Here is a 56,751-nt window from a genome sequence, read left to right as displayed (position 1 = left end):
CGGTCGCGGCGCCATTCGGCGCTGAGGTCCGTCCACAGTTGGCGGTAACCGCTCAACAGGCCGAGTTGTGAGCGCGCTGAGGCGGCTGGTGGCCGCTGGCGGCTTAGGTTCCGCACCAGTGGCAGCGCGAAGAAAGCGAACCAGGCGGCGGTGAACAGCATTGCCATCCGCACGTTGTGACCATCGTGGGTCGCCAGGCCCAGCAGACCCCGCGTTTGGCCAGTCCCGGACATGAAAGCCACATACAGCACCAGCAATAACGTGACGGTGCCGGCATCGCCAGCTGCGAAGCCGAATCCGGAGATCCGCCCCGAGGTCTGTGGGGTCGAGACTTGGCGCAGCATTGCGTTATACGGGACGCCGGCAAGGTCAGTGCTTGCGGCGGTGGCTGCCAGTAGCGCTAACCCGGGGATCAGATAGCCGGGATGTTCGCCGATCACGCTCATCATGGCGGTCAGCGCCACGGCCAGGCCCGTCAGTACGATCAAGGCCTGGCGTCGGCGCCACGGGTGGGCCACCCACACGCCGATCAGCGGCGCAGCCACCGCGACGGTCAAGCCGGCGATCGCTTGGGCGCGGCCCAGCCAGCTGGCCGGTGCGCCACCGTCGGGCATGGCCTGGCCGACTCTGCTCGTTAGATAGACCGAGAACACGAACGACACCGCGATTGCGCTCAGACCCGTGCAGCCGCACGACCACAGCAGCCAAGCCGCCACCCCCGACCGGTTCGGTGTGCGCGGGCCCGAACGCAGATTTGCCCGGTCAGCGGCATCAACGCCGGTCCCCTCAGCCATGATGATGCCCGCTTGCGGTGGTGCGATGCTGGCTCAGGCAAACGACTGGATGGCCCACGTTGCGGGCTTCTGAGCCGATGGCGCTACCGGCGAAACCGGCTGCGCTGGTGACGAACACACGCATCGCGCGCTCCTTAACGGAAAAAAGTAGAAGTTGGCCAGGTGCCGCACCGGATGATGCGAGAGGTAACTCCACGATGGGGCCAGCTGACTGGTCAGGTCCAATGAAGTTTTTGCACAGCGCGTCCCGCGCCATGCAACAGCGCAGTTCAACGCGTGGAACAAACGAGCGGTCCAGGGCTGCACGGACCCCGGGCACCGAAGCTAGGAGATGAGTCGCAGGCTCTACTTCACTGTGTGCGCGTCACGGCCGAGCTAATGCGTTGGAACGCTTTGGGGCCACTTGGCTTCGCGATGGCCGACGATTTGCGCGTCCGCGAACGTCTCCCGGTCAAGCCCAGGGACGTGGTGTACGAGATCCAATGTCCCCGTGCGGGTGTCGAATTGGCGGTTTCTGTACCCGTTGCGCTGGTTTGTTCGGTAGACGTCCTCCCGGTCTGCCACTATTACGAAGGGTTCGGCAAGCCGATCGCCGACATGCTGGCAACCGGTGCGATCGGCTGGCATTACGATGCTGGAATCACTGCCTTACGCATGATCGTTTCGGGCGTGTTCGACCGCTTCCCCGACCTACAGATGATCCTGGGGCACTGGGGCGAAGTCGTCCTGTTTTATCTCGACCGCATTTCCGTCCTCGACGGGCTAGCCCACCTCCAACGACCAATCGCCGACTATTTCCGCTCCAACATCCACGTCACACCCGGCGGAATAGCTAGCCACAAGTACCTGCGGTGGACCCTCGAGACCCTAGGAGCCGATCGCATCATGTACGCCTCGGACTACCCATTCAACCGCGAACGAGACGGCGCCGTAACACAATTTCTGAACAACGCCCCCGCGAGCCAGGATCAGCGTGCGCTCATCGCGCACACCAACTGGGACAAGCTCGTCGCTAACATACGACGTTGATCCAACGCTGCGCAGAATTCGCCGGCAGGACAAATCAATCATTGAGGGCGGCCAATTGGCAGATTCCCGCCCTGAGCCCTTGTCTGCTAATCAATCAAGGGTTGCGCCAGGCCCGCGATGAACAGATCGATCATGCCGTGAACGTCATACTCAGGATCGGCTTCCACGCCGATGCACAGGTTGCCAACGCCGTGAAGGAAATCCAGCGGCCGGATGTCGCCGCGCGGAAGACCGCTCGCCGCAGCGACTTTCAGCAGTCGATCACATACGGGCAACAGCCGTTGAAGGAATTCGGCATGCAAAGCGTCGAAACCAGCCTGGTCTGAGCGCAGCGCCCGGGCCAAGCCGTGCTTGGTGACCAGGAAGTCCGCGAACCGATGAACCCACGACCGCAACGCTGCATACGGGTTCTCCTCGGGTGTCGGGACGATCGTCTCGATCGAAGACAACGCATCGAGTTGATGCCGAAAGACCGCCACCACGAGGTCGGCGCGGGTGGGAAAATGCCGGTAAATAGTGCCCATCCCCACGCCGGCCTCGGCCGCAATCGCACGCACGGGAGCATCAACCCCGGCGCGTACAAAGACGGCCGCAGCGGCGTCCAAGAGCACTTGCTCGTTGCGACGCGCGTCGGCGCGCTTGGCCGACTGCGTTCGGGCTACGGGGGTTTGGGGCGGCACACGTCTCCTGTTCAGTTCAGTTGAAAAGCGGAGCGCTGTTCCGCTAAGCTAACGGAGCGGCGTTCCGGTTCATTATCTTAGACCGCCGCTTCCCATCACCGAGTGACCCAGAAGAGGTTTGAGACATCATGAGCGGCACCCTTGCGACGCCTGAGAATCACGTCGATCGAACGACGCCAGTCATTTCGGTCGCGCCCGTGACCCTAACCGCGGCGGGCCGCGGCCACGACCTGCAGGCCCGCGTCACCGCGCCGACGCGTGGTCGGGGCCTGCCGGTCATCGTCTTTTCCCACGGCATGACCCTGACCATGGACGACTACGCACCCTTGAGCGAGTTCTGGGCTTCCCATGGGTTCATCGTGATCCAGCCCACCCATCTCGACTCCCTTGGGCTCTCCCCCGAAGACCCGCGCACCCCTGACATCTGGCGGATCCGGGTCCAGGACCTGACCGGCATCCTCGACCAACTCGACCGTGTGGAGGCCGCCGTGCCAGGGCTGTCCGGACGCATCGACCGCGGCCGCGTGGTAGCGGCCGGGCATTCCTGGGGAGCACAGACCGCAAGCATGCTCGCCGGCGCGCGCGTCATCGACGCCGGCCATCAGCCCGGGCAAAGCTTGGCCGACCCGCGGGTGAAGGCGGCGCTGCTGCTCTGCTTGCCCGGCACCGGGGGTGCTGATCTGACCCCGTTGGCCGCAGAGTACTTCCCCTTCATGAATCCAGATTTCGCAGGACTGACGACCCCGAGCTTGGTGGTGGCAGGTGACCACGACCAGTCCCCACTCAGCGTGCGCGGGCCGGACTGGTTCATCGACGGCTACCGACTCAGCCCAGGCGCCACCGACCTGCTTTTGCTGGCCGGCGGGGAACACGGCCTCGGCGGCATCCAGGGGTACAACGACACCCGCACCACCGATGAAAGTCCAGAGCGTGTCGCACTGGTCCAGCACGCCACAGTGGCGTGGCTGCGCACCGCACTCGGTTTTGACGACAGCGCATGGCCTTCCGAACGACAACGACTCGCCGCCTACCAGCCCCTAGCACGAGTCGACTCGAAGTAAACGATTTCCGACTTCACATGCATTGCAAGCGAAGCGAGACACTGTCCTGGCACCTCTAACTAACAAAAACAACAACGCGAAAACAACCTGGCCTGACCCCGTTCGGTTGATCCACGAGATCTGTACCCGTGTTGTTGGTCCACCGTTGTGAGAGTCGAGGGCAGAGTGATCATCGGGAGGTCACATGCCCCGGCAGTATTCGTCGTCGGTGCGCCGGCAAATCGTTGCGCGGCTGCGATCGGGTGAACCGGTGGCCGCCGCGGCGGTCGATACTGGGATCTGTGAGGCCACACTGTTCCGGTGGAAACGTCAGGCACTTATCGATGCCGGAGTCATCGAGGGCATCCCCAGTGTGGAGGCCGACGAGCTGGCGGCCGCTCACAAGCGCGTCGCTGCGCTGGAAGCCGAACTGGCGTTGACCCGCGATGCCTGCGAGCTGTTCGATGAACGGGTGGTGGTGCCCCCAAAACGCCGACGCGCGATCGCTGAAGGGCTGATCGCGCGAGGACATTCGGCCCGATCCGCCTGTCGGATAACAGGATTAGCGCGTTCCTTGCTGCAATACCACCGGCGTCGCCCTGTCTCAGACCGCGAGGTGCGCCGGCTCATCGTGGCCGACACGATCACCGAGATCCACCAGCGATCTCGCGGCACCTACGGACGCCGGCGAGTCCGCGCCGCGCTGCTTGCCGACTACGAGATGAACGTCAACCTCAAGCTGGTCAATAGATCATGTCCGAGCACGGCCTGTGTGGGCTACCGCGGCCGGGACGGCGTAAGCCCAATCTGATCGGTGTCGATACCCCTGTTGACCTGGTGAATCGGCGGTTCACCGCCACTGGGCCAAATGAGTTGTGGTGTACCGACATCACCGAGCATCCGGCCCGTGATGGCAAGGTGTACTGCTGCGCGATCTTGGACTGCTTCTCGCGCATGATCGTAGCCCGCACCTTCTCTACGACCGCAGACACCGCATTGGTCAACAACGCGGTCAACATGGCCGTGGACAGCCGAACATCAAGTGGTTCAACGATTCTACATGCCGACCATGGCACCCAATTTACGTCTTGGAGCTTTGGTGAGAACATGCGTCGATGGGGCCTTCTCGGCTCGTTTGGCACCGTGGGCGACTGCTTCGATAATGCGGCCATGGAGTCCTTCTGGGCCAGACTGCAGGTCGAGCTCCTCAACACCCGCAAATGGGCCACCACCATCGAGTTGGCCGCCGCCATAGCCGATTACATCGACAACTTCTACAACGTCGAACGGCGCCACAGCTATCTCGGTAACATCAGCCCGACAGAGTTCGAAACGCTCTGGAGGTCCACCTATTCGATCCCTCAGCTCGCATAACCACGGCTCGAAACCGCGGGGCCAGATCAGTGGACTCAGTATCGGGGACTCGCCACGCGGTCCGGACCGGTTCATCGAGGGCTACCGGCTAAGCCCGGGCGCAACCGACCTGCTGGTGCTCGCCGGCGGCGAACACGGCCTTGGCGGTATCCAGGGTTTCAACGACACCCGCACCACCGACGAGAGCCCAGAGCGCGTCGCGATCGTCCAGCACGCCACGGTGGCCTGGCTGCGGACCACGCTCGGCCTTGACGACAGCGCATGGCCTCGCGAGCGACAACGACTCACCGCCGCCCCCGAGCATCCGGCAACCGTCGACTCGAAGTCGAGGCAATGATCGTCATTACCGGCGCCACCGGCTCCGCAGTCGTCCGCGCATTGCTTCGCAAGATCCCTGCGGGCGAACGGCCCGACATTGGGCGAACTCATCGGTAGGCCCCCGCAACCAATCCACACATTCCTCAAAGCGCTCTTGGACACCCTGACCAGCTGCCGCCGCGACGACCGCGACCACGGGCGACCTAGTGACCCTCGATGCGGCTGGCTTGGCCGCCTAGTGCTCGACGAAGTCGTTGCTGTCCCAGTCTGCTCGGATTGGCCACGTCCGCGCTGGTCATGCGGATCTACCAGGTAGGGCTGTTCATCTGATTGGCCAGTTCAACACGTTTCGCGCGGTGCGGCCCAGTATCCATGTCTTTTCTTCCTCAGACAGCGACGGGCAGTGGCGAATAGCGAAGAGGGCTTCGCCCCAGTTGGCTCGTTGACGGCTCGCGGTGTAGTCGCTGGCCCACATGACGCGCTCGGGCCCGAAAGCATCGACCGCGCGACGCAGCTTGCGGTCGAGATCGTGGAAAGGGTAGGGCGTAGTCGAGAGGAAGGACGGAGCGTGCGCCCACTTGTAGGCGACATTGGGATAGCGTGCCATCGCCACGGCGTCGTCGATGGTGGCTTCCCCGGGTGGTGCGTCGAACGCCGCGCCGCAATGGTCGATGACGAACTGGACGTCGGGAAAGCGTTCGGCGTATTGCGCTAGATGCGGTACCCGCTTTGGGCAGCTGACGAAGACCGGAAGGTTATGGGGGCGTGCAGCCTCGAGGAGCCGGTCGTGGCCGCCGGATTCGAACAGCGCGCCTTGGGCCGGGTTGATGACGAGAGTGCGCAGTGCCTTGAAGCCGGGTGCTGCGCTCAACGTGTCGATCCAGCACTCAATGCCGGGGTCTAACGGGTCGACTCGCATCAAAAACGCGAAACGCTCGGGATAGCGCAGCGCGGCCGCCTCGGCATTGGGTCCGACGCTGCGAAAGGCGCGGTTGGTCAGCCGATAGCCAGGGTGCAGTGCCCCGTCCTCGGCCGCCTCCGCGCATTCGTCGTAGAGCAGCCCCTTGATGCCCAGCGCATCCATGATCGCCAGCGTGACCTCGGTGCCCAGCACATTGGCATGTACCTGCGTGTCGACGATGTCCATGATTTCTCTCGGTTCCCCGCGGGTGCGGGGGCTGGGCAGTTGACTCACTTCTGTGTGTGCGCAACGGTTTTCAGCGGTGGGCTTATTCGAGCAGTCCTGACTCTCGGATCGACTCGGCGAGGGGCTCTAAGACGGCTGGATCATGCGGCGGCAACAGGTACACGACCGCAAGTTCGAGTCCTTCGGCCGCCATGGCCGCCACCTGGTCGATGACCTGCGCGTAGTTGCGGTCGCTATCGAGGAGAAAGTGTCCGCATAGCGTGATTTCTTTCGGGTCGCGTCCCACGTCTGCGCAGTGGGCGGCCAGCACATCGCGCTTGTGGGCAAATTCCGCCGGCGTGCCGTCGCCGAAGTCCCAGCGCTGCGCGTAGCGGGCGGTGAGACGCAGCGTGCGTTTCTCGCCCTTACCGCCGATCAAGATCGGCGGATGCGGCAGCTGCGGCCCCTTGGGCTCGTTGCGGGCGGCCTTGAGCTGGTAGTAGCGGCCGTCAAAATCCGTGGTGTCGCGGCTTAACAGACTCATCAGTACCTGGCAGGCTTCGTCGAACCGGTCGAAGCGTTCCTTGATGCTGCCCAACTCGATGCCATAGGCATTGGACTCTTCCTCATTCCAACCCGCGCCGATCCCCAGCTCCAGCCGACCGCCCGAAATGATGTCTAGAGCGGCGGCCATGTTGGCCAGTACCGCGGGGTGGCGGTAGTGCATACCGGTCACCATCGTGCCCAGCCGCAGCCGGGTGGTGGCCTGGGCCAGCGCGGTCAGGGTAGTCCATCCCTCCAGGCATGGGCCGCTGGAGTCACCGCCGAAGATGGGATAGAAGTGGTCGAAGGTGAATCCGGATTCGAACACGTTGATGTCGTCGGCCGCTTTCCACACAGCCAGCATCTGCGGCCAGGTGGTGTTTTGCGGTGAAGTTTTGAACGCAAATCGCATGGAATGCCTTACCTCAGCTCTCTGCTTGTCGAGACGGTTGTTGGTGTACGTCTTGACGGTTGGTGGCGTGCGCCATGGTGCGGATGCGCAGGCTCACCCATCCGAGCAGGCCGACCCACAGCAGTGGCAGCGCCGCGCCGAACAAGAAGTGTCGGTCTGGCAGGCTTCCGTTGGCCACGTAGATGAGGGTGGCGACCAGGTCCACACTTTGGATGCCGAGCATGGTGGTGATCCAAAGCTGATGGCGCGGTGGCGCTTTCGCGGCGGCAAGCATGCCGATTCCGTAGCCGATGAACCGGGCGCCGGCCGTCGCCAGAACGAAGTTTACCCAGGGTGGGGCGGCGGACGCTGCACCGAGCATCGCGCCGACGGCAGTCGGGCGTGCTAAATACATAGTCCCGCAAATGATTTGGATGATGCCGACGGTGGCAAGTATGGCGCGTTCGATCCGCATGTGGTCTGCCTTTCGACGGGGGCGTGGGGTGACCTAGGCGGCGCTGTTGGGGGTGAGGTCCCGTACGCGCTGCAGTTCGGGCGCATCGACCGGCAGGCCTTGGTTGTCGTGACGGGGGGTATACGGCTGCTGCAGCCGATCGAGTTCATCGCCGGTCAGTGTGATGTCAAGAGAGGCGATGGCGTCGTCAATGTGGGTGGTGGTGTTTGCGCCGACGATGGGGGCGGCGACCACCGGGTTGTGCTGCAGCCAGGCCAAGGCGATGCTCGCGCGGGACACACCATGGGAGGTAGCGATGTCACCGACGGCGTCGATGATGGCCCGGTCGGCTTCGGCGGTCTGATCGCTGTAAAAGAGGCTGAGCCCCGGATCGGACTGTGAACGCGTGGTCGCCGTCTTCTCCGACGGGCGGGCAAGCCGGCCGCGCGCTAGCGGGCTCCACACCATGGTGCTCACGCCTTCGTCGGCGCACAACGGCAGCATCTCGCGTTCCTCCTCACGGGCGAGCAAGTTGTACTGGTCTTGCATGGTGATGAAGGTGGCCCAACCATATTGGCGTTGTAAGTGCAGGGCTTTGGCGAATTCGAAGGCACGCATCGAAGACGCCCCGAGGTAGCGTGCTTTACCAGCCTTCACCACGTCATGCAGTGCTTCCAAGGTCTCTTCGATCGGGGTGTGGACGTCGAGGCGGTGGATCATGTAGATGTCGACGTAGTCGGTGCCCAGCCGGCGCAGGCTGTGGTCGATCTCGGCCATGATTGCCTTGCGGGACAGTCCGTGTCCGTTGGGCCCGGGGCGCATCGGGGAACACACCTTGGTGCAGAGGACGACGTCGTCGCGGTCGGCGAAGTCCTTGAGGGCCCGACCGAGGATCTCCTCGCTGCTGCCCAGCGAGTATCCGTTGGCGGTGTCAAAAAAATTGATGCCTGTCTCGACGGCGTGCTTGATGAGCGGCCTGCTGGTTTCCTCGTTCAGCGACCAGACGGGATACCCGCGGTCGGGCTGGCCGTAGGTCATCGCGCCGATGGCGATCGGGGAGACATCCAAACCAGTGGTTCCGAGTTTTATGTAGCGCATAGGGCTTCCTGTTCGTGGGGTTCGGGTTGCGGGACGCGCGAAGCAGCGCCTGGTCAGCCCAGCAAAGCCAGTTTGGGGATGACCTCGTCGCCCAGGCGGCCGACGAACCCGATCGGATCGGGATTTCCCGGCAGGGCAGCAATATTGATCAATTCAATGCCCGCCTCGGCGAAGCCCTGCATCACACCCATAAACGAGGTGGGATCGCCGAACGGATCGAACTGTGGACCGATCATGAGGGTCTTGCGGATCTCGCCGGGGTCTCGTCCGATCCCCTCGCAATGCCGTTTCAGGATTTCGACCTTGTGTTTCACCTCATCAGGTGTCGCGGCGTTGCTATTCCACACGTCGGCGTACTGGGCGACCATGCGCAGCGTCTTTTTCTCGCCGTCGCCGCCGATCAAGATCGGCGGCCGCCGAATCGGCTGCGGCTGGCAAATCGTTTCGGCCAACTGGTAGTGCTGACCCGCATAGGGGCCGTCATTGTCACTCCACATTTGGGTGCAGATCTGCAGTGTCTCTTCAAGCATTTCGAATCGTCGGTGTAACGGCGGGTAGGGGAAACCGAGTGCCAGGTGCTCGCGTTCGTACCATGCCGCGCCGAGGCCGAGCATGGATCGGCCTTGCGACAACACATCAAGGGTGCTGACGATTTTGGCGAGAAGACCCGGATAGCGGTAGGTCACGCCGGTCACCAGCAAGCTCAATGTGATCTTTTCGGTCTGTCCGGCAAGGAATCCCAGCGACGTGTAACCCTCCAAGAAGGGATCTTGCGCCTGCCCGACGGCTTCCATCTGAAAGAAGTGGTCGGCGAGCGTGAACATCGTGGCGCCGGCTTGCTCGGCTAACTTGGCCGATGCTGCCATCGTGGGCCCAAGCTTGTCGGGAGCACCCGGCAGGAAGTCGATGAAATGTACGCCCAGTTCCATGAATTCGTTGTCCTTTCCTAAGAGGTTGTCGGTTGCCGCGGAAACGACCCGACGTGCGTTTCACCTCGCCAGGCCCTGCGGCAGAAGCGTCCGCAAGCGACGCCGCCCGCGATGTAGTCTCGACATCACCGTTCCCGCTGGGCTTTTGGTCAAGGCGGCGATCTGCTTGACCGGCAGGCCCTCCACGTCGGCGTAGTAGACGACGGTGCGAAACGTCTGCGGCAACGCGCGCATCGCGCTTGCGAGATCGGCATCAGGCATCGCGTCGAGGGCTTCATCCTCGGCTGCCCGCACGTGGCTTGACCATGGCCGCGCATCGACGCTTTGGCGACTGAGCAGCATCTCTTCGGTGAGTGGCACCGCGGGCTTACGCTGCCGGCGTCGGTAACTGGAGATGTAGCTGTTGGTCTGGATCCGGTACAGCCAGGCCCTGATGTTCGTTCCCTGCCGAAACGTGTGAAGGCTGTTGAGCGCCTTGAGCATCGTGTCCTGTAACAGGTCATCGGCGTCGGCAGGGTTGCGCGTCAACCGCATGGCGTGTGAATGCAAGGCGGGCATCAGCGCGACCACCTCACCCTCGAATCGACCCGCCATTACCGCGCAGTCGATGCTGCCCGCGGGACAAGGATCTGCAGAGGTCATCGCTCACCCACCTCGCCGGTAGTTTGCCTAGGCGTCAAGGGTGTTCGCGCCTGCCTACCCGACCGGAACACTCGTCGGAGACTAAGTCCGGTGATCATGGGGTCGGTAGCCAAAACGATCAGACCGAGCATGCTGGCAGCGACGAGGACCCAGGCAATCACATGGAGACCCTGATCGCCGACGCGGGCGTGGAACGCCACCGAGATGAGTGCTGCAGACGCGATCGAGCCGACGTAACCAAAAGATCGCAACAGGCCCGACGCCGTCGCGATCTGATCAGCGCTTACCTGCGTGTACAGGGCCGTTTGGTTCGCGCTCGCCATCGCGCCCATGGCGACCCCAAAAACAAGGGTGATCAACACGATCCACGAGGTGCTAGTGCCGGTGTCCGACAACAACACCCCGATCGATCCGGCCAAACAACAGACGCCGACGGCGATCAGCGGGGCGCGGATGAGGTTGCGGGCCGCGACCGGTTGCGCAACGACCGCGGCCAGGCCGGTCATCGGCAACAGCAGCAAACCCGAGGTGCTGGCAGAAAAACCGCGGCCGGCCTCCAGCCATTGAGTCACCCCGTAGAACACGGCGTAGATGCACATCGTGGTGAGCGCAAAACGCAGGTAGGTGCGGGCCAATCCGGTGTGGGCGGCCAACATATGGAGGTCGATGAACGGAGTGCGCACCTGCAGCTCCCAGCACACCAAGGCGGCGCCGATCACCAGGGACACAGCCAACGCGGCCCACCGCGGATGCGGTAGCGAGACTAAAAAGACGAGAAGCGCTCCCAGCGCGCCGCCGAAGCCGACGATCCCGACTGGGTCGAGGTCGGCAAGGGTCCGCCGAAACGTTCTGCGCTCTGGGCTATTCGGGTCCGCGGGAAGCCACGCCAGTGCCATCACCAGGGCCGCGACGCCCACGGGGAGATTGATCAAGAAGGTGGCCCGCCACCCTAAAGCGTCGACCAGCACGCCGCCGATCGGAAGCCCGGCGGCCGCGGTCACCGACCCGGCAATTACCAAGCCTCCCAGGACCGGCCCCGGTGGTGTGTCCAAACGGGCCTGCACTGCGCGTCGGCGGATGAGAAGCATCGCCGAGGGATAGGCGCACGAGGTCCCGACACCGATCAGCACCCGAGCCACCACCAACGCCGGCAGGCTGACGCCCACACCGCCCACCAGACCACCCACTAGCAGTGCGACAACGCCGGTCACGAGTATCCGGCGCGGCCCGAACTCCTCGGCCAGCGCGCCCGCGGTCGGCTGACCAATCGCTGTCGCCAGGTACAGCACCGAAATCAACAACGAGGCTTGACCCGCCGAGCAGCCGACCGCGGCAGCGATCGGGACGATTGCAGTCGCGATTACTGAGCTGTTAATGGGATTCAGAGCTGCGCACACAAACAGTGGCGCGCAGAAACGCCACCCGAATCGAGCGGGAGTCGTGTCGGCATCTGCCATCAGATGTGGTCACCGAAGCGTTCGAGTAACGGCGCCGCTTGCCCAAGGGCGCGCAGCTCTTCGGCGGTGAACTCTTCGGCGAGCACCTTTGCAAACTGACGAGTCCGCGCGTCGCGCCTGTGGCGCACCATGTCGATACCCGCTGCGGTCAGCGACATGATCACCCGCCGACCGTCACCCGGATCGGATTGCCGCTGCACCAAACCGCGCGACTCCAGGCCGGCCAGCGTGACCCCCATGGCCTGCGGGCTGATCTGTTCGACCCGCGCCAACTCCGCCGCCGAAGCAGGACCGCCACGATCCAGCCTCGCCAGGGCCGCCCGTTCCGGCAACGTCAACTCACCGGGCGCCTGCGGCTGCCTAGTCCGACGTGCGATCAGAGCGATCCCGCGGAGCAAGGCCGCGCCCAGCTCGTCCAAGTCGAGGCTGTCGTCCATATGCCAAACCTAGATTTGTCAATCTAGATTTGTCAACCCAGGTTGTTTAGTTATGCCCGGAGAGCCGCCGCCTAGGATGTCCTGACCACGGAGGCTGGCGACGGCGTGACGTGGTCAGAAACTAATCCGCTGCGACGAGCGCGCGTGCGTCGTCGATGACGGCTGGCCGCTGCGTCGCGCCGCCGAGCGCTTCCAGGTTGCGGCGACTACCGCAGCGCTGGGCAGGTCGGTATCGAGAACTCGGCGAGGCCAGGATGGCTGATCGCAGTTCATGACCGAGGCGCAGCCCAAATCGCAGGCCTCTTAACTGCCTGTTCCTGCCCGCGGGGTAGTGGCGGTGGACATGCTGATGTCGGATCCTCAAGAAACCCCTGTGCCGGTGCGCCACAAGTGATCTCCCGTCGTCGCCAGGCTCAGAACCCCATAACGACGTGTCAGCACCATTGCCTACGCCGTAGCGGAAGCGCGGCATCACCTTTTCGATGCCTGCGCGGTCACACGGCGGCCAAAAGCCTGGTGAGTCGCGCGCTCACCCTCCCAGGTCAGACTTGACGCGATCGGGGCAGTCGCCGGTTGCGAGGGCTGCCTGCAGGTCTGTTAGGGCGGTCCGGATCACGGCACGGAGCTCGCGTTGGGGATCCTGTACCCAGTCATCAACGGCGGCGATGAAGACCGTGGTGGCCGCTTGGGCGACGAAGACGGCATGTCGCCGGGTGATGCCCCGGCTGACGAGCGCCTCAGCGATCGCCTCCACCATCTGTGCCATTTTCAGCAGGTCCCGCTCGCGCAGTTCCGGGGAGGAGTCGATGATGGCGCGGCGGGCCCGAGCCAGCTCGGGGAAGTCCGCAATCGGCGCCGAGGCGCGCGTGAACGCCTGCACGGCCCTCTCCATCGGACTCAGATCGCGGTCGGTTTCGGCCAGCGCGGTCAGCACGCTCGCCTGCAAGGCGTCGGCGCTGGCGAACATGACCTCGCGTTTGTCGGCGAAGTGATTGAAGAACGACCGTTTCGTCAGATTGGCACGTTCGGCGATCTGGGCCACCGTCACCTGGTCGTACCCACGCTCGATGAACAGCGTCATCGCCGCCTCCTGCAATCGTCCTCGGGCATTGGGTGGCCATCGAACCATGAGGGCAAGCCTACCCGATGCTATTGCACCTGGTGCAATAATCCTTTAATGTGACTGCACGGAATGCAATGACCTGGTCAGGTCGGAGCGCTTCCGCCCAGCCAGTTCAGCAAGGAGCAGCCACCATGAGCACACCACCGACGTCCGGACTGGCCATCGCCGTCATCGGCGCCGGGCGCATCGGCAGCGCCGTGGCCTACCAACTGCACCGCGCGGGCCACCAGGTGACCGTCGTGGCACGGCGCGATTCCGCGCGTCTGTCCCAGTTGCGGCGCGATCGCGGAATCGTACTGACCAGTGGAAAGCGCGCCGAGGTCACGGTCGCCGACCATTTCGAGGAACAGAAGGCGTTCGACCTGGTCATTGTCACCGTCCTCGCCCACCAGGCGGGCGCGGTTCTGCCGGCCCTGCGGCGCAGTAAGGCCCGTGCGGTGCACTTCATGTTCGTCACCCCCGAAGCCGAACGCCTGCGCTTCGCGGTCGGCGCGAATCGAGCCACGTTCGGCATGGCTGCCGTCCTGGCGACGCTCGACGGTGACGGCCGGCTCGGCCTGACGATCCCGAAGACCAAGGCCATGCAGGGCGACCAGCGGTGGGTGAAGCTGTTCCAGGCCGCGGGCATGCCGTCGGCCTTCGAGCCGAAGATGGGACGCTGGCTGCGCTCCCAGGTGCCTCTCACCATTGCCATGGAGGGCGTCGCGGGCGCCGGGATGCGCCATAAGCGCGGGGCCACCTGGGCCGAGGCGAAGATCGGGGCCCGGGCGCTGCGCGCGGGGTACTCGATCCTGCGCGGTCTCGGAGAAACCCCCTACCCGGGCGCGAAGAACCAGATCAGCCGTGCCCCGCGGCTGGCTCTGACACTCATTCTGTGGGGCGTGTCGCGCAGCAGGTTTCGTGAGACAGTCGGGAACTCCGCCGAGGAGTGTCGAGGCCTGATCGACCTGCTGGTTGCCGAGTCCTGGCGCGAGCCAGCACTGCGCGAGGCCGCCAGCGCGGTGCTCGCGTTGCGGCCCGCGGAGGCCGGCGGCCACCGCGCTGCCCCCTCCCCGCTCGCCTGACACCTGCGACCAGAGAAAGCGGACTAATGAACTTCGGACCCTACGGACCCGAATACCCCGACGTCACCTACGTCCCCCACGCCTACCACGAAGCGCTGTTCGACACCGGCGAAGTCACACTGAATTACGCCGTCGCCGGTATGAGCAGCACGCCGGCCCTGCTGCTCATACCGCCACAGGCAACTTCTTGGTGGGGCTACGAACAGGCCATGAAGCTGCTCGCGGCCGACTTTGAGGTCTTTGCAGTGGATTTGCGCGGCCAGGGACGCTCCAGCCGCACCCCCGGGCGGTACACGGTCGACAACATGGGCAACGACTTGGTCCGGTTCATCTCGGGCAGGATCGAGCGTCCGGTCATCGTGGCGGGCAACTCCTCCGGGGGGCTAATCGCTGCGTGGCTGTCCGCCTACGCGCCACCAACCATGCTCCGCGCGGCCTACTACGAAGATGCGCCATTATTCTCGGCCGAAATACGGCCACCGTACGGCCAGGGTATGAGCCAAACCCATGGCCCCATGTTCAAGCTCGTCAACACCTACCTCGGCGACCAGTGGCAGGTCGGCGACTGGAAGGGCCTGCAGCGAGCGCTCGCCAGAGATCTACCGCCTGCGGTGCAGCAGGGTCTTTCAAAGATGGCCGCCGCCGATCGTGGTGCAGGCCACCAGCCGTACGTCAGCGGAGATCATCCGCCGCAGACCTTAAAGGAATACGACCCGGAGTGGGCCCGCGCCTTTTGGACCGGCTCGGCCACCGCCTCATGTGGGCACGCCCAGATGCTCGCCGCGGTCAAGGTCCCGGTCCTGTTCACCCACCACTTCCGGCACACCGACGAGACGACGGGCCGACTACAGGGCGCCATCTCCGACCTTCAGGCACACCACGTGTGCGACATCATCACCCAGGCCGAGCAGCCAATCGACTACGTATCACTGCCCGACGCCAGTCACAACCTGCACCAGATCGACCCGCAGGCATACACCCGGATCCTGCGTGACTGGGCCTGCGCGCTCGACCAGAGAACATCGTCGTAGGCCCCGCGCACCGCACCAACCTCGAGCAACCGAAGAGGAACAAGACAATGACCTTGACCGAACAAAACCTGGCCCTCTGGCTAACCACGCCCGACACCGTTGACTTCCAGCTCGGGCCCGCGCCCTACACGCCGCCGTCAGCTCACGAGATCGTCGTCCGACAGCGCGCCACCGCCGTGAACTTCATCGATGCGATCACCGGTCCGGCATTGCGGGAGATTCTGCCGTGGCTTACCTACCCGGCGGTGGTGGGTTCCGATGTCGCCGGCGACGTCGTCGAGATCGGCGCGGGCGTCACCCGATTCGCCGTCGGGGACCGCGTCGTCGGCCATGCGATGGGCATCGAGGAATCGCGCAACCGGGCGGCTGAAGGCGCTTTCCAACGCTACGTCGTGCTGATGGAAAGCATGACCGCCGCCATACCAGACTCACTAAGCTTCGCCGACGCCGCGGTGTTTCCGATGTCGATCTCAACCGCGGCGACCGGACTGTTCCAGCACGACCACCTAGCCTTGGCGATGCCGACCCCGAAACCCGTCGATCAACGCGCCACGGTGTTGGTCTGGGGCGGGTCGAGCAGCGTGGGAAGCAACGCGATTCAGCTCGCCCGTCATGCCGGCTATAAGGTGATCACGACCTGCTCACCGCGCAACTTCAACTACGTGAAGTTCTTGGGCGCCGCCGAGGCGTTCGACTACAACACCTCCACCGTCGTCAACATGATCGTCGAAGCAATCGACGCCCATTTGCTTGCAGGGACCCTGGCGATCGGGACCGGGGCGCTCGACAAAGCGGTCGAGATCGCATCACGGACGGCAGGAAGCAAACGCGTAGCTCACGTACTGCCCGGGGAGACGACGCGCCACGGCGACGTTGTCGTTACCGGGATATGGGGTAACAGCCTCAAGGACAACGAAGTGGGATCGGCCATCTACAACGATTTCCTGCCCCACGGACTGGCCTCGAGGACCTACCGATCCGCACCGCCGACACGCATCGTGGGCGACGGACTAGCCGCCATCCCGCAGGCACTACTCCAGCTCCAAGGAGGCGTATCGGCAGCGAAGCTCGTCGTCACCGTCTAGTTGTCCGTGTCAGGTGACGTCCTCACAAGTGTCTGTAGTCAGCGATGGCGGTTACCTCAGCGTCTTCGCGCACCCGCGCAGGTCGACTTATCGCGCATCCGTTCGTGGATAACCGCTGTTATTCATTGGGTTTGACGCCTGACACGCACCGACGAGGATCAAATCCAGATGCTGCCGCCTATTGAATAGTCCGTGCTCCCTCGTCTGCGACGACCGCCGGTTGTTAAGTATCGTCGCCGATAAGGACCAACTATGTCGCCGACCGGGCCTCGTCATCTACTTCCCGACTAGCAGGACCCGGGTGTAGGTGCCACCGCGCGGGCGGCCGCGGCCCCTATCTAGGTGCGCAGCTTGTTCCACGGCTGAGGCGCTCACCTTCGGTGCGGTGGACCCGCCATAGCGCGCCGGTGTAGTCGGCAATGTGGTGGGTTCCCTGCTGAGGTGTTCGGGGGCCCGTTCGTAGCGCCTTCGGTGGGCCGTAGGTTCACCAGCGCCCGAGGTCGGCGATGAATCCGGCAACTAACGCCGGGTCGCCGCCGCCGGCCAGGTGCTCGATCGCGGTGCGGTCGTCGAAGTCGGGCTGCGGGGTGTGCATGAATATCTCCAGAACCGCGGGGGTGATGCCCCGTGGTATCGCGCGCACTATCGCGTCCAAGCCTGGAAGCAGTCCGTCACCTAGGAACTGCCAGCGCGGGATGCGTCGGCTTCCTTGAAGATCGAAGGCCCATAACGCTTTCCCAGTGATGCGCCGCGCCACCCGGGAGCGGTCGACGCCGAGCATCGCGGCGGCTTCCTCGATGCTGACCGATCCTGAGAGCGCGCTGCTGAGTTGGCGCACCGCAATGCGGGCGCGGGTCCGACGTTCGTCATCGGCCGACCAGGCGCCGATCACGGATGCTGCCTGGGGTTCGACGCGCATGCGCAGGAAATCCACTTCTGCCGCCGACAGGGTGGCTGCCCAGGGGATGGCCGCAAAGGCGGAGTCCAGCTCGTCCAGGACCTCGTCGACGGTCAAATCAATCCGATGTTTAGCCAACAGCGCACCAAGCGCGCGACCCGTCGACCCATCCACCCTGCACAGGGTAGCGCGGCGATGCGGGGATGTGCGTGGATGTGACCGGATAATGCATGTCCGGGTCCTCCCTGAGCCGTCACAGCCTCGTACGTAATCCCGGGTTGGGATTTACATGTCCAGCCTGCTCACCGTCTGGCGCTACGTCGACAGCGGCGAGCGCTGCCGGTGCGCATGTCACCCACGGCTACCCGAATCCGCGTTCAGCCAGAACGGCTGACTAGCAATGCGTTTCGCGGCAGGATCGAAATCCGCCACCATCAAGCCAGACAGCTCCAGGCGTGACTCGTATCCGACGTGGGCACGCTCAGTTGCGCACCAATAAAGTCCCGAATAGTTGCGCCGACCCAAATACCACGGAAGTGTCCGCCACGGTCTACCTCGCGCCACAGCGTCAGCATCAAGCTCAGGCCAATCGACCACGATCTCTGAGCCGCCTGAAGTCTTATACGACGCGTGTATGTAATCACGGGAGAGTTTTTTCATCGACGACACCATCCATTTCAAGCAACTTCGGCTTGTTGATGGCGCGCGCAGCTTGACCAGGCATGGAAGCGTCGTGGTGAATTTGTGATGCATTTGCAGATAGACCGCAATATGGTGGTCGCTTTCCAAGGCACTAAAAAGCAAAGCGGTTATGTCCACGAATTCTAGAGTCAGTTGACCACGAATTCGGAACCACGGCGTCAGGCGCCTAAATTCTAAAGCACAAAAGATGTAAACAAATCTAAGCGCACGAAAGGTAGACAGGGTAATATGCAATCCATGGCACCAGATACAAGCGCCATTCAGGTGCCGACCCCAACCCACGACGAGCTCGCTGCGCAGGCTCGCCAGCGCGGCATCTCGATCGCGGCTCTCCTCGAAGACCTAGCTGAACAGGCTGAGCGACAAGCCGCATTCGCGGCTGAGCGCACAGCCACCATGGCCGACACGGACAGGTCCGGGATCCAAGACGAGGACCTGAATTGGGACACCACCACAGGTGATGGCATTCAGTGACACACGGCGCGCGGCGCTTCGGCTGGTTACACACAGAGCAGACCGACCTGGGAAACCAGTGAAACGCCGGCCGGCAGCGTCGCCGGCAACGCTCGTCGGAACCAGCTTCTTAAAGCAATTCGGAGCAAGAAATGCTTCAGCAAGACGTTGCAACACCGAGAATTGGCTCCGGCCCCACGGCGCGGCGCTCGCTGCCCGAAACTTCAACTCCGTTCCAAGGATTCGCATACACCGAAGGGCCGGGTTAGCTCTTTTTGAAGTTGCTGATGTACGCTTGTGCCGGTCTCGGCGAACAACGACTCCTGGATTGAGATCCTCGAGGACTTTGCGACGAATTACAAGACTTCCCCGTATTCGCGAGCACGGCGAGCACAAATCCAACCTTGATCCGATACAGCCGGTATCAAGCCCTACCAATTCGGGGCCATCGTTGATCACCCGACACTCGAATAGCTCATCGACGAAACCCGAGCAACCTGGATCCAGCCACCCCATCGGATGACGTAGATGTCGGAAACTACGTCGAATAGCCAATCACTCCGGTCGGTTTAGAGGTGAAGTCACCACATTCAACTGGGGAGGGCTACGGTCCTCCAGCGACAATCGGCATTATCCATGAAATTAGTCTGATATTGCAGCAGATGAAGCCCGATCAGCTGCGCGGAAACGGGTCAGCATTCAGGGCCCCTCCCCTAGCTGCACCTTCACCTTCTCGCCGCGTCACGACAGGGGCGACACCGACGGAGTCGGATATGCAGCCTTACCGGTAAACTACGCCGCGCTTCCTATTACATTGTGTAGCAAGGTATTTCAGTTAGAGCTCGATGGGCTCCACACCAATGAAAGCCGCTAGATCGGCCGCGTCTCGGTGTCCGTCGTAGGCCCGAAGCAGCTCGATTTACCGCGTCTTGTCAAGGTCCCAGTCGTACTGCAACTGGGTGGGATTCTGAGCTGCCGCGAACACGAGGTCAGCGAGAAACCTTGTGGTGCGCCCATTTCCGTCCACGAAAGGATGGATTCGCACGGTTTCGGCATGCACGACGATACCCAGTTGCCGAGGCGTCCAGTCCTCGGTTCGTTCCCACCGGTAAGCAATAGTGTCGAGCGCGTTTCGCAGCTCAACGGCAATCTGCTCGGGCGCGACGCCGATGTTGAACTCTAATCGCCGCCACCGGCCGGCCCAGTTCCATACCGGGCCGAACAGTCGCGCATGGAGATCGCGCACGAAGTAGTCGCTGAGAAGCTCGTTGAGCGGCAACGAGCCGTCGAGCGCCAAGGGCATCAGTTCATCGAACAGCCGATCCTGAAGACCCTGTTCGAGGTCATAGACGGCAGCGGGCGTGACCGGCTTGTCCAGGACCTCGACGACCTCCGGGAGCAGGGCAGTGAGTTCGTCATGCGGAAGTGGGAGTCTCACCGTAGCCCGGCGTCAGCGGCATCAGCGCTTAGGTGGCTGCTGCTTCGCGATGTAGGCCTTCACGCTGGCCGACCGGCTGTAACCAGGGGGAACCACCCTGCCTTCCAACTTGGCCGAGGCCTTCGTGGCGCGCACCCCCGCCTTCTTGACGGCAGCCTTTGACACGACCACCTTCTTAGGTGTCCGACGTTCCACAGCTGCACCTCCTCAAACTCAAAGCCTTGGCTCATCCTACCGGCCGACCGTGGCCTTCAACCAGGCCGTTTACGGCTCGCTGCCCGATTTCGAAGTCACAGACGGACCCACTGGTTTCAACAGCGCTACTTCGCGCACACAACGATCGTGTGTAACACCGCGGCAGCGTGGTTGATCCGGAACCACCGGCATGGTGTGTCGGTCTGAGCTGCAACAATCGTGCCCGCCGCATCCTCAACTCGGCGACAGGGGTCTTGAATGCAGCTCAACGCGACCTACGCCCGGTTCTTCCGGTCGCTGAACTACGACTACATTCACGCTTCATCGGAGACCTACCCGCCCCGGGTGGCCTTAGCCGTTATCGCGTAAGAGATGACGCCCGTTGAGCGGGCGGCGGTGTTCCCTTGCCGAGACGCATGCGTTTAGCTTCGTCGATGACGTCGGGGAACGCTTGTTGGAGTGCGGTGCTCAGGTCATCGCTGGGTGCGCTGTAGTAGCGCAGGGCACCGAATTTCTCTTTGACTTGGTGTACGACGTAGTCGGGGTCGATCGCTGCGAGGCGCTCATCGAGATTGGCCACGATCGGGTACCAACCGGCGTCGTGGCTGATCCAGCGGCCCCAGCCGTCGGGGATTCTGCGCAGGATGCGTTCGAGCGCCTCGGCGTACCTGCCGGCATCGGGCGGGATGCACAAGGTGTTGCACAGCGTCTCGGGGTCGATGTCGCAGGAGATAAGGCGGTTGAGGGCGGCGTGCGTGTCCTCGGTGGTCGCGGTGCCGTCGCAGACACGCTCCCCCATTTCGCGTAGGTCGGAGGTCACGGCCCGCCAGGGCATCTCCTGCCTGTCGCTGAGTTCGGGGATTGCGCCGTCAGCACTCATCTAGAGGTACATGCCTTCAGGAATCGTGGGGCGGTAGCGTCCGCTGCCCACCTCCGCCAAAAGCGTTGCGGTACTGACGTGTCCGTTGGCACCCGCCAGGACGGCACGGCGGACTATTTCACGGATGTCGCTGCCGCTGGTGCGCTCGGGAAGCGCCGCCACCACACCCGCACAGTCGACCGCGCCGCCGCCAGGCAGATCACGGATCAGGGCCGCCAGAATCCGCGCAGCATCGGTAGGATTCGGGTAGCCGACTTCGACGATGGAGTCGAACCGCCCGGTGCGAATGGCCGCCTTATCCAAAGTGGCGGCGTCGTTGGTGGACGCCAGCGTCAAGATGCGGGCGTCGGCCTGGATGTCCATGGCTTGCAACAATTCCGACAACCCGGCACCGCCGGTGCTGCGGTCTCGGCACCACAGGTCAATGTCTTCGAGCACGAGCAGCACCGGACCGCCGAGAAGCTGGGCTTCCTCCACGACGGCGCTGAGCAGCTGGGTACCGGCTTTGGCCTCGACGTAGATGACGGTGAATTCCCCAACGACCTCGCGGGCCACGACCGCGCTCACGGCCGATTTCCCGGTGCCTGGCGGACCGCACAGCAGCACACCACGGCGCGCACCCAGGCTGTGGGCGTTGAGCAGGTCGTGGCGGTCGCGCACCGCGCGGATGCCGAGATCAATTTCAGTCCACACCTGATCGGCGACAATGACGTTCTCTCGGGTTGCGGTCGAGGGCAAGTCGATGACGGTCAAGGTCAGTCCGGCGCTGTGGGTGGCGCGCACGGCGTGGCCCCGGTAGGGGTTGAGCTCGTTGGCGCGTTCACCGAGCCGGTCCAACAGCACGCGGGCGCGATCCTGGTGGCCCGGCGCCACATAGGCGCTCACACCGACCGACCGCAGCATGCTCTGCCGCCCCTGCAGGGCGATCACACACCCGGCATCGTCGAGCAGCGTCCCGGCGGGAAAGTACACCCGCAAACACAGCGGGTGGCGGTAGTCCTGACCGCCGATCCGGGTTTGCGTCCACTTCGGCGGGTCTCCGTACTCACCAGGACCGACCTGGCAAACCTGCGCATACTTATCGATCCACTCAGCCAGCGCCAGCGCGACGGTGAACCACGACAACGGGTTAAGGCCGCGTTCCTCATCGACCAGTTGCCCGCAGCCCGCCACTCCCAGGCAGCGGGCGGTGAACTGGTCGGCGTTCTCCGGTTTCTCGGTGCCATGGTGCTCGGCGACACCGACCAGCAGCTCGCCCAGGGCGCGCAGCGCGGGCCGCACACCACTGTCCACGCTCTCCAGCCACGTGCCGACGTCGGTAATAGGTCGCCGATGCCCCTCCGCGCCACCCGCGGGCTCGGCGGTCAGGTCGCTCAGTTCGTCCTCAGTTCGGTTCATCGCCTCATTCATCATGTCGGAAAAAGGGCAGCCGAACAGAATCGCACCCCGCCGGGTCTGTCGTCAACATTGTTTTCCAGCAAGCGCTGATTCAGCTTGCCACGCAGCACCATCCACACGGAACGTATTGCGCCCCTCCGCAAACGCTAAAGGTCGACCCGCTGCACTGACCCAAAGAATTGAGGCGACACCACGGCACGCTCATGCCATCCTCGATGGCATGGATGAAGAATCCAAGGAGCTTTATGTCGCCGACTTCTCTAACACTCCCGGAGCCGCCGACCACCAGAAGCAGCTCGAACGCGCCCGCACCGAAGCACGCCAACGTTACCGCGACCACCTGACCACAGTGTTCGACCTGCACGGCACCGCCGACCCCGACGTGCTCGCCGACGTCACCCTCGATGCACTCACCGTCTGGCGCTACATCGACACCGGTGAACGCTGCCGGTGCTCGTGTCACCCGCGGCTGCCCGAAACCGACCTGCACGACTACGGATTCGCCTGCCCCTGTGCCCGCACCCCCCAAGACCGCCGCCGCGCCTGGGAGGAATGGCGCAACGACATCAAAGCGTTCTGGGAATCACCAGCGGGCCAACAGATCACCGCCGATGAACAGGCCGCCGAAGCCGACCTCCAAGCCTGGCTGGCGACACAGCACGAGGTCGTCGTGAGCAGCCACGGCGGACTGGCACCTGAGCAGTGGGACGGCGCCGTGGACGGCCACAGCTTCTACTTCCGCGAGCGCCACGGCGAGTGGCGCATCGAACTCGACCTGCGGCCCAGTGGCCGCTTCGCCCGCACTATCGCCGGCACCGACACCGACGGCACAATCCACTACAAGGAAAAGGAGCTAGACGAAGGCGACGTAATCGCCCGCGGCACAACCGATGACGACGGCTACGGCACCACGCCCATTGAGCGGGCACAGTTCATCATCGACACCATCCGTATCCACCTCGCCCGCCAGGCCTGCACACTGCACCGCGACGATCTGTCCTCGATCGAAGCATTGCTCGGCACCAACGTCACCTGGTGTCCTGCCTGCGGAACCCGCCTGCCCAACCCGTGACCGCGCGGCCACGGGACAGGGCCAAAAGCGACGACATTTCGCTGCGCGCCGAAACAGCCGAGACGAGGTCAAATCCTTCAGATCCACGGGATCTAGTAGCCGAACCGCCGCGCCTCAATACCGTCGAGATCCGCAGCGAGGCAGTCTTTATCGTCGTAAGCCCTTAACTCTCCATCGATCAGCGCCACCCGGTACGGCGCGCCGCTGTCCAGGTTGTCGTCCGCTGCAGCAATCAGATAGGTCACCTCGTGGCCACGATTCGCCGCAGAAGCCGGCCAGTCATAGACGTCACCTGCCCAACTACGTTCGACCAGCATCCAGCCACGGTCAATCAACAGTTTGTCAAGGTTCGCATCGACGGCCCGGCGACCGTCGCAAGTCCTTGGGTGAGCCTGGCAACCCGCCCCATTCCGCCCGAGCTGGCGCGCTCTGCGCCGCGCGGCCTTGCGTCGGCGATTCGCTGTCTTCACAATCTACTGTCCGCCGCCGACCCCATACCGTCGCCTTCTGTGTCTTCCCCGAGTCGAGCCCCACTCCGCAACAGGAAGATCCTCCACACGTCGTCGTAAACCCTACTAGTAGGGCTAGTAAGCGTATCTGCACTATAGCCATTGGAAGAACGATTTCGCGCTCAACCCGGCCGGACGGAAGTGACGTCCTTGGCCAAAGAGAAGGCCTCGTTCTGGCCGCCCAAGAACCACACCGCTCGCTCAACACATTTGGCCGAGACACCGTTTTGCGGATCACCCACCTGCCCCGCACCCGCGGCCAGGGTGTCACATCGGACCGGGGCAGCGAATCGACCAGGCGGCCACACATCGGGTGAGCGGGGCTGAGCCATCACGACATCCTGACCGACTTAGAGAAGGGCTGGTTTTTGCCGTGGCCGACGGTTCGCGTTGAACTGCCGTTCGCCGAACCTGGCCGGGTCGTATCGCTGATCGCTCTCAGCGAATGCCTTCGAGGAGATCAACGGCCGGTACGCCCAATGCCTTGGCGATGTCGAAGAGCCGCTCATGCAGTATTCCCCGGCGGCCGTGCTCGACATCCATCAACACGTTGCGCGAGACCCCCGACAGCTGCGCCAGTTGTTCCTGAGTTAAGCCGCGCTCGATACGCAAGCTTTGGATCCGTGTCCCGACCATCCGACGTCGGCGCTCCCATGCGACGACGCGCTTGGGGTCGTTTTGACTGGGGCGCGTCGGCACGCAATCCAGTACTCACGCTCAAACCCTAGATGTCAGCCCTACTAGTAGGGCTTTCTGTGGATGGTACGGCGATCAGGTCTTTTCCCGCCCTCGCAGCACCGTCCCGTTGGACACGGCGAAGTTGTTCCGCATCGACAGGTGTGCGATGCGATCCCGGCCGGCAGCACTTAGCGATGACAGATCCTTACGGGCCGCGGGGGCGGCCGCCGAGCCGGGTTGCCCTTGCGCCCTTCGAGGCCCTCGACCCCTATCTGGGCGGCTAGGCGTGGCGAACCACTTGCGGTTGAGGTGGCCTTGCGCTTGTGATCGACCCGGCGCGCCGACGTGTGTCGTCGCAGATTGACCACACGCCCGACCCACCCCAATGCCCTACTAGTAGTACATTGCGTTGGTGGCTGGTACTCCTAGATGCCGACCTCCGGGTGTCGTTTTGACCGCACCAGTCGTCGGTGAGGGCGCTGAACTGTGCCGTCGTGGGTCTTGGTGCCGACGCGGTGCCGCATGGCTGGAACCATAGGGGGGCCTGCTGTGGTTACACGAGGCCTGCTGCCGAGTCGACCAGCATTGGACGAGCGGGAATCCCTTGACAGCTTCCTGGAACGGCTCGCTATCGCCAACGGCTTGTCGCCACCTCAGCTGCTACGGCTTCTTACCGCGGCTGAGCCTTCCGGATCCCCCAGTGCGGCTTTCATGATGATCAAACCGGATCTTTTGATCATTAGCAGGATCGCCCGTTTGAGTGGCATCGATGAGGCTTCCGTTGCCCGTGCCACGCTCCTGCGGTTCGACGACGGGTTGCCGCTGTATCTCGACGGGCTGGATCCTCTTCGTCGACACACCTTCCGACACGTGGTGACACAGGGCTGGTTTCCCCGGTTCGGCTCGCAGGCGTGCCCGCTGTGCCTGGTCGAGGACGGCATCTGGGCGGTGGAATGGCGTCTGCCTCTTGCCGCGACGTGTCCTCGCCACGGGGTCTTCCTGACGACGCACTGCACTGGTTGCGGTCATCGATTCCGCACTCACCGCTATTCGCCGTTGCGCCCCCTAGCCGGCCCGCAACAGTTATGCGCGAACCCTGTCGGCCTACGCAATCCATGCAGGCAATCGGTGCTCAGACACGTTCCAGAGTCAGCTCCACCACAAGTGCTCAGCACCGCAACAATCTTGGCCGAAACGCTGGCCGGCGAGACCGTGCCGATGCTAGGCAGGCGCGTTGACCCTCGACTCTTCCTCGCTGAAATCCGGCATCTCGCAACCTTGTTGCTTCACCTGCTATCGCGGCCAGACGGACCGCAGGTAAGGAACTGGGCCGAGGTTCTCCACGCCGAAGCCCGTGATCGCACAACAAATCTTCGCGGGCCACGCTGGGGAATCAGCCCGCCCCAGAGTGCGGTGATCCGAGGGCACGTTCTCACCGATGCTGCCGACATCCTTCAGCAGACACACATTGAAGACGCCGCTACCCGCCTGTGCCCCTGGCTGGGTCTGATCGCCGAGGCGAAAAACGGCCCATGCGCGTGGTTAGTGAATCGCACGACACGCACACCGACGATGGAGCGGCTCATCAATACCGCAGCTAGGCAGCGCCACCACGTCGGGCGACGCCTTCAGAAGGTTCGTCGCAGTGAATTGCTTCAAGACTCGGCCATTCCACAACTGATCGACACCGACATCTACCACGCATGTTTTGACGAGATGCTCGGTGGATACGAATGGACGGGCAGATTGTATGTGTCACTGTGCATGGCCAGACTCGTGGCAGACGTGGCCAATTGGTCGGATGCCGCAGTAAGAATCGGTCTGGCTCCCGCGATCGGTGCCCGCGCCGCCCGCGCATCCAGCGCCCGATTGCGGGTCACTCCAAAGGTATTCGCCGACGCCGTCAACACCGCGATGGACATGCTCTCGTGCAGTCGCAATTTCCGCGAGCATGAGGCTCGGGTCCGCGCACTGACCCGAGACCCCGGCGGTTGGTTCGAAACTTGGCGGACGACGACGACACCGCATCGGCGACCCACCTCGTCGCCCTACGCGATCACCTGGATGTGGTGCGAGGTGGCTCAAGGCTTACTCGATGTCAGCCCTGCCTGGCAAGCGCCGCCTGCCCCGCGGATCAAGGCGACCTACCGGGTGTTCCGCGATCGCCTGCCGCAGCCGGCGCGCGCGGCGCTGCGCTGCCTTGTGCTCGACCAGTCGTCGCCACATCAGTCCGTGGAATAGCTGGTTAATGTCGTCGCGGCTCCCGCGCCTCCGCGCCTGGGCCCCGGTGGGCCGCCGCCATCTGTTCGAGGTCCGGCCTGGATGTGCACACGGTTACGCGCGCCATACGCCCTGTGCGCCAGCCATTGCGCACTACTCCAGTCGTGGTTGACGAGGAGCTGCGATCGGCGCAGCGGTCACTGGACCATCGCCGTGACTTTCGTGCTGGCGTGGCCCAGCTTTTCAGCGGGGTACCAGACGTTGTTCCTCTGCACGTTTGCTCAACATCACGACGTTGAGATGCCGGAGCAGGATCCTATGGGTGCCATCAGTGATTGCCCCGATCGTCGCCTCGCAGAGCAGCGCTTTGAGGTCTCCGAGGTAGCCGTGCGTGCGGTGATAGAGCTCGGCCGCAAGCTTGGTGTGCAGCTCGTTCGGCCGACTTCGTGGCAGATGAGGTAGCAGCAGTTTCTCGAAATCGCGCACGATCACTTGCCAACCGATCCGATCGGCGTCGAGATCGTCGATCTCGTACGGCCCGAACCGATTCAGCCGGAGACGGGCCGCGATTTGTGGGTCATGCACTAGGTCTCGGGCTTCGAGATCGGCGCCGATGAGAACAAGTGTGACGCCGATCTGCCCAAGGCGTGTATTGAGGTGCTTGATGTGGTCGAGCACGTCGCGTCCCGATTTCCAGTTCGTCTTGAGCAGGTGAACGTCATCGATAATGACGATCTGTGTTCGGTGTCTTCGAACCGCGTCCATCGCCGCCATCGATATGTCGCGTTTTGCTCCCTCGGCCGAAAGGTGGAAGAACCCCAGGATTGCTGCGTCGACGTCCTTGATCTGGGCAGCGGCGTCGAGGTCGATCCACACAACGGGATCCAGGTCGACTTCCCACCCCGGTTCGGGGCGGATGATCGGCCGCCTGTAGGGGTCCAGTTCGGCGTCAGCGATCCACGCTAGGTACTTCTCGCGCGCCCAACGCATCATCATCGTGCTCTTGCCGGCGTAGTTCGGTCCTGAGAGCGCGGGCAGGCTCTTCGCACCCGGTGGAGTCAACTTGTTGATTCGAACAATGTTGTCGACACTGTCGTAGATCGCCACCACATCGCCAGTGGGCAGAAACAGGCTCTGCAGCCATTCGGTCAAATGGTCGATATGGGCTGCCCGTTGCTGACGTGTCATTGCCTTCCACTGCCGCATGGTGACCGGTTGGGGCTCTGCTGGTGGCTGCATCGTGCAGTAGTCGTGCCATAGCTGCGCATCCATGGTTTAGGCACCTTCCGGAAGCTCGGGCCACACGTCGTGCGCCGGCGATGGCCGCCGTGGGTGTGTCCGCGGGGGCTTCACCTGGTCTTGATGCTGCTGCGCCTCGGCGTGATCGGCCTTGGCCTGCTCCACCCGCAACCGGGCGGCGATGAGCTTCTTGCGCAGTTTCGGTTTTGCAGGTGCCTCGGTGATCTGGGTGAGTTCGTCGAGGATCTGGCGCGTGGCGGAATCGCCATTCAAGACCAGGTTTCCGCCTCGGTGGCGTATCCGTCGACACGCGGCATCGACGATCGCCGCGGTCATGGGCGCGACGGTGCGGTCAGAGCCGCGCCATTCAATGGGTTCGACTCGGTTCGTCGCGGGATCGCGAAACCAGATCCGCGAGAGATCTTGCGGATCGTAGAAGAAGGGTGCCGCGCGGTCTTCAGGTCGGAACTGCCCGACTGGCACCGAACGATAGGGCTCAAAGACTCTCAGCGAGTCGTACACCAGGTTCTTGAACTCCACACCGGCGTGGCTGATGGTCCCCCATCGAACCGGGAGGAACTGGTAGATCAGATCCGATTGTTGCGGCACATCGATTCGCCCAGTGAGTTCAGTCATCGCATCCCACATCTCGAGCGGGCACATCCTTGCCTCCTCTTCACCGGGCAGGATCAGGCCCTCATGCGCGCTGCGGTGGTAATCGAGTGCGACGAAACGACGTAAGTGATCCCGCAGCTGCGACGCGGTCAACAGGGGCTCCTCGCTAACCAGTCTGCCGCGCTCAGAGGTGTTGCGGCCCTTGTATCCCGGGATCTGCTGCAACCCACGCTGAATGGTTTCGTGCCAACGTTCCACATGTGGGTTGTCGTTGGCCTTGCCGCCGCGATTGAGCATCAGATCGATTCCCAGGGTCGCCAGCAGCGCCCGGAAATGTTGAGAGACGAAGATTGATCCGTGGTCGCATCGGATGGCATCCGGTAGCACGGACGGAACGCCGTGCTCGCCCTGCAGAGTGCTGAAGTCCGGTGCCAGCAGGCGCCTGCCGACCCGTACGGCCATGCCGCCGAGATCGAGCTGCCCAGGTAGGCCCGCCCACCTCCAATGACTGATGGACGTGCCCTCGATCAGCAATGAGAAAGGGCGGCAGATGTCGTAGAGCAGCAGCCCTGCCTCGATACCATTGGCGCTTCTGGGAACGACGCGTAGCGCGAGAACCACGCGGGTCGCGACATCGATGGCGGTGATGATCTCCACGCTGCATGCGCGGCCGGTCAGTGTGTCGTAGACGAGATTGTCGGCGCGGGTGACATCGATGGCGACCACCTGGCCCGGGCGAATCGCCGGGTAGTGTTTTGCGCCTGAAACCTTGCGGAGCTTCCGGCTCTTTTGTGCACGCGTCGTTGCTCCTCGCTCCCGTTTGAGGGCAGCCAGGAACTGGCGGGTGATTCTCTGCGGTGCCTGGAAGGCCTCAATCCCGTTTTCCTTCAGTCGAACTCTGGTTCGGCGATCGATCTCCTGATTGGAGATGGTCGATCGGTCCCCGTCCAAGGTGTCGACTATCTGGGTGGCCACCTGACGGTATCGCTCGTCGATCAACTCCCAGGACTTGCTCTGGCGAGTACTTCGCGCATCGATCAGCGCGAGCAGGCCACGCTCTTTGAACCCGCGTACCCAGCTTCTGATCGTGACCGGGCTGTAATGCGCTGTGCTGCAATCCTCGTCCTGGATCCGACGGGCCGGTTTGCGATCGAGTTGCGCCCCAAGATTCAATTCCATGGCCATCGCAGTGCAGCGCTGGCTCTCCGAAGCCCCACTCGGACCGAACGGCGGTCTCGGCTCGCCAGGACGTGCCAGAGCGGGATGGCCGTCTCGGTAACCGGTCAAGATCTCTTGAACAATTCCCAACTTGAACAGCGCCGCCTCGCGGGCTTCGTCGCTGAGGGCGTCCCACCGTGGGCGAAGCGGTTCGCAGAGCGCTGACACTTCGCCGTTGTCAAGGGTGCGGATTGAATCAATGTCCGCATAACCGGTTTTCGTTGCGTCGCCGTAGACATGCTGCAAGATGACGCCGGCTGCTTCGACTTTGTCGATGACCGCGAACCCTCGATAAGTCAGTACGCGTGTTCCTTCGACAAGGTTGGTACGGCCGCTAGACATGGCTCGTCTCCTTGCTCACTACAACGGGTGTGTGCAGCGTCCACGGCACGGTCATGTCGATGTCCAATGCGCCCGTCCACACCATGTGCCAGACCACCGTTTTGAGTTCGCCCGTCCCGTCATCTGCCGAAAGAAGCGAGCCCACCGTCGTGTCGCCACATTCAGCCAGCTGCTGTATCTGTTCCTCGAAATGCGTTGCCCATGGAGGTCTGTGGCGAAATCCGTGCAGCCACAACATGTTCATGCGTTCCGTTACGGTCGTTCCGGCGAACACCGTGTAGCGCCATCCAACCCGCTCGCAGGCACGGCGGGTGACGATGCTCTTGGCCTGAAAGTCGTCGTCCTGCTTTTCTTGCGGTCTGGCATCCCATACGGTGACACTCCCATCGATGTGCTGGGTCAATAGGTCGGGGAAGTGGGTAACCGGTTCTTCGGTATGCCATGACAACCGGAACGGTTGGGAGATTATTCGTAAGACGGTGGAGTCACGGTCGAGCATGCGAACCAGGTCGTGCTCAAGCCCTGATTCCAGATGTACGACACCAGAATTAGTGAATGTGTATGCCGTCACTGGGATATGGCGATGACTTGCCGACGACCGAGGGGTCCTGACAGAGGCCAGTTGGTGCAGTGGTGGAGCACCTTGGATTTGCCATAGCCATACGGTTTTCACACCGTCGCGGAAACGCAGTGTCCACTCAAGCTGCACAACGCCGTCTGCTGCGCCTTGACCATTTTGCCCTGCATTGTTGCGACTCATCGGATTTACCTCCACCTTCGACGTAGGGTCAGGTGCGCCACGATATGCATCTTGGAGGTAGCTACTGGGTCGATTTTCGAAACTTTTACGTGCATTTTCACTCGTGCACAGCATTTGCTGTGCGCTCACGGTTTTATGTGCCGCCTACGAGAAGTCAAGTCCGCCAAGCAGGTTGAGAGGCGGGTGCCAGTACACCGGTTCACTGACTCCCTGCTCCGCAAGGAAGCTCCGTGCACGCTGATCCAGCGCCGCCACCGTCGGCTCGGTCAGGTGCGCCGTGAAAGCGGTCACGAGCCTCGTCAAACTCCAGTAGTCCAACTTGGGGTGGAACTGGAGGGCGAGACGCGGGGACCCACTTATCCTTTCAATCAAATAACAATGCGCGGCCACAACCGAGCTCCCCGTCGGCAGCGAGCCAGCATCGCCTTCCATCTGTTGCTGCCAGAAGTCATCGCTGACCAACAGGGAGTAATCGAGCTGACGGCGGCGCTCGTAGTTGATCCGGCCACTGCCCTGCTCTAGGAAGTCACTTAACCGGACGAGCGCCTGCTGCATCGACTCCCAGTAGTTTGAGTCGCACAAAACCCACAGCCTGTGATTCAAAATGCTGTGACTCTCGACGACGCCTAGGAGGCGCACTGCCGCAACGGGTCTGATGGTTGCACCCACGAGCAGTGTGGCGCACGACAATGTCTCGCGGAGTACCAAGGTCTTGCGACGTCCCGATAGCAACACAGACGCCCATTGCGACCAGATTGCCGCCGGCAGCCGGGCAGCCTTCTTCTGGATTCGCTTGTGCCCCGGGCTCGGTGCGCACGGCAGCGTCGTTGCAGAGCGGTATCGCAGCTGGAGTTCAGGACCCAGATCGGCGTTACGCGCCTTCAACACGATGGCAGCGGCGATGTCGCTATCTCGCACGCATGAGCGGATTTCGGCTGGGCCGCTGGTGGCGTTCTGCCCTGCAATGAACCATCGTGCGGCCATCCCACAATCGGTCACGCTTGCGTGCCGCAACACCTTCAAGGCCAATGTGGTACCGACGGCAACATCCAGAGCACGAAGCGGTGCTTTGTTATTCAGTGTTTCTCGCGCCTGTGAGGACGTGAAACCTACCGTATGCTCGCCCGTCAGGTCGTCCTCAACGCCCTGAATCGTCAGGCTGTGGGTCGACGAATAGTTCAAGATCCTGTTGGCAAGGCTTCTGACAGCCCCCAGGACCTCCTCCAAAAGTCGTGGGTGCGCGTCGAAAATTCCGAAATCATAGTAGCCGTCGTCAATAACCTCATTGACCGCCTCCTGCGCCCACGAAAAGTCGTGTCTATCGGTCCACCGCAACGTTGGAACAGTTCCCAGTGGGAGGCCGCAACGGCAGGTGGCTGGAGGTTGGATGCGGCGGTAGTACTGGGTCGATCGCTGATAGCTTCCGCAGCCAGGACATTGGTCGACGAGGATGCAATTGTGTTCCAGGCACGCGAAGGACCAACCGAGGCGCCAGCGCAATTGCCACCGACCGCTCGTTTCGCGTAGGCATGCAGGGCAGAACCGAGACCTTGGCAGAGCTCCGAAGGGGAACATTGGATTGAGGCGCTCAGTGTCCGCATCAATATGCAAGGCGGTCCCGTCGTACTTGCTCAGCGTCATCGCTTCGAACGACTCCGCCGGTACACCCGTGGCCCCCGCGAGCAACTGCGCCTGCGCCCGCGGCAGGCAGGTCAACCAAGGCGGCTTCGCGGTAGCCGGAAGCTTTGCGGCTGCCGCAAGGGTTCCGACGGTGCCCCCCATTGCACGTGCACTGGCCTCCAACCACGAATCGATCGATTCACCCTCAAGTGGTTGCACCTGAAGCGGAAGCCAGCGGCGCGCGACTCTCATTTCGAGCAGCTACTTTGACAAGATCTTGAGGCCGAGTCGGCAGTTAGCGGCTTGACCTGCACTTATGCCTGCCAGACACTCAGATCGACTGACGCTGTTGTTTAACAATCACTGCACGCTTGTCAATCTTCATTGCATCTCGACAGACGCTGAATCACCGCGCCATGTTGGTGAACCGCGACAGGTGCAGCTGGTGTGCGACCGTCACCGTCTTGGTGGGGCCGTTGCGGTGCTTGGCGAGAATGAAATCCGCCTCTCCCCCGCGCGGGTCGTCGCGCTCGAACGCGTCCGGCCGGTTCAGTAGGATCACCATGTCCGCGTCCTGCTCCAGCGATCCCGACTCACGAAGGTCCGACAGCATGGGCTTCTTGTCGGTGCGCTGCTCGGGACCGCGGTTGAGCTGGCTGATCGCGACGACGGGGACCTCGAGCTCCTTGGCCAAAAGCTTGAGCTGGCGCGAGAACTCAGACACCTCGAGCTGCCGCGACTCGACCTTCTTGCCCGACGACATCAGCTGCAGATAATCGACGACGACCAGACGCAGGTCGGATTTCTGCCGCAGCCGGCGGGCCTTGGCCCGGATCTCCATCATGGTCAGGTTCGGCGAGTCGTCGATATACAGTGGCGCCTCGCTGATTTCGCTCATCCGCCGCGCCAGCCGCGTCCAGTCCTCGTCGCTCATGCGACCGGACCGCATGTCGGCGAGCTTGATCTTCGCTTCCGCCGACAGCAGCCGCATGACGATCTCGGACTTGCTCATCTCCAACGAGAAGATGACGCTGGCCATGCGGTGCTTGATCGAGCACGACCGCAAAAAATCCAGTCCCAGCGTCGACTTCCCGACTCCAGGCCTGGCCGCCACGATGATCATCTGCCCGGCGTGCAAGCCGTTGGTCACCTCGTCGAGCTCGGTGAAACCGGTGGGCACGCCGCGCGCGACGCCGCCGTTCGACGCGATGGCGTCGATCTCGTCCATCGTCGGCTGCAGCAGATCCTCGAGTGGAACGAAGTCCTCCGACGTCCGGCGCTCGGCCACCTCGTAGATCTCGGCCTGTGCGCGGTCGACCACCTCGGCCACGTCGGCACCCTCGGCGCCCGCGTAGCCGTACTGCACGACCCTTGTACCGGCCTCCACGAGGCGCCGCAGGAGCGCCTTCTCGGCCACGATGGTCGCGTAGTAGCCCGCGTTGGCCGCAGTCGGCACCGTGGAGATCAGCGTGTGTAGATAGGGCGCCCCGCCAATGCGGCGCAGCAGGTTGCGGCGGTCCAGTTCCGCGGCGACCGTGACCGCGTCGGCCGGCTCCCCCCGTCCGTAGAGGTCCAGGATCGCGTCGTAGACGTTCTGATGGGCGGGGCGGTAGAAGTCGCTCGGCCGCAGCCGTTCCAGCACATCGGCGATGGCGTCCTTGCTCAGCAGCATGCCCCCCAGCACTGCCTGCTCTGCCGCCATGTCCTGCGGTGGCTGCCGTCCGAAGTCCTCGCTTGGCGGCGAGGAATCCATGCTCGACGCCAAGTCATCGACGACCGCCACGGATTCCCTCCTCCCCTGATTCACGCATCCGAACATACATTCGATAGTCGATATCGAGAGTAAGTCAAGGCGCTGACAACCTTCGCGCCACAGCACCCGCACGCCCGGCGCCGGGACGACGTTAAGCGTTGCTGGCTAGTAGGCAAAGGGGGTGCTGTTTATGAAGCTGTGCATCGTGTGTGCATATCCGTCGACACCTGTGTTGAGTGGGGTGTGGAGAACCTGTGGATTAATGCAAAGGGCTAGGACATCAGTGCAGATACCGGCCATACAACGGCATGGAATTAGTGTGGACAAGAATCTCTACGGCGTGTCGGGCCAGGTTACTGTCCCGGGCGTGTTGGCTTTCCGCGGTGTTTTCCCAGCGTTACGGGCCGGTAAAGCGCCCAGGCGAAATACACCCGAGAAATAGTTCGCCAGTGAGCACGTCCGCGATCCTTGCCGGCGGAGTGCGGCCGGATGCCCGCAGCACAACGAAGCCCGGCGGCGGCCGATGAGGCCTCCGCCGGGCAAACGAGCAAACGTCGGGTGCTTAGCTCTGCGCGACGACCTCGAGCGCGACCTCGACGTCGACCTCGGGGTGCAGGTGCACCGCCACCGGGTGGGTCCCGACGGCTTTGATGTGCGATTTCGGCAACCGCACGATCCGCTTGTCCAAGTTGGGGCCGCCGGCCTTCTTGATCGCCGCGACGACATCGCTGGCGGTCACCGAGCCGAACAGCTTTCCGGAATCGGCTGCGGTCTTCACCGGCAGCGAGACCGGGCCGAGCGCCTCGATCGCCGTCTTGAGTTCGTTGGCGTGTCCAAGGTCGCGGACCGCCTTAGATTCGCGGCCCCGACGGATATCTTCGGCCTGCCTCTGCGCGCCGCGGGAGGCCACGATCGCCAAACCGCGCGGGAGCAGGAAGTTGCGGCCGTAACCGTCCTTGACCTCGACCGTGTCGCCGACCGCACCAAGGTGGTCGACGTCAGCCGTCAGAATCAGCTTCATCGTTTCGTACTTTCGGTAGGCCTGCGGCGACTATCGCGCCGAGGAGGTAAAGGGCAGCAGCGCCACTTCGCGGGCGTTCTTCACCGCGATGGCGATGTCACGCTGGTGCTGCACGCAATTGCCGGTGACGCGACGCGCACGGATCTTGCCGCGCTCGCTGATGTACGTACGCAGCAGCGCGGTGTCCTTGTAGTCGATCGCTTGACCCTTCTTGGCGCAGAAGACACATTTCCGTGCCTTGACCGGCTTTTCCGGAGCCGGCCGCCGCTTGTTGGACTTGGCCATGTCTGTTTTCTTTCCGTTCTCTATTACTGAAGTTTTTCAATCAGAAGGGCGGTTCGTCGTCCCCGCCGCCGAACGAGCCCGATGCGGGGGCACTGCCCCACGGGTCGTCCGCGGGTGCGCTGGTCGCCGGCGCCGACTGCTGGCGGGATCCGCCACCGCCGCCACCACCACCGAAGCCGCCGCCGCCACCGCCACCGCCGCTGCGGCTGGCCTTGTTGACCTTGGCAGTGGCATACCGCAGCGAGGGGCCGATCTCGTCGACCTCGACCTCGAAGACAGTGCGCTTCTCACCTTCACGAGTCTCAAAAGAGCGTTGCTTGAGCCGGCCCGTGACAATCACCCGGGCACCGCGCGTGAGGCTTTCCGCGACGTTCTCGGCGGCTTCCCGCCAGATGTTGCACCGCAGGAACAGCGCCTCACCGTCTTTCCATTCCCCGCTCTGACGGTCATAGATCCGGGGTGTCGACGCCACGGTGAAGTTCGCGACGGCGGCACCCGACGGGGTGAACCGCAATTCGGGGTCGGCGGTCAGGTTTCCAACAACGGTGATAGTGGTGTCACCAGCCACAATTTCCTCCTGGGTCCGCCGCTCGGGTGGTGGGTGTCATGAGCGTACTTTCGCTGAGCTCTCCACAGCCTAAGCAGGTGCGCCGACGAGAAGCACGCGACGCAGCCAAGGCTGTTAGTGCTTATCGGTACGCATCACCTTGGTGCGCAGTACCGACTCGTTGAGGCTCAGCTGGCGGTCGAGCTCGGATACCGTCGCCGGCTCGGCCTTCAGGTCGACGACGACGTAGATGCCCTCGGCGTGCTTGGCGATCTCGTAGGCCAGACGGCGCCGGCCCCAGATGTCGACCTTGTCGACGGATCCACCATCCTTGCGGACGACGTTGAGGAACGTCTCCAAGGACGGGGCAACGGTGCGCTCGTCGAGCGTGGGGTCAAGAATGACCATGATTTCGTATGGACGCATGGAAACCTCACCACCTCCTCTGGTCTGTGCGGCCACGGACGTTCCGTGGCAGGAGGGTCGCCTGCGTCGGCAACCGCATCAGGGTACCGGATAGCGGGCTGACCAGAAAAATCCGGCCGATTAGGCAACCTCACTACTGCCGCGCGGCCAAGTATTCGTCGGCCCGCGCCACCGTCGCGGGATCGGCCTTGGCGAGCGTGCCCGCGTCGAAGGGCGGCTGCGGGTCGTATTCGATGAGCAGCTGAGCCGCCTGCGCGGCCTCGCGATCGACGAGCAGCTCCACCAGGCGTAGGGCCATGTCGATCCCGCTGGACACCCCGGCCGCGGTGATGATCCGCTGCGGCAAATGTTCGACCACTCGCTCCGGCACGTAGCGGGCGCCCAGGCCGTTGAGGAGGCTGGCGGCCCGCCAGTGGGTGGTCGCGGTGAGCCCATCCAGCAAACCGGCCGCGGCCAGCAGCAGGGCACCGGTGCACACCGAGGTGGTGAACGTGGTGTTGGGATGTACCGCTTGCAGCCACGCCCGGATGGCCTCGTCGTGAACGAGCTGCCGGGTGCCGATGCCGCCGGGGAACACCACCACGTCGGGTGTACCCACCTCGCCGAAGGTGGCGTCGCAGCTGACACCGAGCATTCCATTCTCGGTCCGCACCTCGCCGCGTTGATGCCCGACGAACACGACGTCGATCGACGGAATGCGTTGCAGCACCTCGTAAGGACCCACCGCGTCGAGTGCGGTGAATCGCGGGAAGATCGGGATGGCGACCTGCGTCATAGCGTCATAGCGCCACTCCGCTGGCCACTGCGGGTTGCTCGTCGGCGTCCTGGGATTCCGGGACGCTCGAGCGACGCGAACCAACCGGTCGCAGCCAGTCCGGCACCCACCCGGGTGGCGCGTCAGGTGCGCGGTCGAACGGCCCGCCCGCCGGATCGTCCACCCGGCCGCCCCAGCGCACCAAATCCTCACCCGGCCGGTAGATCTGGCGAATCACCAACGCGCACAACGCAATAACCGCGAGATCCCGCAGCAGCACGCTGGTGGTGAAGAACTGTGCGGGCAGCGAACGGTTGGGGTTGCCGTACAGGTAATACATCCTCGGCACCCACACCAGTGCGTCGACGGTCATCCACGCCAGCAGTAATCGGCGATGCGGCAGAGCGAGCACCGCCAGCGGCACCAGCCACAGCGAGAACTGCGGGCTCCACACCTTATTGGTCAGCAGGAAGGCGGCGACCACCAGGAACAGCAGCTGCGCCACCCGTGGCCGCTGCGGGGCGGTCAGCACGATGAATGCGATTGCCGCACAACACGCCACGAACGTCACCGCGACAACGGTGTTGAGCACCGTCGGCGGCTGCCAGAACCCGAGCTTGGGATCGAACCCCCGCCAGCCGGTGAACGACTTGATGACGTTGTACACCGAGTCCATGTCGTCGCCGCGACGCGTGTTGAGCCGGAAGAACTCCGACCATCCGCGCGGAAAGAACACCAGCACGGGCAGGTTCACCAGCAGCCAGGTCACCCCGGCCGCCACCGTGGTGCGGGCCCACGCGCGCAGACGTCCGGTTCGGATTCCCAGCAGCAGCATCGGGCCCAGGAACAGCAACGGGTACAGCTTCGCCGCGGCACCCAATCCGATCAGCACCCCGGCCAGCACCGGTTTTCGTCGCGCCCAGGCCAGGAGCCCGGCCATCGCGAAAGCCGTTGCCAACGCGTCGAAGTTGGTGAATATCTGAAAGATCAGTATCGGGGAACCGGCCACCAGGGCCGCATCCCAGATCCGCCGCCCGGCCAGGCCCGCGCTCGCCCAGACGGTCGCCAGCCAGGCCAGCGCCAGGCCGAAAGCCGCGACGTCGAAGAACATCACCACCTCGGCGACCACCGGAAGCGGAGCGAGCTTGCTCAACGCGGTGTAAGTCTTGGCCAGCGCCATCGACACGTACTGGTAGATCCCGGTCAGCACCGGATACTCCATGTAGCGCACCGCGGGCTGGCCGTCGTAACGGATCTGCTTGGCGCCGGTCGAGTCGGTCTCGACCCAGCTCGACTTGTACGGAAACTTGCCCTGGCTCAACAACTCTGCGCCGTAGAGCGGCACGGTGTCGGAGTAGCACAGCTCGTAGTAGGCGCGTTGGTTGTCCCAGTTGGCAACCCGCTGGTCGGCGCTGCCGGTGCCGGTGCTTTGCAGACAGGCCGCCTTCGTCGACCAGCCGAGCGCCAGGAACACCAGCGCGATCAAGAACATCACCCGCAGCGGGGTCATCAACCGGGAGCGGCCGATCAGCGCGTGCCGGCCGACCGGACCCCCGACGACGTCGGCGAGCGCGGCACCCAGAAAGTCGGTGCGGCTCGGGCAGTCTCGGTTGTCGACGCTGCGCAGATCCGCGGCGAGCCGCTGCGGTGAGGTGGTCGCGCCGTGCTCCGCGGCGTCGGTCACGGCGGCGGTGGCGGCGCTTGGGGTCCACCCGGTGGGACGCCACCACCCGGCGGGCCGCCAAACGGGCCACCAAACGGGCCACCAGGCGGACCACCAGGCGGGCCGCCCGGCTCCGGACCACCACCCCGCGGGCCGGCGGGTGCCGGTGGCGCCATGGTGATCGTGGTGGGCGGACCGACCGGAATGGTGATGCCCGGCGCCACTTCGATGGTGGGCTGGATGACGGTCTCCGACGGCGGCGGGGGTGGCGGAGGCGCGGCGGGCACGCCCGCGTAACCGCCGATCTCGGTCGGCTTGGGGAAGGATTCGTTGGACGTGCCCTTGAGCGCGCCGTCCATGGTGGACTTCCAGATGTCCGACGGCAGCCCCGAGCCGTAAACCGGTCCACCCGAAGCCGTTACCAGCGGGCTATCGCCCTTGGCGGTGCCAACCCACACCGCCGTCGAGAGCGACGGCGTGTAGCCCACCATCCAGGCATCCTTGTTCGAGGTGGTGTCACCGAGCTGGGTGGTGCCGGTCTTGGCCGCCGACGGCCGGCCGCCGGACAGGGCGTGGCCGCGCGAGTAGGAGGCGATCGGCACCATCGCCGCGGTGGTGTTGTCGGCGACGGCCTTGGGCATGCGCTGCTCGGTCTTGTTGTCGGAGTTGGCTGCGTCGAACAGGACCTGGCCGTCGGAGTTGACGACCTTTTGCACGAAGTGCGGGCGGTGATAGACACCGGAGTCCGCCAGGGTGGCGTACGCCGAGGCCATGTCGAACACCCGGGTTTGATACTGGCCCAGCACAACTCCGTTGTTGGGTGGTCCGCCCTTGCCGTCCTCGGACAGGGTGTGGGCGACGCCGGGGAAGCTGGTCGCGACGCCGGCTTGGTGCGCCGCGTCGGCGACGGCCTGCGGGCCGCCCTTGAGCTTGAGCATCAGCCGGTAGTAGGAGGTGTTCAACGACATCTTGAGCGCCTGGGCGATGTTGCAGGTCCCGCAGCTCTCGCCCTCAACGTTGGTGATCTTGATGCCATCGACGGTCAGTGGTGAGCTGTCCACCTGGAAGCCCAGGCCGATGCCCTGCTCGAGGGCGGCGATGAGGCAGAACACCTTGAACGACGACCCGGTCTGCAGACCGGCCTGAGCGAAGTCGAACCCGTTGGCGTCGGTGCCGCCGAAGTAGGCGCGTATCGCGCCGTCGTGCGGATCGACCGATACTGCGGCCGAACGCATGTCGGGGTCTTGGCCGTCGAGGTACTTCGACACCGCCTTCTCCGCCGCCTGCTGGGCCTTCGGGTCGATGGTGGTGGTGACCTGCAGGCCCTGGGTGTTCAGGGTCCGCTCGTCGATGTTGAAGAGCTCCATCAACTCTCTGGTCACCTGACGCTCGATCAGCCCGTTGGGCCCGGTCGTCTGGTTCTGCGCGCGCGCCTGATCCGGCGGCACGGTCGGCGGGAACTCCTGCGCGGAACGATCGCTCGGAGACAGCGCCTTGGTTTCCACCATGCCGTCGAGCACCCAGGCCCAGCGGGCACGGGCGCCCTGCGGATCGACCGCCGGGTCCAGTGAGGACGGCCGCCGGATCAGCGCCGCCAGCAGTGCGCCCTCGGAAACGGTGAGCTGCTCGACGAGTTTGTTGAAGTAGGCCTTGGCGGCGGCCGAGATCCCGTAGGCACCCCGGCCGAAATAAATGATGTTCAGATACGCCTGCAGCACATCGTCTTTCGACCACTCCCCCGACATCTTGGTGGCGATGACGAGTTCCTTGGCCTTGCGCATCAGGCCGCTGACTCCGTGCTGGGCCGAACCGACCAGCGCGTTCTTCACATACTGCTGGGTGATCGTCGACCCACCCTGCAGGTCACCGCTGCCGAAGAGGTTGTTGTTCACCGCGCGCACGAAACCGCTGAAATCGAACCCCGGGTTCGAGTAGAAGTTGCGGTCTTCGGCGGCGATCACCGCCTGGCGCACATGCACGGGAACCTGGTTGATGTTGACGTCGACCCGATTGCCCTCCGGCGGGATGATCTTGGCGATCTCAGAGCCGTCGCTGGCCAGGATCGTCGAAACCTGGTTGGTGCGAAGGTCGCCCGGCTTGGGGATGTCGACGATGAAGTAGGCCATCGCGAACGTGACGATCGGCAACAGCACCAGCACTGCCGCGCAGATGTACGCCCCTCGCCGTACCCACAGCCAGTTGATCTGCTCGGTCCAGGCCCAGTCGCGCCAGGGTGGGACGGGCAGCCCGCCGGGACCTGCGGGTCCTCCCGGGCGTCCGGGCCGCCGGGGCGGCGGGGGCGGTCCGCCCGGTGGACCACCCCCGAGGCCGGCCCGCTCGCGCCGGCCGGACGTCGGACCACGGCCGTCCAGTGCGGCCTTGACCTCGTCGAGGGCGTCGCGTCGCAACGGTGCCGACGGGGGGCCGGCCAGCGCGGCTTTGACTTCCTCGATGGGGTCCGAGCGCCGGGGCGCCCCGCCGTCTTGGACCGGCGGCAGGATCGTCGTCAGCCGATCGTCGGGCGGGGCTTTACGGCGGCGGCTCATCGTCGGCGGCGGCTCCCGGCGTTCGGCATCCCGACGACCGGCGTCCGGACGGTCGGGCTCCGGGCGCTTGTCAGCACTCTGATTGCCTACATGCTCAGTCGCTGGCCCACGTTGGTCACCGGACGACTGGCTGTGGCGTCCTTCGTTATTCAATGGCCGTGCGGGCGTTGTTGCGCGCCGTCCGCGTGCGTCCGGTGCCCCTGGGAGGGGGTGCCGTGCGCGCCGCGCCGAGCACATATGACTTGACGAGATGGTTCCAGCTGCAGGTCCGGCACACCTCAACCACGTGGACGGCGAACTCCTCGAAGCGGGTGGCCAGCATCACCAATTCTTCGGCCGTGCGCGCCGAGCCCGACACCGCACCGAGGTGCTCGCCGAACACCCACGACACCAGCGTCAGCTGCTCCTTGCGGCAGATCGGGCACATGACCTGACTCGGTTTCCCGTGAAACTTGGCGGCGCGCAGCAGATACGGGTTCGCGTCACAAACCTCGGACACACCGGTGCGGCCCGAGTACACCTGGGCCAGCAGTGAGCGCCGTCGGAGCGCGTAGTCCACCACTTGTCGCTGCAGTCGCACGCCCACCAGAGTACGTCGCCATCCCGACCAGTGATACGCAACCGAACCGTGGCGGTCCGTGCCGGGCAATCGGAGGTGGTTTCTGCGCCAAACCGGACGCGGACTTCTACGATCATCCCCGTGGCGAAATGGCTCGGGGCACCGCTGGGAGGCGGGGCGACAACGACGACCCGCGCCAAGGACAGTGACCGCCAAGACACCTGCGCGGTCCTCGATGACGCCCTGGCCGACGGCGAGCTCTCCGCCGAAGAGCACCGGGAGCGGGTCAGCGCGGCCACCCAGGCGGTGACGCTGGGCGACTTGCACGCCCTCGTGAACGACCTGCAGACCGACGCCGGGCGGCAACTGCCCGCCCTCGACTCTCGGCCCAAGCTGCCTCGAGTCAGCGGCTGGGGGGTGCCGGCCGCCGCCTTCGTCGTGTCGGTGTTGCTGGGCGTGGGCATCGGCTGGGGGCTGTACGGGAACACGCGCTCGCCGATTGACTTCACCACCGACCCGGGGGCCAAGCCCGACGGTGTGGCGGCCGTGGTGCTGACGCCGCCCACCCAGCTGCACTCGGTCGGCGGGCTCACCGGGCTGTTCGAGCAGATGCGCAAGCGCCTGGGGGACACCGTCGGCTACCGGTTGGTGATCTACCCGACCTACGCGGTGTTGGACCGCCCGGACCCCTCCGACGACCGCCGGATGCTGGCCTATACCTACCGCGGCGGCTGGGGCGATCCGACCAGTTCGGCCAAGAGTTCCTCGGACGCCCCCGTCCCCGTCGACCTGAGCAAATTCGACGTGACGAAGACCGTTGGCATCATGCGCGGCGCCCCCGAAACGCTGCACATGAGGCCGTCCGACGTGAAATCCACGTACCTGATCGTCGAACCGGCCACCGACCCGACCACACCGGGTGCGCTCTCGCTGTCGCTGTATGTCTCGAGCGACTACGGGGGCGGGCATATCACCTTCGCGGGCGACGGCACCGTCAAGCAGATGAGTCTGCCCACGTAAAGCCCGGTCCCGGGGCTTATTTCACACCCCTGCACTGTGACGAACGACAAACCAACACTCAGTGGTGTTGTGGCTAATATATCGAGACGATACGATTGCGCGAGGCGTCGAACCGTCGTAACCAGCCACGCAAATCTTTTTCAGGGAGGTGATTCGATTGCTGGAGCTTGCCATCCTGGGTCTCCTGATCGAGTCGCCCATGCACGGCTATGAGTTGCGCAAGCGGCTGACCGGTCTCCTCGGTGCGTTCCGGGCGTTTTCGTACGGATCGCTCTACCCCGCCCTCCGGCGCATGCAGGCCGAAGGGTTGATTGCCGAGGATGCCGCCCCGGCCGGGACGCCGGTCCGGCGGGCCCGGCGCGTCTACCAGCTGACCGACGAGGGCCGCCGGCGCTTCGGTGAGCTGGTGGCCGACACCGGTCCGCACAACTACACCGACGACGGCTTCGGGGTACACCTGGCGTTCTTCAACCGGACTCCGGCAGAGGCGCGGATGCGCATTCTGGAAGGCCGCCGCCGTCAGGTCGAGGAACGACGGGAAGGCCTGCGTGAAGCCGTGGCGCGGGCCAGTAGCTCGTTCGACCGCTACACCCGTCAGCTTCATCAATTGGGGCTCGAGTCCAGCGAGCGCGAAGTCAAGTGGCTCAACGAGCTCATTGCTGCGGAGCGGGCTATGCCCGGCCTCTCCGAGCAAACGTAAATCCCTGCACGAACCCAGCATCCAGTCAGTGGTTAGAGGTTAGGAGAACGCCCATATGAGTGAGCAGAACGCGCCGCAGGCGTCGACGGAGGTACGAGTCGCCATTGTCGGCGTCGGTAACTGCGCGTCTTCGCTGGTTCAGGGCGTGCAGTACTACTACGACGCCGACGCGAACAGCACCGTGCCCGGCTTGATGCACGTGAAGTTCGGTCAGTACCACGTCCGCGACGTGAAGTTCGTCGCGGCATTCGACGTGGATGCCAAGAAGGTCGGCTTCGACCTGTCCGAGGCGATCTTCGCGTCGGAGAACAACACCATCAAGATCGCCGACGTGCCGCCCACCAACGTGACGGTGCAGCGCGGCCCGACGCTGGACGGCATCGGCAAGTACTACGCCGACACCATCGAAATGTCCGACGTCGAGGCCGTCGACGTGGTCCAGGCGCTGCGCGAGGCCAACGTCGACGTCCTGGTCTCCTACCTGCCGGTGGGCTCCGAAGAGGCCGACAAGTTCTACGCCCAGTGCGCCATCGACGCCGACGTGGCGTTCGTCAACGCGCTGCCGGTGTTCATCGCCTCGGACCCGGTGTGGGCCAAGAAGTTCGTCGACGCCGGCGTGCCGATCGTGGGCGACGACATCAAGAGCCAGGTCGGCGCGACCATCACCCACCGCGTGATGGCCAAGCTGTTCGAGGACCGCGGCGTGCAGCTGGACCGCACCATGCAGCTCAACGTCGGCGGCAACATGGACTTCCTCAACATGCTCGAGCGCGAGCGGCTGGAGTCCAAGAAGATCTCCAAGACGCAGGCCGTGACCTCCAACGTGCAGCGCGAGTTCAAGACCCGCGACGTGCACATCGGCCCGTCCGACCACGTCGGCTGGCTCGACGACCGCAAGTGGGCCTACGTCCGTCTCGAGGGCCGCGCCTTCGGTGACGTGCCGCTGAACCTGGAGTACAAGCTCGAGGTCTGGGACTCGCCGAACTCCGCGGGCGTCATCATCGACGCGGTGCGCGCCGCCAAGATCGCGAAGGACCGCGGCATCGGCGGCCCGGTGATCCCGGCGTCGGCGTACCTGATGAAGAGCCCGCCGCAGCAGCTGCCCGACGACGTCGCGCGCACCCAGCTCGAAGAGTTCATCATCGGCGCAGACTAGTCATCGTCTGCTCGACCGAACTGGCCCGTCACCTCGATGGTGGCGGGCCAGTTCGGTTGCGGGCGGCATCTTCATCGACAGAATGCTGTGCAGGTGCTTAGCATCATGTCTCGATGACCGTTCAACCCGCAGCGTTCCTGCGCACCACTCTCCCCCTTGACCTGTCCGGGCTTGCGGGACTCGACAGCGGCCGCTACCACTCCATCTGGCTGCCCGATCACATGGTCAGCTTCTGGCCGGACTCGATCTGGACTCCCGAGTTCACCGACCTGGCCACCGCTTCCCCGTCGCCGCATCGCCACCTGGACGGGCTCGCGGTGGCGGCCGCGGCGGCCGTGCTGACCGAGCGGGTTCCTCTGGTCAGCGCCGTGGTCGACACCGTGCGCCGCCATCCCGCCATGCTCGCGCAGACGGCACTGACCATCGATCACCTCGCCAAGGGGCGTTTCATCCTGGGGCTGGGCAGCGGCGAGAGCGAAAACACGCTGCCCTACGGCTTCGACTTCTCGCGTTCGGTCAGCCGTTTCGAGGAAGCGCTGGCGGTGATCCAGCTGCTGTGGCGCGGCGACGGCCCGGTCGACTTCGACGGCCAGTTCTATTCGCTGCATCATGCCCGCCTGGACACCGAACCCTACGAGGGCCGGCTACCCCCGATCTGGATCGGCGCCAGCGGCCCACGGATGCTCGACATCGCGGGCCGCTACGCCGACGGGTGGTGGCCGGCGGGCGCCTGGACGCCCGAGCACTACGCCCAGATGCTCGCCGCGGTAAGGGCATCGGCAGACCGCGCCGGCCGCGACCCGATGGCGATCACCCCCTGCTTTATCCAGGTCTGCCTCATCGGCGCGGACGACGCCGCCCTCGCCGAGATCCTGCTGGCCCCCCTGGTAAAGGCCTTTCTGCTGCAGGTCTCCGCAAAGACGTTGCACGACTTCGGATTCGAACACCCCATGGGCGAGAGCTGGCGCGGATTCCAGGACATCGACCCGAACGTGCTCACCCGGGAGCGGATCGTGCAGTTCCTGGACAACGTGCGACCCGAGATGGTCCTGGCCGTCGTACCCCATGGGACGCCGAAAGAAGTCGCCAAGATCGTCAAGACATACGTCGATGCCGGCCTGCGCGTGCCCAAGATCCTCGACTACGGCGCCATGGCCGGCGTGAAATACGCGCAGGCTTCGGCGGCCAACGTCCGGGCGGCCGAGGACGAACTGATGCGGCTGTGCGGAGACCTGTCGTGACAACACGTTTGGACGCCGCGCAGATGCTCGCGGCCGCCGAGGCGGAGACCGGGCTGCGCGACTACGGCGATCCCACGTTGCCCGAACGCTTCGCCGTCGCCGTCGACCACCTCAACGGTCTGGGCATGGATGCCGATGGCCGCTTCGAAGCCGCGCAGGTGTGTCGTTGGCTGCTGACGTCGCGCCTCGAACTCATCGAAGACCGCAACCGCTACCCGATCGGCGATGAGGTGATCGACTCGCCGATGTTCGTCACGGGCGAACCCCGTTCGGGCACAACGCTGATGCATGCACTGATGTCCGTCGACCCGCACGCCCGCGCTCTGCGGTTCTGGGAGGTGATGTATCCCTGCCCGCCGCCGGGGCTGGCCGCACCCGATGACGACCGCCGGGCGCGCGCCGACGCGGACTGGCGTGAGATCAACGCCAAGATGCCGAAGTGGCTGCACAGCCACCCCTACAACGACATGCTGGGCGACGGCCTTCCCGAAGACGAGCGCACCTGGGCGTTCGACTTCCGGGTCATGACGCCGACCGCGTGGTGGCGGGTACCCATGCAGTCGCTGGTCGGCGGTCTGGCAACCGACCCGGCCGCGCAGTACCGGCTGCACAAGGCCATGCTGCAACAACTGCAATATCAACGGCCCCCAAAATACTGGGTGCTGAAGGGGTTTCACGGATTCCGGCTCAAGGAGATGTTCGACGCCTACCCCGACGCCACCCTGGTCTGGCTGCACCGCGACCCGGTGCAGGTCGCGGCCTCACGCACGATGATGATGGCCGACATCGCCGAAGGCATGGTGGGTCCCGTCGACCTGCACGCCCTGGCGAAGATGCATCTGGAGTTGACGCGCGATGGCGTCGCCAACACCATGAGTAACCCCATGGTCGACGATCCGCGCATCCTGCACATCCGTTACACCGACTTCGTCGCCGATCAAATCGCCACCGTCCGGCGGTATTACGAGTTCGCCGGGCGCCAACTCACGCCCGAGGCCGAATCGGCGATGCGCTACTACCTGGCCAACAACCGCGGCGACCGCTACGGCAAGTTCCGCTACTCCACCCAGCTGCTGATCGACATCGGCGAAGACCTCGATGCGCTGCATGCCGAATTCCGGCCATTCCGTGAGCGATTTGATGTCGAGATCGAAACCCGTGGCTGACGTGACGGCGCCGCACAAACGCCTGTCGGTCCACGACGTAACCTTCTCCGGCGCGCCGCTGGCCGAGGTGGCACAGCATTGGGCGGCCCTCGGTGTGTCGCGGCTCAGCGTCTTGGACAGCGAGCTGCTCGACCCGCAATTTCCAAAGCTGTTGCAGCGCAACAACTACACCGTGGAGGCGGTGTGCCACATCTTCGGTGGTGGCCGGCTCGACACACCCGAGACCGCGGCGCGGGATGCGCTGTTGGCCGTGATCGATGCCGCGGCCGCAGTGGGCGCGCGGGTGGTCTACATGCTCACCGGCGGCCGGGGCGCACTGACCTGGCCGCAGGCTGCCGATCGCTTCACCGCCATGATCGCTCCCTGCGTCAAGCACGCGAGGCGGGCGGGGGTGGCGCTGGCGATCGAGAACGCGTCGAGCCTCTACGCCGACATTCATCTGGCGCATACCCTGCGCGACACCGTCGCATTGGCCGAGATGAGCGGACTCGGAATCTGTATCGAGCTGTTCCACTGCTGGGCGGAAGGTGATTTCGAAGCGATGGTGCAGCGGGCATTGCCACGAACCGAGCTCATCCAGCTCAGCGATTACGTGCTGGGTGACCGGGCGCTCCCGGGTCGCGCGGTGCCCGGCGACGGTGCGATCCCGCTCGAAGCGTTCGTCACCAAGGCGCTCGCCGGCGGCTACGCGCACGGATTCGACCTGGAACTGATCGGGCCCCGCATCGACGCGGAGGGCCGCCCGCAAGCCGCGCGGCGCGCCTGCGACGTCGTCAGCGCGATGCTGAACAGATTGGGTGCATGACAATGGGTTTCGGCGACGCCTCCGACGACGCGGCACTGCAATCGGCCTGGACCGAATTCTGTGCCCAGCTGGAGCGCGCGGGCCGGCAGGTGTTCAAAGACGCCAACCCCGCCGCCCCATCGCAGCGCGTCGACGCATACCGATTTCTCACCCAAAACCTCGGCCAGGCCTTCGATCTGGCGCTCGAGACCCGCGACACCGGCTACCCGGTGCTGCACGCCTTCTGCGGCCCCACCCGCAAGCTCGGCGGGGACTGCGCCGACTTCACGTATCAACAGGCATGGATCGACGGGCACTCCACCTACCGGCTCACCGGCACCCGCGGCACCTCACGCTTTTTCAACGTCACCGTGCAGGGACGACGCACGCCTGGCCCGGGCGTCCTGCACGAGCCATTCGGCGACACACCGGAAGCCAATCTGCTCGGCCACCAACTCGACATCGGCGAAGACGGGCGATTCGAGCTTTACATCGGAGGCCCCGAACGCGGGCCGAACTGGCTGCCCACCACACCGGAGTCTCGAAAACTGTTCATCCGCCAGGGGTTTGACCGCTGGGACGAATCGCCGGCGCAGCTGCGCATCGAACGCGTCGACATGGCCTCCCCCAAGCCGTTGCCCACCCCCACCGACATGGTCGACGCGATGCGCTGGGCCGGCGATTTCGTCACCGGCCTGATGTCCGATTGGCCCGAATTCCCCTTCAACTACGGCGGCGTCGACGCCGGGCACCCCAACACGTTCCCGCGCGTCGGCGCCACCGACGCCGACAACAAACGCGGCCGGGCCGCCGCCAACATGTACTGGGAGCTCGCGGCCGACGAGGCGCTCATCGTCGAGTTCCACGCCCATGACGGGCTCTGGATGTTCACCAACATGGGTGTTTTCTTCAACAGCATGGACTACCTGTACCGCCCGGTCAGCTACACGCCTAGCCGCACCAAGGTCGACCGCGACGGCCGCATCCGCCTGGTTATGGCTCACCGTGATCCGGGCGTGCACAACTGGCTGGACACCCAGGGCTTCGAACGCGGCAACCTCACCTACCGGCACATGCTCGAGGGCGAACCCGCCGTGCTGGACACCCGAGTGGTCAAGCACGACGCACTGCTGGGCGCCCTGCCCGAGGAAACCGCCATAGTGAGCGCGCCGGAGCGCGCCGCCGCGATGTGGCAGCGCTTCCATGGTGTTCGCCGCCGCTACGTCCTATAGCTAGTGTCAAAGATCGTGACCGAGATCTCCGAGGACGAACTGGCCGGGCTGTCCGAATTCTCGCTGCTGTCCGAAAACGCCGAGCAGGCCGGGGTCTCCGGTCCTCTGCCCGACGCCGAGCGCGTCGAGTCCGGCACGGGCGAAAGCAGAATCAGCGCCCTGCGCTGGGGCAGCACTCCCCCGCGGATCGTGTTCGTGCACGGCGGCGGGCAGAACGCACACACCTGGGACACCATCATCGTCGGCCTCGGTGAACCCGCGCTGGCGGTCGACCTTCCCGGCCACGGCCACTCCGCCTGGCGCGAGGACGGCGACTACTCACCGCAGCACAACGCCGACACCTTGCTGCCGATCCTGCGTGAACACGCCGCGTCGGCCGACCTCGTCGTCGGCATGTCGCTGGGCGGACTGACCGCGATCCGGCTGGGCGCGGTGGCACCCGAACTGGTCAAAGAACTGGTGCTGATCGACGTCACCCCGTCGGCGCTGCAACGGCATTCCGAGATGACCAAGGAGCAACAGGGCACCGTGGCTCTGATGCACGGCGAACGCGAATTTCCCAGCTTCCAGGCCATGCTCGACTTGACGGTCGCGGCTGCGCCGCACCGGGAGGTGAAGGCGCTGCGCCGCGGGGTGTTCCACAACTCGCGCAAGCTGGAGAACGGCCAGTGGACGTGGCGCTATGACGCCATCCGCACCTTCCCCGACTTCGCCGGCCTGTGGGACGACGTCGATGCATTGTCCGCGCCCGTGACGCTGGTGCGCGGTGGCACGTCGGGCTTCGTCAGCGACGACGACGCCGCCGAGCTAGCCCGTCGCGCAAAGCATTTCCGCTCCGCGCACGTCGTGGAGAATTCGGGCCATTCCGTGCAAAGCGACCAGCCGCGTGCGCTGATCGACCTTCTGCGTGGAGTGCTCGACGCACGCTGAGCCTACGGTGGGGTAATGACTTCTGAGTTCCCGATCCGTATCGGTGTCCAGCTGCAGCCGCAACACGCTCCGCAATACGGCCAAATGCGTGACGCCGTGCGCCGCTGTGAGGACATCGGCGTCGACGTCGCGTTCAACTGGGATCACTTCTTCCCGCTCTACGGCGATCCCGACGGTGCGCATTTCGAATGCTGGACGATGCTCGGGGCCTGGGCCGAGCAGACGTCGCGCATCCAGATCGGCGCGCTGGTCACGTGCAACTCCTACCGCAATCCGGAGCTGCTGGCCGATATGGCCCGTACCGTCGACCACATTTCCAACGGTCGGCTCATCCTCGGCATCGGTTCGGGTTGGAAACAAAAGGACTACGACGAGTACGGCTACGAATTCGGCACCGCCGGCAGCCGCCTTGACGACCTGGCGACCGCATTGCCCCGGATCAACGCGCGGCTGGCCAAACTGAACCCGGCTCCCACCCGCGACATCCCGATCCTCATCGGCGGCAAGGGCCCGCGGAAGACGTTGCGCATGGTCGCCGAATACGCCGATATCTGGCACGGCTTCACCACCGTCGAGACCTATCCGGGGGCTGCCGACGTGCTGGAACAACATTGCGCCGCCGTCGGGCGCGACCCGTTCACCATCGAACGGTCGGCCGGGGTCGAGAACAACAGCGGCGTGGGCCGCGGCGAGGGCCTCGACGGGCTGATCGCCAACGCCGAAGGCCTTGCCGCCCTGGGCGTGACACTGCTGACCGTCGGCGTAAATGGTCCGGACTACGACCTGAGCGCCGCCGAAGCGCTATGCAAGTGGCGCGACAGCCGTTAAACCGGCCGCGCTATATTCAGATTCATCGGTCAAACCCCTAAACGCGAGCGTCAATTCGTGAGAAGCTTTCACCGCTGCTGGCCGAACCGGGTGTGAAAGAGACTGAAACAAAAAGATGCCGAAGAAATACGGGGTCAAAGAAAAGGACCTGGTTGTTTCGCACATTCTCCACCTGTTGTTGACCGGGAAGCTGCGCACTGGGGACCGCGTCGACCGCAATGAAATTGCGCTGGGCTTGGGGGTGAGCCGGGTGCCCATTCAAGAGGCGCTGGTCCAACTCGAACATGACGGCATTGTGTCCACGCGTTATCACCGTGGCGCGTTCGTCGAACGGTTCGATGAGGCCACCGTCCTCGAACACCACGAGCTCGACGGAATGCTCAACGGGATCGCGTCCGCACGCGCGGCGACCAGTCCCACCCCGCGGATCCTGGGACAGCTCGACACCCTGATGCGCTCGCTGCGCACCGCCAAGGATTCGCGCGCCTTCACCGACATCGCCACCGAATATCGGCGCACCGTCAACGAGGAGTACGCCGGCCCGCGCCTGCATGCCACGATCCGCGCCTCGCAGGATCTCGTCCCCCGCCTGTTCTGGACGACCTATCAGAGCGGGCGCGACGAGATGCTGCCGTTCTACGAAGACGAGACCGCTGCGATACAGCGCCGCGACCCCGAGGCGGCGCGGGCCGCCTGCGTCGACCGCTCCTATCTGATGGCCCAGACCATGCTGGCCGAACTGTTCCGGCGCCGGGTCTTCATCCCGCCCGACAACGTCGATCGGGTCGTTCCCGGCCCCCTGCGGGTGATCGCCGACGCGGACACGATCTGCGACGAAGCATCGCTGGTGCTGTGAACCGACTCTGAGCGGGCCGCGTCGCCGTTCAGTCGTTACGGTGACACTGATGAATTCGCGCGTGGGCCGGCACACCGAGCGCCGCGGAAGGGCATTCGGCCTGGCCGCGACAGTTCTGATGGTGTGCGGCCTCACGTTGGGTGGCCCAGCCGCGCCGGCGGCCGCCGACTGGAATCAATGCGCGCCGGCCGGCGTGGACAGCGCGCGGACCCTGCCCAAAGACCTGACCGAGAACCCGACCACCGGTGAGGACGACCGGGATACCACGGCGTCGGTCGAACCGCTCGGCGCGGTCGACGCCGGCGCCCTGGGCCTCGACGTGCCGGGTGTCCTGACCGTCGGCACGCTGTCGGACGCCCCACCCAACATCTGCATCAATCCCACCGGCGAATTCAGCGGCTTCGACAACCAACTGCTGCGCGCCATCGCCGACAAGCTGGGTCTGCACGTCCGCTTCGTCAGCACCGACTTTTCCGCCCTACTCGCCCAGGTCGCTTCCCGGCGCTTCGACGTCGGCTCGGCAGCGGTGAAAGCGACCGACGCCCGTCGGCACACCGTCTCTTTCACCAACGGCTACGACTTCGGGTTCTATTCGCTGGTGGTCCCGCCCGGCTCGGCCATCCACAAATTCAGCGACCTCGCGGCCGGCCAGCGGATCGGCGTCGTGCAAGGCACCGTCGAAGAGTCCTACGTCGTCGACGTGTTGCATCTGCAACCCGTGAAATATCCGGGCTTTGCCACCTTGTACGCCAGCCTGAAGTCACGCCAAATCGATGCATGGGTGGCGCCGGGGACCCTTGCCGCGACCGTCATTCGCCCGGGTGACCCGGCGGTGGTCGCCGCGAATACTTACAGCCCAGGCAACTTCGTGGCCTATGCGGTCGCCAAGGGCAACAAGCCGTTGATCGACGCGCTCAATTCCGGGCTGGACGCCGTCATCGCCGACGGCACCTGGGCGCACTTGTACACCCAATGGGTGCCGCGCACAGTGCCGCCCGGCTGGAAACCCGGCTCAAAAGCCGCGCCCATCCCCAAGCTGCCGGACTTCGCGGCGATCGCGAAGCAACACCGCTCGCCCGCGGGCCCGCCCGCCCCGAAATCGCCACTGGCCCAGTTGGGTGATTCATTCTTCGACTGGGATATGTACCGGCAGGCCATTCCCATGCTGCTCACCACCGGTCTGCCGAATACGTTGATCCTGACCAACAGCGCCCTGGTCATCGGCCTGGCGTTCGGGATGGTGTTGGCGATGGCGGGGATCTCGCACCGGCGCTGGCTGCGCTGGCCGGCCCGGGTGTACACCGACATCTTCCGGGGCCTGCCCGAAGTCGTGATCATCTTGCTGATCGGGATGGGCATCGGCCCGTTGGTCAGTGGGCTGACCAACAAGAACCCCTACCCGCTCGGCATCGCCGCGCTGGGATTGATGGCCGCCGCCTACATCGGCGAGATCCTGCGCTCCGGAATTCAAAGTGTCGATCCCGGACAACTGGAAGCGTCCCGGGCGCTGGGGTTCAGCTATGTCACCGCGATGCGGCTGGTGGTGGTGCCGCAGGGCATCCGCCGCGTGCTCCCCGCCCTGGTCAATCAAGCCATCGGGCTGTTGAAGGCCTCCGCGCTGGTCTACTTCCTCGGCCTGATCGCCGATCAGCGAGAGCTGTTCCAGGTGGGACGAGACCTCAACGCGCAGACCGGGAGCCTCTCACCGTTGGTGGCCGCGGGTCTCTTCTACCTCCTATTGACCATCCCGCTAACCCATTTGGTGAACTACATCGACACTCGGCTTCGCCGCGGCCGCCGAGCCGCCGCGCCAGAGGACGACGTCGCCCTGCTCGGGGCGACGTTCGGCCAGGAGATCACGTGACCTTCGGCATCCACGGGCGTGCGTCAGTTTCGCTGGCGGCCAAGGGCGTTCATCAAACCCTGGGCGGAAGCAAGGTGTTGCGTGGCGTCGATATCGAGGCACCCGCGGGCAGCACCGTGGCGATCATCGGGCCGTCCGGTTCGGGCAAGTCGACACTGCTGCGCACGCTGAACCGCTTGTATGAGCCCGACAGTGGCGACATTCTGCTGGATGGCCGATCGGTGCTGCGCGACGATCCCGACGAGTTGCGCCAGCGCATCGGCATGGTGTTCCAGCATTTCAATCTCTTCCCGCACCTCAGCGTCCTGGCCAACGTGGTGATGGCACCACGAAAGTTGCGACGCCTGCCGGCCGACGAGGCCCGCGACCTGGCGATGACGCAGCTGGACCGAGTTGGCCTGAAGCACAAGGCCGGTGCCCGCCCCAGCATGCTGTCCGGCGGGCAACAGCAGCGGGTGGCGATCGCCCGCGCGCTGGCCATGGGGCCCCAGGTGATGTTTTTCGACGAGGCGACCTCGGCGCTGGATCCCGAAATGGTCAAAGGAATACTGCAACTCATTGCGGACCTGGGCGCCGATGGCATGACAATGGTTGTGGTGACCCACGAAATGGGTTTCGCGCGGTCGGCATCCGACGCCGTGGTGTTTATGGATCACGGCAAGGTCGTGGAATCGGGCCCTCCTGAGCAGATATTCGATGCCGCAGAGACCGAACGGCTGCAGCGGTTTTTGTCCCAAGTGCTTTGATCTCCACTAACTGGTGGGCAATAGCTCCCTCGTAAGCACCTCATATCGGGATAGACTCCCGATTTATGGCAGACAGCGAATCGAACCCGGCCGAGGTAGCCGAGCTCGCCGAGGGTTTGCACCGAGCGCTGTCCAAATTGTTTGCGATTCTCCGCCGTGGGGACCCCAGCGGGGCGGCGGCCGGGGAGCTTACCCTGGCGCAATTGTCGATCCTGGTCACGCTGCTCGACCAGGGCCCCATCCGGATGACCGATCTCGCCGCGCACGAACGGGTGCGGACTCCCACCACGACCGTGGCGATCCGCCGGCTGGAGAAGATCGGGCTGGTCAAGCGTTCCCGCGATCCGTCCGACCTGCGCGCGGTGCTCGTGGACATCACCCCGCGGGGGCGGGCCGTGCACGGTGAATCGCTGGCCAATCGGCGCGCCTCGCTGGCCGCGATGCTCAGCCAGCTCCCGACGTCCGACCTCAACACCCTGACGCAGGCACTGGCGCCGCTCGAGCGGCTGGCCTCCGGTGACCCGACGTCCGGACCCGCCGGCGTGCCGCCCGCACGTAAGGAAGCCTGAAAAGAACCATCCGTCAACGCTTTTCACTTGTGTTTGCGGCGTCGGTAAACTGCAGGGCATGCCCAATGCACTCATCACCGGCGCCGGCGGCGGTATCGGATCGGCCATCGCCACAGCGCTGGCACCCACGCACACCTTGCTGCTGGCGGGCCGGCCGTCCGATCGGCTCGACGCGGTCGCGGAGCGACTCGGCGCCACCACGTTTCCACTGGACCTGACCGACTCCGGCGATATCGAAGCCGCCTGCGAAGTTGTGGACGAGCTCGACGTGCTCGTGCACAACGCGGGGCTGGCCATCCCCGGCAGCGTCGCCGACTCGAACGTCGACGAGTGGCGCGCCACCTTCGCCGTGAACGTCTTTGGACCGGTGGAACTTACGCAGGCTCTGTTGCCGGCGCTGCGGCGGGCGCGCGGCCAGGTGGTGTTCATCAACTCCGGCGCGGGGCGCACCGCTTCGCGGGATATGGCTTCCTATTCGTCCAGCAAGTTCGCGTTGCGCGCCTTCGCGGACTCGCTGCGTAGCGACGAACCGGAGTTGCGAGTCACGACGGTCTATCCGGGCCGGACCGACAGCGACATGCAGCGAGAACTCGTCGAGTTCGAGGGCGGTACCTACGACCCCGCCAACTTCTTGAAGCCCGAAACGGTCGCAGCCGCGGTCGCCCATGCGGTGGCCACCCCGCGCGACGGTCACATGCACGAGGTGGTGCTGCGGCCCGCCGGGCGGTAGGGCGGCGCTACACGACCAGGTTGACCAGCCGGCCGGGGACCACGATCACCTTGCGCGGGTCGGCGCCCGCCAAAAACGCCTGGACCTTTTCGTCGGCGAGCGCGGCCGCCTTCAGGGTGTCCTGATCGGCGTCGGCTGCCACCAACACCCGGCCGCGCACCTTGCCGTTCACCTGCACCGGGTACTCCACCGTGTCGTCGACCAGATAGGCGGGGTCGGCGACCGGGAACGGGCCGTGCGCCAGTGGGGTCTGGTGGCCCAATCGCAGCCACAACTCCTCGGCCATGTGCGGGGCCAGGGGCGCCAACATCAGTACCAGCGGCTCGACCGCCGCGCGGGGCACCGCGTCGCGGTGCTCCTTGGTGAGATGGTTGGTGTATTCGATCAGCTTGGCAGCGGCGGTGTTATTACGCAGTGCGGCATAGTCTTCCGCGACTCCGGCGATGGTGCGGTGCAGCGCCCGAAGCGTGTCGGTTGCCAGCTCCTGTGCGGGTCCGTCGACCACGCGGGTGTCACCGGTCTG

The 56,751-nt window shown here is 64.5% G+C and carries 59 protein-coding genes and 2 pseudogenes (2 of these 61 only partly in view); 26 read left to right on the top strand and 35 right to left on the bottom strand.

Translation table 11 applies throughout. From position 1 onward, the window contains the following. Positions 1-794: the 5' portion of an MFS transporter gene (locus A5760_RS18250; protein ID WP_082279525.1), read on the bottom strand. It extends 577 nt beyond the left edge of the window; 794 of the gene's 1,371 nt are visible here — the first part of the coding sequence; its start codon is at positions 792-794; its stop codon lies off the left edge, out of view. A 375-nt stretch (positions 795-1,169) separates the two neighbouring features. Next, positions 1,170-1,421, bottom strand: a complete 252-nt coding sequence (locus A5760_RS27810; RefSeq protein ID WP_419538254.1) for a transposase — start codon at positions 1,419-1,421, stop codon at positions 1,170-1,172. Here A5760_RS27810 and A5760_RS27695 point away from each other — a divergent pair. Then, positions 1,323-1,823, top strand: a complete 501-nt coding sequence (locus A5760_RS27695; protein ID WP_419538255.1) for an amidohydrolase family protein — start codon at positions 1,323-1,325, stop codon at positions 1,821-1,823. The two genes, A5760_RS27810 and A5760_RS27695, sit on opposite strands and share 99 nt — an antisense overlap. An 86-nt stretch (positions 1,824-1,909) precedes the next feature. Here A5760_RS27695 and A5760_RS18240 read toward each other — a convergent pair whose 3' ends face one another. Continuing rightward, positions 1,910-2,503, bottom strand: a complete 594-nt coding sequence (locus A5760_RS18240; protein ID WP_064883268.1) for a TetR/AcrR family transcriptional regulator — start codon at positions 2,501-2,503, stop codon at positions 1,910-1,912. Positions 2,504-2,631: 128 nt separating this feature from the next. On the opposite strand from A5760_RS18240, the gene A5760_RS18235 reads away from it, so the two are divergent. From A5760_RS18235 to A5760_RS18225, 4 genes are all read left to right on the top strand, one after another. Further along, positions 2,632-3,564 (top strand): alpha/beta hydrolase family protein, encoded by a 933-nt coding sequence (locus A5760_RS18235; RefSeq protein ID WP_064883266.1) that lies wholly within the window; start codon positions 2,632-2,634, stop codon positions 3,562-3,564. Between the two features lie 184 nt (positions 3,565-3,748). After that, positions 3,749-4,354: an IS3 family transposase gene (locus A5760_RS26745; protein WP_155764368.1), complete on the top strand. Its 606-nt coding sequence runs from the start codon at positions 3,749-3,751 to the stop codon at positions 4,352-4,354. Next, positions 4,297-4,917, top strand: a complete 621-nt coding sequence (locus A5760_RS18230) for an IS3 family transposase (RefSeq protein WP_155764367.1) — start codon at positions 4,297-4,299, stop codon at positions 4,915-4,917. Before A5760_RS26745 ends, A5760_RS18230 begins: the two co-directional genes overlap by 58 nt. Before the next feature lie 115 nt (positions 4,918-5,032). Continuing rightward, positions 5,033-5,254, top strand: coding sequence for a hypothetical protein (locus tag A5760_RS18225; protein ID WP_064883264.1), 222 nt, complete (start codon positions 5,033-5,035; stop codon positions 5,252-5,254). 303 nt (positions 5,255-5,557) lie between these two features. On the opposite strand, the gene A5760_RS18220 is transcribed toward A5760_RS18225, so the two are convergent. The 8 genes from A5760_RS18220 to A5760_RS18185 form a co-directional block, all read right to left on the bottom strand. Next, positions 5,558-6,382: an amidohydrolase family protein gene (locus tag A5760_RS18220; RefSeq protein ID WP_064883262.1), complete on the bottom strand. Its 825-nt coding sequence runs from the start codon at positions 6,380-6,382 to the stop codon at positions 5,558-5,560. A gap of 82 nt (positions 6,383-6,464) precedes the next feature. Beyond that, the gene (locus A5760_RS18215; RefSeq protein WP_064883260.1) at positions 6,465-7,316 is read right to left on the bottom strand and encodes an LLM class F420-dependent oxidoreductase; all 852 of its coding nucleotides are present in this window, start codon (positions 7,314-7,316) and stop codon (positions 6,465-6,467) included. 13 nt (positions 7,317-7,329) lie between these two features. Continuing rightward, positions 7,330-7,770, bottom strand: coding sequence for a hypothetical protein (locus tag A5760_RS18210; protein ID WP_064883258.1), 441 nt, complete (start codon positions 7,768-7,770; stop codon positions 7,330-7,332). A gap of 33 nt (positions 7,771-7,803) precedes the next feature. Further along, positions 7,804-8,847, bottom strand: coding sequence for an aldo/keto reductase (locus A5760_RS18205; protein WP_064883256.1), 1,044 nt, complete (start codon positions 8,845-8,847; stop codon positions 7,804-7,806). A gap of 53 nt (positions 8,848-8,900) precedes the next feature. Further along, on the bottom strand, positions 8,901-9,776 hold the full coding sequence (locus A5760_RS18200; RefSeq protein ID WP_064883254.1) for an LLM class F420-dependent oxidoreductase: 876 nt from the start codon (positions 9,774-9,776) through the stop codon (positions 8,901-8,903). Between the two features lie 60 nt (positions 9,777-9,836). Then, positions 9,837-10,370, bottom strand: coding sequence for a sigma-70 family RNA polymerase sigma factor (locus tag A5760_RS18195; protein WP_231122666.1), 534 nt, complete (start codon positions 10,368-10,370; stop codon positions 9,837-9,839). 44 nt (positions 10,371-10,414) lie between these two features. Beyond that, positions 10,415-11,875 (bottom strand): MFS transporter, encoded by a 1,461-nt coding sequence (locus A5760_RS18190; RefSeq protein WP_064883251.1) that lies wholly within the window; start codon positions 11,873-11,875, stop codon positions 10,415-10,417. Then, a complete protein-coding gene (locus tag A5760_RS18185; protein ID WP_064883249.1) occupies positions 11,875-12,312 on the bottom strand; it encodes a MarR family winged helix-turn-helix transcriptional regulator in 438 nt (145 codons plus the stop codon). Before A5760_RS18185 ends, A5760_RS18190 begins: the two co-directional genes overlap by 1 nt. Positions 12,313-12,417: 105 nt before the next feature. Here A5760_RS18185 and A5760_RS26740 point away from each other — a divergent pair. Then, positions 12,418-12,584 (top strand): annotated as a pseudogene (locus tag A5760_RS26740) (helix-turn-helix domain-containing protein); the annotation flags it as partial. Positions 12,585-12,841: 257 nt separating this feature from the next. On the opposite strand, the gene A5760_RS18180 reads toward A5760_RS26740, so the two are convergent. Beyond that, complete coding sequence (locus A5760_RS18180; protein ID WP_196772126.1) at positions 12,842-13,393, bottom strand: TetR/AcrR family transcriptional regulator; 552 nt, start codon at positions 13,391-13,393, stop codon at positions 12,842-12,844. 173 nt (positions 13,394-13,566) lie between these two features. Between A5760_RS18180 and A5760_RS18175 the strand changes: the two genes are divergently transcribed. Genes A5760_RS18175 through A5760_RS18165 form a run of 3 tightly spaced genes read left to right on the top strand, consistent with a single transcriptional unit; the run spans position 13,567 to position 16,615 of the window. Further along, positions 13,567-14,499 (top strand): ketopantoate reductase family protein, encoded by a 933-nt coding sequence (locus tag A5760_RS18175; RefSeq protein WP_231122665.1) that lies wholly within the window; start codon positions 13,567-13,569, stop codon positions 14,497-14,499. A gap of 26 nt (positions 14,500-14,525) precedes the next feature. Further along, positions 14,526-15,530 (top strand): alpha/beta fold hydrolase, encoded by a 1,005-nt coding sequence (locus A5760_RS18170; RefSeq protein ID WP_064883245.1) that lies wholly within the window; start codon positions 14,526-14,528, stop codon positions 15,528-15,530. A gap of 47 nt (positions 15,531-15,577) precedes the next feature. After that, positions 15,578-16,615: a zinc-binding alcohol dehydrogenase family protein gene (locus A5760_RS18165; protein ID WP_082279524.1), complete on the top strand. Its 1,038-nt coding sequence runs from the start codon at positions 15,578-15,580 to the stop codon at positions 16,613-16,615. A 484-nt stretch (positions 16,616-17,099) separates the two neighbouring features. On the opposite strand, the gene A5760_RS18160 is transcribed toward A5760_RS18165, so the two are convergent. Both A5760_RS18160 and A5760_RS26735 read right to left on the bottom strand, forming a co-directional pair. Beyond that, positions 17,100-17,687, bottom strand: a complete 588-nt coding sequence (locus tag A5760_RS18160; RefSeq protein WP_082279523.1) for a helix-turn-helix domain-containing protein — start codon at positions 17,685-17,687, stop codon at positions 17,100-17,102. A gap of 177 nt (positions 17,688-17,864) precedes the next feature. Then, on the bottom strand, positions 17,865-18,332 hold the full coding sequence (locus tag A5760_RS26735) for a hypothetical protein (RefSeq protein WP_155764366.1): 468 nt from the start codon (positions 18,330-18,332) through the stop codon (positions 17,865-17,867). A 120-nt stretch (positions 18,333-18,452) separates the two neighbouring features. Between A5760_RS26735 and A5760_RS18155 the strand changes: the two genes are divergently transcribed. Continuing rightward, a complete protein-coding gene (locus tag A5760_RS18155; protein ID WP_064883326.1) occupies positions 18,453-18,689 on the top strand; it encodes a hypothetical protein in 237 nt (78 codons plus the stop codon). Between the two features lie 898 nt (positions 18,690-19,587). Here the strand turns inward: A5760_RS18155 and A5760_RS27395 are convergent. From A5760_RS27395 to A5760_RS18140, 4 genes are all read right to left on the bottom strand, one after another. After that, complete coding sequence (locus tag A5760_RS27395) at positions 19,588-19,971, bottom strand: Fic family protein (RefSeq protein WP_231122664.1); 384 nt, start codon at positions 19,969-19,971, stop codon at positions 19,588-19,590. A gap of 156 nt (positions 19,972-20,127) precedes the next feature. Then, complete coding sequence (locus A5760_RS27005) at positions 20,128-20,271, bottom strand: hypothetical protein (protein WP_196772127.1); 144 nt, start codon at positions 20,269-20,271, stop codon at positions 20,128-20,130. A gap of 388 nt (positions 20,272-20,659) precedes the next feature. Then, positions 20,660-21,181 (bottom strand): hypothetical protein, encoded by a 522-nt coding sequence (locus tag A5760_RS18145; RefSeq protein WP_064883242.1) that lies wholly within the window; start codon positions 21,179-21,181, stop codon positions 20,660-20,662. Beyond that, positions 21,182-22,579: an AAA family ATPase gene (locus A5760_RS18140; protein WP_064883324.1), complete on the bottom strand. Its 1,398-nt coding sequence runs from the start codon at positions 22,577-22,579 to the stop codon at positions 21,182-21,184. Between the two features lie 220 nt (positions 22,580-22,799). Here A5760_RS18140 and A5760_RS18135 point away from each other — a divergent pair, with 220 nt between their 5' ends. Further along, on the top strand, positions 22,800-23,651 hold the full coding sequence (locus tag A5760_RS18135) for a hypothetical protein (RefSeq protein WP_064883240.1): 852 nt from the start codon (positions 22,800-22,802) through the stop codon (positions 23,649-23,651). Positions 23,652-23,743: 92 nt separating this feature from the next. On the opposite strand, the gene A5760_RS18130 is transcribed toward A5760_RS18135, so the two are convergent. Together A5760_RS18130 and A5760_RS18125 are read right to left on the bottom strand one after the other, a co-directional pair. Next, positions 23,744-23,968 (bottom strand): hypothetical protein, encoded by a 225-nt coding sequence (locus A5760_RS18130; RefSeq protein WP_064883238.1) that lies wholly within the window; start codon positions 23,966-23,968, stop codon positions 23,744-23,746. 630 nt (positions 23,969-24,598) lie between these two features. Next, positions 24,599-24,859, bottom strand: coding sequence for a helix-turn-helix domain-containing protein (locus A5760_RS18125; protein WP_077093140.1), 261 nt, complete (start codon positions 24,857-24,859; stop codon positions 24,599-24,601). Between the two features lie 501 nt (positions 24,860-25,360). On the opposite strand from A5760_RS18125, the gene A5760_RS18120 reads away from it, so the two are divergent. Further along, positions 25,361-27,079, top strand: a complete 1,719-nt coding sequence (locus A5760_RS18120; RefSeq protein WP_064883322.1) for a TniQ family protein — start codon at positions 25,361-25,363, stop codon at positions 27,077-27,079. 222 nt (positions 27,080-27,301) lie between these two features. Here A5760_RS18120 and A5760_RS18115 read toward each other — a convergent pair whose 3' ends face one another. From A5760_RS18115 to A5760_RS18055, 14 genes and pseudogenes are all read right to left on the bottom strand, one after another. Continuing rightward, positions 27,302-28,330, bottom strand: a complete 1,029-nt coding sequence (locus A5760_RS18115; protein WP_064883236.1) for a TniB family NTP-binding protein — start codon at positions 28,328-28,330, stop codon at positions 27,302-27,304. Positions 28,331-28,333: 3 nt separating this feature from the next. Then, a complete protein-coding gene (locus tag A5760_RS18110; protein WP_064883234.1) occupies positions 28,334-30,472 on the bottom strand; it encodes a DDE-type integrase/transposase/recombinase in 2,139 nt (712 codons plus the stop codon). Beyond that, complete coding sequence (locus A5760_RS18105) at positions 30,465-31,232, bottom strand: TnsA-like heteromeric transposase endonuclease subunit (RefSeq protein ID WP_064883232.1); 768 nt, start codon at positions 31,230-31,232, stop codon at positions 30,465-30,467. Before A5760_RS18105 ends, A5760_RS18110 begins: the two co-directional genes overlap by 8 nt. Before the next feature lie 144 nt (positions 31,233-31,376). Then, positions 31,377-32,567, bottom strand: coding sequence for a hypothetical protein (locus A5760_RS18100; RefSeq protein WP_231122663.1), 1,191 nt, complete (start codon positions 32,565-32,567; stop codon positions 31,377-31,379). Between the two features lie 123 nt (positions 32,568-32,690). Beyond that, positions 32,691-33,104 (bottom strand): annotated as a pseudogene (locus A5760_RS27805) (TniQ family protein); the annotation flags it as partial. Between the two features lie 154 nt (positions 33,105-33,258). Then, complete coding sequence (gene dnaB / locus A5760_RS18095; RefSeq protein WP_064883227.1) at positions 33,259-34,635, bottom strand: replicative DNA helicase; 1,377 nt, start codon at positions 34,633-34,635, stop codon at positions 33,259-33,261. 532 nt (positions 34,636-35,167) lie between these two features. Continuing rightward, positions 35,168-35,626 carry a 50S ribosomal protein L9 gene (gene rplI / locus A5760_RS18090; RefSeq protein WP_064883225.1) on the bottom strand — a complete coding sequence of 153 codons (459 nt, stop codon included), beginning with the start codon at positions 35,624-35,626 and terminating at the stop codon, positions 35,168-35,170. Positions 35,627-35,656: 30 nt separating this feature from the next. Continuing rightward, positions 35,657-35,911, bottom strand: a complete 255-nt coding sequence (rpsR, locus tag A5760_RS18085; RefSeq protein WP_064883223.1) for a 30S ribosomal protein S18 — start codon at positions 35,909-35,911, stop codon at positions 35,657-35,659. Positions 35,912-35,951: 40 nt separating this feature from the next. After that, complete coding sequence (locus A5760_RS18080; RefSeq protein WP_064883221.1) at positions 35,952-36,479, bottom strand: single-stranded DNA-binding protein; 528 nt, start codon at positions 36,477-36,479, stop codon at positions 35,952-35,954. A 114-nt stretch (positions 36,480-36,593) separates the two neighbouring features. Then, the gene (rpsF, locus tag A5760_RS18075) at positions 36,594-36,884 is read right to left on the bottom strand and encodes a 30S ribosomal protein S6 (RefSeq protein WP_007771721.1); all 291 of its coding nucleotides are present in this window, start codon (positions 36,882-36,884) and stop codon (positions 36,594-36,596) included. Between the two features lie 133 nt (positions 36,885-37,017). Continuing rightward, positions 37,018-37,659, bottom strand: a complete 642-nt coding sequence (locus A5760_RS18070) for a DJ-1/PfpI family protein (RefSeq protein ID WP_064883220.1) — start codon at positions 37,657-37,659, stop codon at positions 37,018-37,020. Positions 37,660-37,663: 4 nt separating this feature from the next. Continuing rightward, entirely contained in the window at positions 37,664-39,322 is a 1,659-nt protein-coding gene (locus A5760_RS18065) for a glycosyltransferase family 87 protein (RefSeq protein ID WP_064883218.1), read from the bottom strand. Next, positions 39,319-41,847 carry a transglycosylase domain-containing protein gene (locus A5760_RS18060; RefSeq protein WP_082279522.1) on the bottom strand — a complete coding sequence of 843 codons (2,529 nt, stop codon included), beginning with the start codon at positions 41,845-41,847 and terminating at the stop codon, positions 39,319-39,321. Before A5760_RS18060 ends, A5760_RS18065 begins: the two co-directional genes overlap by 4 nt. Positions 41,848-41,992: 145 nt before the next feature. Continuing rightward, positions 41,993-42,427 carry a DUF5318 family protein gene (locus A5760_RS18055; RefSeq protein WP_064883320.1) on the bottom strand — a complete coding sequence of 145 codons (435 nt, stop codon included), beginning with the start codon at positions 42,425-42,427 and terminating at the stop codon, positions 41,993-41,995. Positions 42,428-42,547: 120 nt separating this feature from the next. Between A5760_RS18055 and A5760_RS18050 the strand changes: the two genes are divergently transcribed. The 14 genes from A5760_RS18050 to A5760_RS17985 all read left to right on the top strand — a co-directional run bounded on the left by A5760_RS18050 (position 42,548) and on the right by A5760_RS17985 (position 56,228). After that, a complete protein-coding gene (locus A5760_RS18050; protein ID WP_064883214.1) occupies positions 42,548-43,426 on the top strand; it encodes a DUF1707 SHOCT-like domain-containing protein in 879 nt (292 codons plus the stop codon). A gap of 157 nt (positions 43,427-43,583) precedes the next feature. Beyond that, the gene (locus A5760_RS18045; RefSeq protein WP_003874738.1) at positions 43,584-44,126 is read left to right on the top strand and encodes a PadR family transcriptional regulator; all 543 of its coding nucleotides are present in this window, start codon (positions 43,584-43,586) and stop codon (positions 44,124-44,126) included. Positions 44,127-44,181: 55 nt separating this feature from the next. Then, the gene (locus A5760_RS18040) at positions 44,182-45,282 is read left to right on the top strand and encodes an inositol-3-phosphate synthase (RefSeq protein WP_064883212.1); all 1,101 of its coding nucleotides are present in this window, start codon (positions 44,182-44,184) and stop codon (positions 45,280-45,282) included. A 113-nt stretch (positions 45,283-45,395) separates the two neighbouring features. After that, positions 45,396-46,523 (top strand): LLM class flavin-dependent oxidoreductase, encoded by a 1,128-nt coding sequence (locus A5760_RS18035; protein ID WP_064883210.1) that lies wholly within the window; start codon positions 45,396-45,398, stop codon positions 46,521-46,523. Then, positions 46,520-47,689 carry a sulfotransferase family protein gene (locus tag A5760_RS18030; protein ID WP_064883208.1) on the top strand — a complete coding sequence of 390 codons (1,170 nt, stop codon included), beginning with the start codon at positions 46,520-46,522 and terminating at the stop codon, positions 47,687-47,689. The genes A5760_RS18035 and A5760_RS18030 overlap by 4 nt, the downstream gene beginning before the upstream one ends. Position 47,690: 1 nt before the next feature. Continuing rightward, positions 47,691-48,494 (top strand): sugar phosphate isomerase/epimerase family protein, encoded by an 804-nt coding sequence (locus A5760_RS18025; protein WP_082279521.1) that lies wholly within the window; start codon positions 47,691-47,693, stop codon positions 48,492-48,494. Next, complete coding sequence (locus A5760_RS18020; RefSeq protein WP_231122662.1) at positions 48,491-49,705, top strand: DUF1214 domain-containing protein; 1,215 nt, start codon at positions 48,491-48,493, stop codon at positions 49,703-49,705. Before A5760_RS18025 ends, A5760_RS18020 begins: the two co-directional genes overlap by 4 nt. 15 nt (positions 49,706-49,720) lie before the next feature. After that, entirely contained in the window at positions 49,721-50,635 is a 915-nt protein-coding gene (locus tag A5760_RS18015) for an alpha/beta fold hydrolase (RefSeq protein WP_064883317.1), read from the top strand. Positions 50,636-50,650: 15 nt separating this feature from the next. Further along, a complete protein-coding gene (locus tag A5760_RS18010) occupies positions 50,651-51,463 on the top strand; it encodes an LLM class F420-dependent oxidoreductase (RefSeq protein WP_064883202.1) in 813 nt (270 codons plus the stop codon). Between the two features lie 115 nt (positions 51,464-51,578). Further along, positions 51,579-52,319: a GntR family transcriptional regulator gene (locus A5760_RS18005; RefSeq protein WP_064883200.1), complete on the top strand. Its 741-nt coding sequence runs from the start codon at positions 51,579-51,581 to the stop codon at positions 52,317-52,319. A gap of 49 nt (positions 52,320-52,368) precedes the next feature. After that, entirely contained in the window at positions 52,369-54,183 is a 1,815-nt protein-coding gene (locus A5760_RS18000; protein ID WP_064883198.1) for an ABC transporter substrate-binding protein/permease, read from the top strand. Continuing rightward, positions 54,180-54,929, top strand: a complete 750-nt coding sequence (locus A5760_RS17995) for an amino acid ABC transporter ATP-binding protein (protein ID WP_064883196.1) — start codon at positions 54,180-54,182, stop codon at positions 54,927-54,929. Before A5760_RS18000 ends, A5760_RS17995 begins: the two co-directional genes overlap by 4 nt. Before the next feature lie 65 nt (positions 54,930-54,994). Then, positions 54,995-55,498, top strand: coding sequence for a MarR family winged helix-turn-helix transcriptional regulator (locus tag A5760_RS17990; RefSeq protein ID WP_064883194.1), 504 nt, complete (start codon positions 54,995-54,997; stop codon positions 55,496-55,498). A 58-nt stretch (positions 55,499-55,556) separates the two neighbouring features. Beyond that, positions 55,557-56,228, top strand: coding sequence for an SDR family oxidoreductase (locus A5760_RS17985; protein WP_064883192.1), 672 nt, complete (start codon positions 55,557-55,559; stop codon positions 56,226-56,228). Between the two features lie 7 nt (positions 56,229-56,235). Here the strand turns inward: A5760_RS17985 and leuS are convergent, their stop codons facing one another. Further along, positions 56,236-56,751, bottom strand: the 3' portion of a protein-coding gene (gene leuS / locus A5760_RS17980) for a leucine--tRNA ligase (RefSeq protein ID WP_064883190.1). Its footprint extends 2,394 nt past the window's final position; 516 of the gene's 2,910 nt are visible here — the last part of the coding sequence; its start codon lies off the right edge, out of view — the gene reads right to left on this strand; its stop codon occupies positions 56,236-56,238.

It is taken from the genome of Mycobacterium colombiense, from assembly GCF_001665835.1.
GTDB lineage: Bacteria > Actinomycetota > Actinomycetes > Mycobacteriales > Mycobacteriaceae > Mycobacterium > Mycobacterium colombiense_A.
Note: the sequence above shows the minus strand (reverse complement) of the source record. Positions and strands in the feature narration are given on the sequence as shown.

What these genes read in the sequence shown, in the direction of transcription:
- A5760_RS27810 (WP_419538254.1), bottom strand. Translation starts at nt 1,421, where the DNA reads ATGCCAGCCGATCGCACCGGTTGCCAGCATGTCGGCGATCGGCTTGCC.
- A5760_RS18235 (WP_064883266.1), top strand. Translation starts at nt 2,632, where the DNA reads ATGAGCGGCACCCTTGCGACGCCTGAGAATCACGTCGATCGAACGACG.
- A5760_RS26745 (WP_155764368.1), top strand. Translation starts at nt 3,749, where the DNA reads ATGCCCCGGCAGTATTCGTCGTCGGTGCGCCGGCAAATCGTTGCGCGG.
- A5760_RS18230 (WP_155764367.1), top strand. Translation starts at nt 4,297, where the DNA reads ATGTCCGAGCACGGCCTGTGTGGGCTACCGCGGCCGGGACGGCGTAAG.
- A5760_RS18220 (WP_064883262.1), bottom strand. Translation starts at nt 6,382, where the DNA reads ATGGACATCGTCGACACGCAGGTACATGCCAATGTGCTGGGCACCGAG.
- A5760_RS18215 (WP_064883260.1), bottom strand. Translation starts at nt 7,316, where the DNA reads ATGCGATTTGCGTTCAAAACTTCACCGCAAAACACCACCTGGCCGCAG.
- A5760_RS18210 (WP_064883258.1), bottom strand. Translation starts at nt 7,770, where the DNA reads ATGCGGATCGAACGCGCCATACTTGCCACCGTCGGCATCATCCAAATC.
- A5760_RS18205 (WP_064883256.1), bottom strand. Translation starts at nt 8,847, where the DNA reads ATGCGCTACATAAAACTCGGAACCACTGGTTTGGATGTCTCCCCGATC.
- A5760_RS18200 (WP_064883254.1), bottom strand. Translation starts at nt 9,776, where the DNA reads ATGGAACTGGGCGTACATTTCATCGACTTCCTGCCGGGTGCTCCCGAC.
- A5760_RS18195 (WP_231122666.1), bottom strand. Translation starts at nt 10,370, where the DNA reads ATGGCGGGTCGATTCGAGGGTGAGGTGGTCGCGCTGATGCCCGCCTTG.
- A5760_RS18190 (WP_064883251.1), bottom strand. Translation starts at nt 11,875, where the DNA reads ATGGCAGATGCCGACACGACTCCCGCTCGATTCGGGTGGCGTTTCTGC.
- A5760_RS18185 (WP_064883249.1), bottom strand. Translation starts at nt 12,312, where the DNA reads ATGGACGACAGCCTCGACTTGGACGAGCTGGGCGCGGCCTTGCTCCGC.
- A5760_RS18180 (WP_196772126.1), bottom strand. Translation starts at nt 13,393, where the DNA reads ATGACGCTGTTCATCGAGCGTGGGTACGACCAGGTGACGGTGGCCCAG.
- A5760_RS18175 (WP_231122665.1), top strand. Translation starts at nt 13,567, where the DNA reads ATGAGCACACCACCGACGTCCGGACTGGCCATCGCCGTCATCGGCGCC.
- A5760_RS18170 (WP_064883245.1), top strand. Translation starts at nt 14,526, where the DNA reads ATGAACTTCGGACCCTACGGACCCGAATACCCCGACGTCACCTACGTC.
- A5760_RS18165 (WP_082279524.1), top strand. Translation starts at nt 15,578, where the DNA reads ATGACCTTGACCGAACAAAACCTGGCCCTCTGGCTAACCACGCCCGAC.
- A5760_RS18155 (WP_064883326.1), top strand. Translation starts at nt 18,453, where the DNA reads ATGGCACCAGATACAAGCGCCATTCAGGTGCCGACCCCAACCCACGAC.
- A5760_RS27395 (WP_231122664.1), bottom strand. Translation starts at nt 19,971, where the DNA reads ATGCCCTTGGCGCTCGACGGCTCGTTGCCGCTCAACGAGCTTCTCAGC.
- A5760_RS18145 (WP_064883242.1), bottom strand. Translation starts at nt 21,181, where the DNA reads ATGAGTGCTGACGGCGCAATCCCCGAACTCAGCGACAGGCAGGAGATG.
- A5760_RS18140 (WP_064883324.1), bottom strand. Translation starts at nt 22,579, where the DNA reads ATGAACCGAACTGAGGACGAACTGAGCGACCTGACCGCCGAGCCCGCG.
- A5760_RS18135 (WP_064883240.1), top strand. Translation starts at nt 22,800, where the DNA reads ATGGATGAAGAATCCAAGGAGCTTTATGTCGCCGACTTCTCTAACACT.
- A5760_RS18130 (WP_064883238.1), bottom strand. Translation starts at nt 23,968, where the DNA reads ATGCTGGTCGAACGTAGTTGGGCAGGTGACGTCTATGACTGGCCGGCT.
- A5760_RS18120 (WP_064883322.1), top strand. Translation starts at nt 25,361, where the DNA reads ATGGCTGGAACCATAGGGGGGCCTGCTGTGGTTACACGAGGCCTGCTG.
- A5760_RS18115 (WP_064883236.1), bottom strand. Translation starts at nt 28,330, where the DNA reads ATGGATGCGCAGCTATGGCACGACTACTGCACGATGCAGCCACCAGCA.
- A5760_RS18110 (WP_064883234.1), bottom strand. Translation starts at nt 30,472, where the DNA reads ATGTCTAGCGGCCGTACCAACCTTGTCGAAGGAACACGCGTACTGACT.
- A5760_RS18105 (WP_064883232.1), bottom strand. Translation starts at nt 31,232, where the DNA reads ATGAGTCGCAACAATGCAGGGCAAAATGGTCAAGGCGCAGCAGACGGC.
- rplI (WP_064883225.1), bottom strand. Translation starts at nt 35,626, where the DNA reads ATGAAGCTGATTCTGACGGCTGACGTCGACCACCTTGGTGCGGTCGGC.
- rpsR (WP_064883223.1), bottom strand. Translation starts at nt 35,911, where the DNA reads ATGGCCAAGTCCAACAAGCGGCGGCCGGCTCCGGAAAAGCCGGTCAAG.
- rpsF (WP_007771721.1), bottom strand. Translation starts at nt 36,884, where the DNA reads ATGCGTCCATACGAAATCATGGTCATTCTTGACCCCACGCTCGACGAG.
- A5760_RS18070 (WP_064883220.1), bottom strand. Translation starts at nt 37,659, where the DNA reads ATGACGCAGGTCGCCATCCCGATCTTCCCGCGATTCACCGCACTCGAC.
- A5760_RS18060 (WP_082279522.1), bottom strand. Translation starts at nt 41,847, where the DNA reads ATGAGCCGCCGCCGTAAAGCCCCGCCCGACGATCGGCTGACGACGATC.
- A5760_RS18040 (WP_064883212.1), top strand. Translation starts at nt 44,182, where the DNA reads ATGAGTGAGCAGAACGCGCCGCAGGCGTCGACGGAGGTACGAGTCGCC.
- A5760_RS18035 (WP_064883210.1), top strand. Translation starts at nt 45,396, where the DNA reads ATGACCGTTCAACCCGCAGCGTTCCTGCGCACCACTCTCCCCCTTGAC.
- A5760_RS18020 (WP_231122662.1), top strand. Translation starts at nt 48,491, where the DNA reads ATGACAATGGGTTTCGGCGACGCCTCCGACGACGCGGCACTGCAATCG.
- A5760_RS18010 (WP_064883202.1), top strand. Translation starts at nt 50,651, where the DNA reads ATGACTTCTGAGTTCCCGATCCGTATCGGTGTCCAGCTGCAGCCGCAA.
- A5760_RS18005 (WP_064883200.1), top strand. Translation starts at nt 51,579, where the DNA reads ATGCCGAAGAAATACGGGGTCAAAGAAAAGGACCTGGTTGTTTCGCAC.
- A5760_RS18000 (WP_064883198.1), top strand. Translation starts at nt 52,369, where the DNA reads ATGAATTCGCGCGTGGGCCGGCACACCGAGCGCCGCGGAAGGGCATTC.
- A5760_RS17990 (WP_064883194.1), top strand. Translation starts at nt 54,995, where the DNA reads ATGGCAGACAGCGAATCGAACCCGGCCGAGGTAGCCGAGCTCGCCGAG.
- A5760_RS17985 (WP_064883192.1), top strand. Translation starts at nt 55,557, where the DNA reads ATGCCCAATGCACTCATCACCGGCGCCGGCGGCGGTATCGGATCGGCC.